Origin of the sequence: Arthrobacter sp. ISL-5, assembly GCF_018613835.1 — a bacterium.
In the GTDB taxonomy this organism is placed as follows: Bacteria; Actinomycetota; Actinomycetes; order Actinomycetales; family Micrococcaceae; genus Arthrobacter.
On record NZ_JAGGPM010000018.1, the window covers coordinates 1 to 55,554 of the forward strand.

A 55,554-nucleotide genomic window follows, 5' to 3' on the forward strand; every position below is an offset into this window, starting at 1 on the left:
TCGGACTCGATGCAACGGCACCCGATGCCAATCTAGCTGACCCGCTGAGCTTCGAAGTCCCCGTCCCGCGGCTCAATGCTTTCGTCGCGGACGGCGACTCGCTCAGCGAGATCACTTACCGGGTGCGCCGCAGGGTGGACCGGGCCGTCCAGACGCTGGTCCAGGCGGACGTGTCCGCGCTGCAGGCAGACCTTGAAGAAATCGCCGCCATGGAACTCGCGAAAGTGGGCGAATCCGGCGTCCCGGTGGGGGCCGACGACGCCGTGCAGCGCATGTCCGCCCGGGACTGGTCCCCGCTCGGGGCCATGGAGTCGGTGCAGGCCGTGCTGGACGCCCTATCCGTGGAGCGCACCGGCGAAGCCCAGCCGGTCATGCCGCTGGCCACGATCTCGGTGACCGAGGACATGGCCACCGCCATGCGCATGCACGCCATGGGCTGGCAAAGCGTCTACCACCACGAAGTGCTCGCCTACGGCCTGGCTCCGGAGGACATCGCCACCATGCTGACGCAACGGCTGCGCTGGGCGCAGGGCACCATGCAGGTGTTGCTCCGCGAGAACCCGCTGGTGCAGCGCGGCCTCAAATGGGGCCAGCGGCTCATGTACTTCGCCACCATGTGGACCTACCTGAGCGGATTTGCCGCGGTGGTCTACTTCGCCGCGCCCATCGTCTACCTTTTGCTCGGCATCCTGCCGGTGAGCAGCCTCAACGCCGACTTCTTCGTCCGGTTCATCCCGTTCATGATCGTCAATCAGCTGCTGTTCGCCGTCGCCGGCCGGGGGATCCCCACGTGGCGGGGGCAGCAGTACAGCCTCGCGCTGTTTCCCACCTGGATCAAGGCCTGCACGACGGCGGCCCGCAACGCCTGGTTCGGACGTCCCCTCGGGTTTGCGGTCACCCCGAAAGACCGCCAGACCGGCGGTCCGAGCTGGAGCCTGATCCGCCCGCAGATTGTGGTTGCGGTGCTGCTGGTGATCGCGGCCGCAGTGGGCATGGCGCGCCTTGCCGCCGGACTGTCCGAACCCGTCGGTACGCTGGTCAACGTGGCCTGGGTGGTGTTCGACATCGCGGTCATGAGGATCCTGGTCCGCGCGGTGCAGTACAAGGGATTCGAGCCGGAGACTTCACAGCAGGAGGGGGACGCCGTCCCCGCCGAGGGCTTGATCGAGGAAAGGAAGATCGATGGAACTTAGCTATGAGGTCAAGGACTCGTATGCGGAGATCAGGGCGGCCGGGCGGCTGAACATGGTGTCCGCGCCCAAACTCCGGGAATTCGTGGCGGACGTGGTCGCATCGGGGTCCAGCCGCATCGTGGTGAACCTTGAGGACACCGCCTTCATGGATTCCTCCGGCCTCGGCGCCCTCATCGGCTGCCTCAAGGCCGCGCGGCAGGCAGGTGGCGACCTCCGGATCGCGGCCGTCCAGCCGCAGGTGAAGATGGTGCTGGAACTGACAAGCATGGACCGTGTCCTGACCTCCTATGCCTCGGCCGCTGAGGCATTCGAAAATGACTGATGCCCTGGCCCGCCGGAGCTTCCGGGACCGGGCCACGCCTGAGGCCATCGAATCCGTCCACAACCAGCTGGACGCCCTGTGGGAGGACGCGTCGTTCGTTCCTGACATGGACCGCATGACGTTCACCACCGCCGTCATCGAGGCCGCGGCCAATGTTGTGCAGCATGCGGTGCCGGAGTCGGCGGCGCCGGTTGAACTTGGGGTGGACATCAGCATCCGGCAGTCCAGCTTGGAAGCCCGTGTCAGCGCTTTTGGCGCCGCGCGGCCGGAAGGCGGCGGGATGGAGCCCAGGATGCCCGGCAACGACGCCGAGTCAGGACGCGGCCTGGCCCTCATCCGTGCCCTGGTCACCACCGTGACATTCACTCGGCAGGACGGGACCAATGTCTGGATCCTGTCCCGGGACTCAACCCCGGCCTGACCGCCAGAGCTGCGGCGATCCGTCGCTGATCCTTGACACCGGAGCGCTCCGTCCGCTTCACTATTACGTATGCTGAAATAACAGTTCCATGATGCGGAACTAAGGTGCGGTTCGCACGTTGGTTTCGCCGGGAGAAGGCCCGGCTCTCCGCATAGCCGTCACCGTGGATGCCAGCACCTGCCTGAGGAATCACCAAGTGAAGCTTGCCGAATTCAATGACGCTGACCGAGCCGCTGCCAGGGCCGTACTCCGGCCGTGCATCGACGTCCAGCGCTGGGTGGACCAGATCGCCGACGCACGGCCGTTCGCCTCTGTCGGGGAACTCCTGGACGGAGCCCGCGAGGCCGCGGCACCGTTCACGGCCGAAGAGATCGAAGCTGCGCTGGCGCACCACCCGCGCATCGGCGAACGCCCCGCCGCCCAAACCGCCGAAGCGTCCATGTCCCGCTCGGAACAGTCCGGCGTCGACCCGGCGGACACCGCTGTAGCCGAAGCGCTGGCCCGCGGAAACCGCGCTTACGAGGAAAAGTTCGGCCGGGTCTTCCTGATCCGCGCCGCCGGCCGCACCGCCCCCGAAATCCTGGCCGCGCTGAACGAGCGCCTGGCCAACACCCCGGCGCAGGAAGACGCCATTGTTGCCCAGCAGCTGCGTGAAATCGCCCTGCTGCGCCTCGAAGGAGTGATCAGCGAATGACCGTTTCCCACGTCACCACCCACGTCCTGGACACCGGCGCCGGCCTCCCGGCGGCGGGGGTCGCCGTCGTGCTTTACGCGAACGACGGCGGCAACTGGACCCAGCTGGCGAGCGGCACCACCGATGCCGACGGCCGCGCGAAGGACCTCGGCCCCGAGCGGCTGGCGCCCGGCAAATACCGGCTGAACTTCGCCACCGGCACCTACTACGCACAGCAGGGCACGTCCACGTTTTTCCCGGAGGTGGACCTGGTCTTCGAAGTGACTGGCGCCGAGCACTACCATGTGCCGCTGCTGCTGAGCCCCTTCGCCTACTCCACCTACCGCGGAAGCTGAAAGGAGCAACCATGAGGCTAATGCGTATTGGCCCGGCAGGCGCCGAGATCCCCGTGGTCCTGGACGACGGGGGCCGGGCGTATGACCTCCGGCCGGTCACCCGGGACATCGACGGCGACTTCCTGCAGGCATGGGCCGGCCAACTCGGCGAACTGGACCTGTCAGGCCTTCCGCAGGTGACCATCGAGGGCAGGCGCATCGGCGCCCCGATAGCGCGGCCGGGTGCCGTGATCGGCGTCGGACTGAACTACGCTGCGCACGCCGCGGAATCCGGCCTCCCGGTGCCGGAGCGGCCCATCATTTTCTTCAAGCACCCCAACACCGTCGTGGGACCTGACGACGACGTCGTGATCCCGCCCGGTGCACAGCGGGTGGACTGGGAGGTGGAGCTCGGCGTGGTGATCGGCCGGCGGGCCAGCTATCTGGGGTCCGATGCCGATGCCGCCGCGTGCATCGCGGGTTTTGTGCTTTCCAACGACGTCTCCGAGCGCGAGTACCAGCTGGAACACTCCGGGCCGCAGTGGTCGCTCGGGAAGTCCTGCCCCACGTTCAACCCGGTGGGCCCGTGGCTCGTGCCCGCCACGGACGTTGATGCGGGCAATATCCGGCTGGCGTCGTGGGTCAACGACGAAACCCGGCAGGACAGTTCGACGGCGGACATGGTGTTCGGTCCCGCCGAACTGGTCCGGCGCCTCTCGCAGTACATGGTGCTCGAACCCGGCGACCTCATCACCACAGGCACCCCGGAAGGCGTGGCGCTGTCCGGACGGTTCCCGTACCTCAAGGCAGGCGACGTCATGCGGATGTCCGGCGGCAAGCTCCTCGGCGAGCAGCGGCAGCGGCTCGTGGACGCCGGGCGGGCCTGAACAAGGCCGCCCGGGGCAGCGGCGGCGGCCGCACCGCCGGATGACAGTAGGCTAGATGGCATGGCTTCTGACGACCACCCCATGCCTGAACGGCGCGAAATCACCGTGCGGCGCGCACCCAAGTATGTTCCGTTCCTGATCCTGGGCGGGATTGTGGGCATTGCCGCGGCGGCGGTCATTGCCTACGCGCTTCCCGGCGACCCCAGCTACGACCGCGGCGCGGTCTTCGGCTTCTTCATGGTGCTGTGCGGCGCCGGCGGTGTGATCCTCGGCGCAATTGCGGCGCTGGTCCTGGACCGGCTGAGCGTCAAGCGGGCGCGGCACGCCGTCGTCGAGGCCGCTCCCGAGGCGGACCAGGCCCTGCCTGACGCGGAACGGGACACTTCCAGGGACCGCACGCGGGACGACAACGGCGAACCCGGCCTCCGGTCATAAACGGGCCGCCGGAAGTTCCTTACCCGATGACGTGAGATAATCGACCAGTGGCACGCGGCGATGGAAAACTTTCTCATGATCTTCTCCCTGGCGAAAAAGGCCCTCAGGACGCTTGCGGCGTCTTCGGGGTCTGGGCACCAGGTGAAGAAGTAGCAAAACTCACCTATTACGGGCTGTATGCACTGCAGCACCGCGGTCAGGAGTCGGCTGGTATTGCCACCAGCGACGGCAAGCGGATCAACGTCTACAAGGACATGGGCCTCGTGTCGCAGGTCTTCGACGAGACCACGCTGAACACCCTGACCGGGCACCTGGCTGTGGGCCACTGCCGCTATTCCACCACCGGAGCCAGCCATTGGGCCAACGCCCAGCCCACGCTCGGCGCCACCGCCACAGGCACCGTGGCCCTGGCGCACAACGGCAACCTGACCAACACAGCCGAACTCAACGCCATGATCAACGAGCGCAACGGCGGCCAGCTCAGCGGCGAGATGAAGCAGGGCAACACCTCCGACACCGCCCTCGTGACGGCGCTGCTCGAAGGCGAAGAGGGGAAGACCCTCGAACAGACCGCCATCGAGCTGCTGCCCAAGATCCGCGGCGGCTTCTGTTTCGTCTTCATGGACGAAGGCACCCTGTACGCGGCCCGCGACACCTTCGGCATCCGCCCGCTGGTCCTCGGCCGGCTGGAGCGCGGCTGGGTGGTCGCCTCCGAGCAGTCCGCCTTGGCCACCGTGGGCGCCAGCTTCATCCGGGAGATCGAGCCCGGCGAATTCATCGCCATCGACGAGCAGGGCGTGCGGTCCCAGCGCTTCGCGGAGTCGACGCCGGCCGGTTGCGTTTTCGAGTACGTGTACCTCGCGCGCCCCGACGCCGCGATCGCCGGGCGGTCCGTGTACGAATCCCGCGTGGAGATGGGCCGCCAGCTGGCCCGCGAAAACACCCAGGAAGCGGACATCGTCATCCCCGTCCCTGAGTCCGGCACTCCAGCCGCGGTGGGCTACGCCGAGGAATCCGGCATCCCGTTCGCCCACGGCTTCGTCAAGAACTCCTACGTGGGCCGCACCTTCATCCAGCCCTCGCAGACGCTGCGCCAGCTCGGCATCCGGCTCAAGCTCAACGCCCTGGAATCCGTAATCCGGGGCAAGCGTGTTGTGGTGGTGGACGACTCGATCGTCCGCGGCAACACCCAGCGCGCCATCGTGCGGATGCTCCGCGAAGCGGGCGCCGCGAGCGTCCACATCAAGATTTCCTCCCCGCCGGTCAAGTGGCCCTGCTTCTACGGCATCGACTTCGCGTCCCGGGCCGAACTCATCGCCAACGGCGCCACCATCGAAGAAATCACCCAGGCCATCGGCGCCGATTCGCTGGCCTATATCTCCGAAGACGGAATGATCGACGCCACCAGGCAGCCCCGCGAACGCCTCTGCACCGCCTGCTTCACGGGCAAGTACCCCATTGAGCTCCCCGGCTCGGACAAGCTCGGCAAGAACCTGCTGGAACGTACGGACCTCGGCGGCCTGCCGGTCTCCCCTGCCGCTGATACCGTCCGTGCCGCTGCCCCCGCTGCAGCCCGCGCCGCCGCAGCCCCCGCGGAACCTGCACTCGTGTCACCCGGAAACCCGGAGAGCATCCCCGTCACCGAGGATCCGGCGGAGAAGCCGGGCGCCACGGGCTGCGATCCCGGGCCGGATTCCGAGTTCGAGAACCTGCTCACCGACGCCGACCGCGTTTCCGACGTCCACCACGACGCTGCCATCGTCGGCGCTGATAAGAAAGAGTCCGTATGACTTCCGCCTCCTCCACTGCTGACATGAATGCCGCCCAGAACAACGCCGGCATCACCTACGCGTCCGCGGGTGTCGACGTCGAAGCGGGAGACCGCGCCGTCGAGCTCATGAAGGGCGCCGTCAAGGCGACCCACAACGCTTCGGTGATTGGCGGCGTCGGCGGGTTCGCCGGCCTGTACGACGTCTCGAGGCTGCTGACCTACAAGCGGCCCCTGCTGGCCACCTCCACGGACGGCGTGGGCACCAAGGTGGCCATCGCCCAGGCCATGGACATCCATGACACCATCGGCTTCGACCTCGTGGGCATGGTGGTGGACGACATCGTGGTGGTGGGCGCCGAGCCGCTGTACATGACCGACTACATCGCCTGCGGCAAGGTGGTTCCCGAGCGCATCGCGGACATCGTCCGTGGCATCGCGGCCGCGTGCTCCGTGGCCGGCACCGCCCTGGTGGGCGGCGAAACCGCCGAGCACCCGGGCCTGCTGGGCGAGCACGAATACGACGTCGCCGGCGCAGCCACCGGCGTTGTTGAAGCCGACGCCCTGCTGGGACCGGACCGCGTCCGCGCCGGCGATGTGGTGATCGGCATGGCTTCCTCCGGCCTGCACTCCAACGGCTACTCACTGGTCCGCCGCGTCATCAACCACGCCGGCTGGGCCTTGGACCGCCAGGTCTCCGAACTGGGCCGCACACTGGGCGAGGAACTGCTGGAACCCACCCGCGTCTACGCCGCCGACTGCCTCGACCTCGCCCGCGCCTTCCCCGTGACCGCAGGCCGGGCCGTCCACGGCTTCAGCCACGTCACCGGCGGCGGACTCGCCGCAAACCTGGCCCGCGTCCTGCCCCAGGGCCTCGTGGCCACGGTTGACCGCTCCACCTGGGAACTGCCGGCCATCTTCAAGCTGGTCTCGGAACTCGGCCGCGTCCCGCTGGCCGACCTCGAGCGCACGCTCAACCTCGGCGTGGGCATGGTGGCCATCGTTTCCGCGGACGCGGCGGACGCCGCTGTGGCGCGCTTGAACGAACGCGGCCTGCCGTCCTGGATCATGGGCGCCGTCAGCGCCGCCTCCGACTCGGTGCTCAAGACCGGGCCGGACTACGTCCAGGGCGCCAAGGGCGTGGACGGCGGGGCCGTGCAGATGGTCAATACCTACGCTTAAATACGTCATCGAGTGCTCCCCACCGGCCCTTTAGAAGGTTCATAAGGGCAGGTACGGAGCACTCGATGCGTTTTTAGACCTCGAGGACGCTGAACACGCCGCCCTGGGGGTCCTTCAGCGTGGCAATGGAACCGCCATCCTCGGCGAACTCGGGCTCAACCAGCACCTCAGCCCCGGCTGCCACGGCAGCGAGCACGGCCTCGGACACGCTGGACACGCCAAAATAGACCTGCCAGCCCAGCTCGTCGCCAGACTGCGTCTCCTCCTCCGGCCCGGCGTCCTCCTCCGGCTCCATGTCCTCATCCAGCGACGGCGCCGGGGCGACCCCGGCCACTTCTGCGCCGTCCACCATCAGCGTGGTGTACGTGCCGCCGTCGTCCTGCGGGTATTCGGTCACGTCATGGCCGAACAGCCGCTGGAAAAATCCGACGGCGGCCGCCGGCTGGGGCGTCACGAGCTCGGCCCATGAAAACGCACCGGGCTCGCCGTACCGTCCGCTGCCCGGGTGGGTTCCGGCCAGCCAGACGCCGGTCGCGCCGCCGCCGGGAGGCTCCACGAAAACCATGGTTCCGGTGTCGCCGACCTCCTCTGGCCCGAACTGCACCGTGCCGCCCGCGAGCGGGGTCTCTTCGGCGATGGCGCGGGCGTCGTCAGCGGCGAGGTAGACGTTCCACTGCGCAGGCGCGGAGGCGGCCTCCTGGTCCGGAGGCTGCGGCGCGATGACCGCCACCACGTCGTCGTCCAGGAAGGCCTTCGAGTAGCTGCGCCCGTCCGGCGTAGGGAGGTCCTCGTAGCGCCAGCCGAACACCGCGGCATAGAAGGACTTCGCGGCCGCCACATCGGGGGTCTGGACGTCGGTCCAGCACACCTCCCCGTGGTTGTACCCGTTGCGCTGAACCATGCCGCTCATTCCTTCCGTTGGACAGACATCCCTAACAGGCTAGACGTGCACAGGCCGTCCGGTGAAGGCCACCAGCCGCTCCAGGCTGGTTGCCGACTCCGCCACCTGCTGGGCGGGGGCGAAACTGCCGCCGGCGCGGACCTGGTCGCTGATGGTCTGCTGGGCGAGCACCTCGACGTAGTCGGTCAGGGCATCTGAAACGCTCAGGTCTGCCCCGAGCGCCTTGCTGAAGTCCCAGGCGTGAACCAGGAATTCCAGGTTGAGGATGGCGGCAACCATCGTGGCGGGCAGCTCGGCAAAGCCCATGTCGACGGTTCCTTCCAGTCCTCGCCGGTAGAAGGCTTCCAGAACCGGCTGCGCGAGGTCGGCGATGCGGGCTTCCGGGGCCTTCGCGGCGTCATCAGTGACGGGCGCACCCAGCGCCTGCCCGATCCCGCTGATCGAACCGGCCAGGTGGTCCAGCAGCTGGCCCACGTTGTAGTCGGCGCAGGGGGTCTGGGCGTCGAGGTCCGCCGGAGTGAGCGAGCGCAGCACACGCTCCAGCACCGCCAGGGTGGCATCGGCAGCGACGAGCTCGTTGAGGGGGTCCGGAGCAGCCGCCCACTCGTCCGCGCCTGCGTCTCCGCTGGTTGCCTCGGCCACCAGGCGGCCCAGGTAGTGGTTCCAGCCTTCGGCATGGGCCACTTCCTGCTGCTCGCTGAGGCCTTCGTGGACCAGGCGTACCGAGGTGCCGCCGCTGGCCGGCTCCAGCGTGATGGACACGACGGAGTCCGACGGCGCCATCGCGTCGCTTTGTTCCCAGCCCCAGGTGAACACCACTCGCTTGCCCGGTTCAATCTCGCTGAACGTGCCGGTGGCGTGGTTCCCCGGCGTGACGGTCCAGCGGTACTCACCGCCGACCTTCAGGTCGACGCGGGCCGCAACGGTCTGCCAGCGGCGGAGGCGTTCCGGCTCGGTGATCAGGGCAAACGCCTGGTCGATATCCAGCGGGAGAAGGACAGTCTTGTCGAAAGTCATGATTTTTCCTTGGGGTTGTGGAGGGGAAGAGCGGCATGCCTGCCGGCGTCGGCCACGAGCTGGTCCAGCTCGCTGGTCCAGAACTGATCAAAGAGCCGGCGGAGTTCGTTCATGCCCGCGGCGTCCAGTCGGTAGAACCTGTTCCGGCCTTCCTTGCGGGCCACCACGAGTCCGGCCTGCTCCAGCAGCAGCAGGTGCTGTGAGACGGCGGATCTGCTGACGGTGAACTCGAGTGCAAGCTCCGTTACGGTCTTCTCGCCGCCCGCCAGCAGCTGCAGCAGGCGGCGGCGGTTGGGTTCCGCGGCGACTTCGAGGGGATCAAGCACGGTCATTACGTTAGCGTCCACTAACGCATTCCGTCAACAGCTCTTTTGGGCACTAAAAAACCCGCCGGGCATGCCACTGAGTGGCATGCCCGGCGGGCGTAATAGCTGTGCTGGACCCTGGGCTCGGAAGGCAAGCCCTCCGGAAATCAGGGAACAAGAAAAACGGGTGCCTGAAGAGAACGACGCACATACGTACGACCGCGGCATACAGCTGAGTGCCTTACGGCACATTCAGGCTGGAACGACTAACCGATCCGACGGGTGTCAACCTCGTCGTCGTCTTCGTCCAAATCGTCCGCGTACTTATCCACGTAGGCTGAATAGTCCGGTTCGACCGGTTCATTCGCGAAATGGCTCGTTGCACGACTTCCCGGACCCGTGAGCTCACGCTGAAGGGCCGAATAGTCAGTGTTCGGGGAGTAGTACTTGATGTCCCGAGCCTGCTTGGTAGCTTTTGCCTTTTGACGGCCGCGCCCCATGGCGTGACCCCCTTTTGTACTTGGACCGGAGGTGGTCACCTTGGCTATCGGTGAGGCCCCGGAATGTTTGGTCAATTTGTCGTATCCCTAGATTACATGCTTTCGGCGGCAACTGCTCGCCAGTGGGGCGCCCGCCGGGCCGGTGTCGCGGCCACAACCGCGGCATTCAAGGGGTCGCATGGATTTTTTGTTCGGTAGAGTCTCCTGAACGATTGAAAATAGGCGGGCCGGTGACCCGACGGAAATCCCCGCGGGGAATGGCCGCCGGGACTCGCCGCCCGATACCAACCGCCCATATTTCCTGCTCAACTTTTCTGCTCAACGCAGAATTGACCGCTATGCCGAGAACGCCCGGAAGGGGTGCCGCCCCCAGTGACTGAAGACCATCCGACCCACGGTGAGGACCCGCAGACGGCTGCGCAGTCCCGGACCGTGCCTCCTCTCCCGGCCGCCCCTCCCCATCCGGCCGCGCCGCCGCACCCGGCCATTCCTCCCCACCCCACAGTTCCTCCCCACCCCGCCGCGCCGCCGCGCATCACGTCCCGGACCGCATGGCGCCGCCCGACTGCGGATGCCAGGCAGGTCATGGTCAAGGCCGGGTTCGTGACCGCGCTGCTGGCCGTGGGAGGCCTGCTCATCTGGCTGCTGACCTCACTGTTGGCTACGGCCACGCAGCAGTCCGCGAACCACCCCGGGGCGCCCGAGGAAACTGCTTCCCCCGCCGCACCCTCCGCGTCCGCCCGGCCCAGCCTGCCGCTGACGGGAGTGAGCCCGCTGGATTTCCGCGTGGGTGACTGTTTCAAGGACTTCGATCCGGAGGCGATCGAATCCACGGTGGTGGCGTGCACCACTAATCATTCCTCCCAATTGGTGGCCGTCCACTACTACGCGGCCGCGGACAGCTACCCCGGCGCCGACGCCATGAAAGCCAGGGCGCGGGAGGCCTGCCAGTCGGCAGCGCTGACGGGCAAATCCAACGCCTACGACCTGAACTACCGGCTTGCCTACCCCAGCAACACAAGCTGGGGCCAGGGCGACCGCCGCGTGGACTGCTACGTCACCGCGGCGGCCGGCAACATCATCAAGGCCAGCCTGCTCCCCTAGCCGTGCCGGTGCGGCTGTGCCGGTGCAGCTGATCCGACACAGCCGGTCCAGGCCGGTCCTTTCGCTAGCCCTTCCGGCGGACCGAGAGCCCGCTGCCGGCGGGGGCGCCGCCGTCGGGCCCCACGAGGGCCTCGAGCCCCTCGACGGTGAGTTCGTCGACGTCGGCCGCGGTGTCCACGAGCACGGTGTCGCCGTCCGCGATTTCGCCGGTCAGGATGGCCTTGGCCAGCCGGTCCCCGATTTCGCGCTGCACAAGGCGGCGCAGCGGCCGGGCGCCGTAGGCGGAATCAAAGCCGGACATGGCCAGCCAGGCACGGGCGCCGTCGGTCACCTCGAGAGAGAGCCGCCGCTCGTGCAGCCTGCGGGACAGCTCGGCCACCTGGAGCTCAACGATCTTGGCGAGCTCGTCCACGGTCAGGGGATCGAACAGCACCACCTCGTCCAGCCGGTTCAGGAACTCCGGCTTGAAGGACGCGTGCACGGTGGCCATCACCGCGTTCCGCTTGGCCTGCGGGTCCAGGGTGGGGTCCACCAGGAACTGGCTGCCCAGGTTGGACGTGAGCACCAGGATCGCATTGCGGAAGTCCACCGTGCGGCCCTGGCCGTCGGTGAGGCGGCCGTCGTCGAGCACCTGCAGGAGGATGTCGAAGACTTCAGGGTGGGCCTTCTCCACCTCGTCCAGCAGCACCACCGAGTACGGCCTGCGGCGGACGGCCTCGGTCAGCTGGCCGCCTTCCTCGTAGCCCACATAGCCCGGAGGCGCCCCCACCAGGCGCGCCACGGAGTGCTTCTCGCCGTACTCGGACATGTCGAGCCTGACCATGGCGCGTTCGTCGTCGAAAAGGAAGTCAGCCAGGGCCTTGGCGAGCTCCGTCTTGCCAACACCCGTGGGTCCCAGGAACAGGAACGATCCGGTGGGCCGGTTGGGGTCGCTGATGCCGGCACGGGCACGGCGCACGGCGTCGGACACGGCGGCCACGGCCTTGGACTGGCCGATCAGCCGCTTGCCGAGTTCCTCCTCCATGTGCAGCAGCTTCTGGCTTTCACCCTGCAGCATCCGCCCGGCGGGAATGCCCGTCCAGGCCGAGATGACCTCGGCTATGTCATCCGCCGTGACTTCCTCGGCCACCATGAGCTCGGGCTTTGCGGCTCCGCTGGCCACGCGGGCCGATTCCTCCTCCGCTGCGGCATTGAGCTCGCGCTCCAGCGCCGGCAGCTCGCCGTACAGGATCCGCGATGCCGCTTCGAGGTCGCCTTCGCGCTGGTACTTGTCCGCCGCGGAGCGCAGCTCGTCCAGCCGTGCCTTCAGGTCGCCCACATGGTTGAGGCCGGCCTTCTCGGCCTCCCAGCGGGCATTGAGCCCGGCGAGGGCCTCCTTCTTGTCGGCCATGTCCGCACGCAGCGCAGCCAGGCGTTCCACCGAGGCGGCGTCCGTCTCGCCGTCCAGGGCCAGTTCCTCCATGGTGAGGCGGTCCACGGCCCGGCGCAGCTGGTCGATTTCCTCCGGCGCCGAGTCGATCTCCATGCGCAGCCGGGAGGCGGCCTCGTCCACGAGGTCGATCGCCTTGTCCGGCAGCTGGCGTCCGGAGATGTAGCGGTTGGAGAGCGACGCGGCCGCAACCAGGGCGGAATCGGCGATGGCCACCTTGTGGTGGGCCTCGTAGCGCTCCTTGAGCCCGCGAAGGATGCCGATGGTGTCGTCCACGCTGGGCTCGCCGACGTAGACCTGCTGGAAGCGGCGCTCCAGGGCGGGGTCCTTCTCGATGTTCTCGCGGTACTCATCCAGCGTGGTGGCGCCGATCAGGCGCAGCTCGCCGCGGGCCAGCATGGGCTTGAGCATGTTGCCCGCATCCATGGAGCTCTCCCCCGTGGCGCCCGCCCCCACTACGGTATGGATCTCGTCGATGAACGTGACGATCTGGCCGTCCGAGTTCTTGATTTCCTCCAGCACAGCCTTGAGCCGTTCCTCGAATTCGCCGCGGTATTTTGCGCCCGCCACCATGGAGGCCAGGTCCAGCGCGATGAGGGTCTTACCGCGCAGGCTTGAGGGCACGTCCCCGGCCACGATGCGCTGTGCAAGGCCCTCGACGACGGCCGTCTTGCCCACGCCGGGCTCGCCGATGATCACCGGGTTGTTCTTGGTGCGGCGGCTCAGCACCTGGATGATCCGCCGGATCTCTGTATCCCGGCCGATCACGGGGTCGAGCTTGCCGGCACGGGCCATGGACGTCAGGTCGGTGCCGAACTTCTCCAGCGCCTGGAAGGTGTTTTCCGGATCCGCGCTGGTCACCTTGCGGTCGCCGCGGACACCGGGCAGCGCGGCGAGCAGCGCTTCATGGGAGGCGCCGGCGTCGCGCAGCAACTTCCCCGCACCGCCGCTGCCCGCTGAGAGGCCAAGCAGCAGGTGCTCCGTGGAGACAAAGGAATCGCCGAGCTTGTCCGCCTCGTTCTGGGCGTTCTGGATGGCCTGGAGGGCGGTGCGGGACAGCTGGGCCTGCTGAACAGAGCTCCCCGAGGTGGCCGGGAGTGCCTTGATGGCGGTGCTGGCCTGCACGCTGACGGCATCCGGATCCGCGCCGGTGGCACGGAGAAGCGCGACGGCGACTCCCTCCCGCTGATCCATCAGCGCCTTGAGCAGGTGGGCCGGCTCCACTTGGGGATTTCCGGCCGTGGAGGCGTTCATGGCTGCGGCCGAAAGAGCCTCCTGGCTCTTGGTGGTGAATTTGACGTCCAAAGCGAGCTCCTTCCGGGAAGTGCATTATCTAAGTTGAGTCTATAACGCTCAACTTTGGCCGGAGGCGCTCACCGCCCGAGTTTGCCGACAGCGAAAACAGCCTTCAAGAGCAAGTGAATTTCCGGCGAACCACTGCCTCTGAACTGTATCCCCAGCACCCGAATCCCCCTAGGATCGGAGCTGTGACCGGGACCGATGGTTCCAACGGCACGATCGCGAGGAGGACCCGCAATGACGAAGTTCGTAGTTCTTTACGCCGCACCGCAGTCCGCACAGTCGCAGATGGCAGAGAGCTCCCCCGAAGCCGCCCAGGAGGGCATGAAGGCCTGGATGGAGTGGGCAGCCAGGGCCGGCGACGGCATCGTGGACATGGGAAATCCGCTCGGCCCAGGCAAGGAAGTCACCACCGCCGGAACCTCTGACACCAACACCCATGTCGGCGGGTACGGCATCCTCCAGGCAGAAGACATGGACGGCGCCCTGGCACTGCTCGAGGGCCACCCCCACCTGATGATGCCCGGCGCCAGCATCCAGGTCTACGAGGCACTCGACATCCCAGGCATGTAAGGCCGCCGGAAATGTAAAACCGACGGGCGACTCCCCCAAGGCGCCGCCCGCCGGTTGCCTGTTTCCTGGCGCCGACCGGTTGCCTCCGCGAGCCGGCCGTTCCGGGAGCGCTAGGAGCCCGCGACCCCGGACACGCTGGTGATCCAGCCGAGGTTCCGCGCAACGGACGCGTGATCGTTGCTGTAGCCGGTGTAGTCAGAGGGGTTCTGCAAAGGCAGGATGCTGGACGTGGACAGCACGCCCGCGAGCTTGCCGTCGACGATCAGCGGGCCGCCCGAATCACCGTTGAGGGTGTGGCCGGTCTCAGATCGCGTGCTGACGGTCGGGCCGCCGGACGTGTCAGAGCCCTGCCCTGCGACGGTGACGTCGGCGGTCTTCAGGAAGTAGGACATGGCGCCGGAGCCTTCAGACTGGTAGCCCCAGCCGTAGACCCTGGCGGCCGCTCCGGTCGCGGGGAAGGAACTGGACAGGCCCACATAGGTCCCGTAGTACGGCGCGGACAGCTTCAGCAGCATGACGTCCCCCATGGGCGAGGCGTAGCGAGCGGCCACCTGCCTGACCGCTCCTCCGCTTTGCAGGTAGGTGGTGCCGAGGCGGACGGACCTCAGGGTCGCCGAGTTGCAGTGTTTGGCAGTGATGACCCAACTGGCCGAGATCTGGCTGCCGGTGCAGCCCACCCTGGTGCCGGTGGCATCGAAAGAAACCTGCGCTGCAAAGGGTGCCGCGGAGACGGGAGTGGCGCTGCCGCCGGAGATGTTCTTGTGGACCGAACCGTCTTCTGCGGGGGCCGCGGTGGCGGCGCCCGCGGGGGCCAGCAGCACCGCCGCCGCGGCAGCAGCCAGTAGTTTGGCGATTTTCAATGCGGTGACTCCTTCGCATTTGGGAGGCGGAGGCGGGGATCACGCTCTCACTCCCGACATGCCCTTCCGAATAAGCGGTTCAACTGAGACACTACGGGCAGTTACGACAGATGTCATATTAAGTGACTAAAGCTGTCACAAAACCGTCACGCCTGGTAGACGGACACCGCCCCCGCCTTGATGACGAAAAACACCGTCATGCCGGGCGCCAGGCCCAGATCGGCGGACGCTGCCGGCGTGATGTCGGCCGAAAGATCCCCTGCGCGGACCCGGATCTGGTCGCCGTGCGGCTCCAGGTCCGTGACGGCCACGGGGAAGGAGTTCCGCGGGCTGCCTTGTGCTTCACTCAGGAAGACGGACACGGCCGACGGCGGGAACACGGCCACGCCTGCCTGGCCGGCGATGAAGGGTCCCGCTTCCATGGCGGAGTCGTGCTGGCCAGCGAATTCCTGCCCGGCGGCCGTCCGGACGCCGTGCTCCGTGAGTGTGCCGGCCACCAGGTTGAGTCCGGCCAGCCCCGCCACGAAGCGGCTGCGGGGCCGCTGCAGGACATCGCGGGTCGGGCCGGCCTCGGTGACCTTGCCGTCTTCGAGGACTATCACCCGGTCTGCCAGCATGAGCGCGTCCAGGACGTCATGGGTGATGATGATCGCGCGCCGTTCCGCAAGGACCTGCTTGAGGAGGCGGCGCAGCAGCGGAGCCGCGTGGATATCCAAGGCGGCCATCGGTTCATCGAGCAAAAGCAGTTGGGGGTCGGCGGCGAGCGCCCTGGCCACCGCAACCCGCTGCGCCTGGCCACCGGAAAGTTCCGCCGGCCGGCGAGTGGCCAGCTCGCCCGCGTCGACGGCGCCGAGCCAGCGGCGGGCCGTTTCACGCGCCTCCTGCCGCGGCGCCCCCTTGCTCCGAGGACCGAAGGCAACGTTTTCGAGCACGGTCAGGTGGGGGAAAAGGAGCGGCTCCTGGGCCAGTAATGCCGTGCCGCGCTGATGCGGCGCCGTCCATGCGGACCGGCCGCCAGCAAGGTCGAAGAGGACCCGGCCGTCCACCTCCGCCCTGCCCGAGTCGGGGTGCAGCAGCCCGGCGATGACGGCCAGCAGCGTGGACTTTCCGGCCCCGTTGGGTCCCATGATGGCCACCGTCTCCGCCGGGCCGACGGTCAGCGACACATCGAAACCGCGGGACCCCACCGCGGCGTCCAGCCGAAACGTCACTGGACGCTCCCGCCGGAGGCGTGTGCCGCCGTCGTACGCGCTGCGGTTCCTGTTCTGCGCGGGCCGCGGTAGGACAGCGCCACCACCGTGACAGCAACGGCCACCAGGACCAGGGAAAGGGCGACGGCGGCATCGGCGTCAGTTTCGCGCTGGAGGTAGATCTCGAGCGGGAGGGTCCGCGTGACTCCCTGCAGGCTGCCCGCGAAGGTCAGTGTGGCGCCGAATTCCCCGAGTCCCCGCGCGAAGGAGAGCACGGCGCCGGAGGCCAGGCCGGGCAGTACGAGGGGCACGGTCACCCGTCGAAGCACGGTGCCGGGCCGGGCGCCGAGCGTGGCTGCCACGGCCTCGTACCTTCCGCCGGCCGTCCGCAGGGCCCCCTCCAGGCTCACCACCAGGAAGGGCAGCGCCACGAACGTCTGGGCGAGGACCACCGCCGCGGTGGAGAATGCCACCTGGATGCCGAGGAGTTCCAGGTTCCTGCCCAGCAGTCCCTGCCGCCCGAAGGTGTAGAGGAGCGCGATGCCGCCCACCACCGGAGGCAGGACGAGGGGCAGCAGCACGAAGGACCGGAGCAGCCGCTGGCCTGGGAAGGTTGCGCGGGCCAAGACGAGGGCAAGCGGCACACCGAGGATGATGCACAGCGCTGTGCTGGCGGCCGATGTCCTGAGGCTCAGCCCCAGTGCCGTGAGTGACGGTTCCGAGGTAATGAGCGGGAGGAACTGCGGCCAGTTGACCCTGGCGGCCATGGCTGCGACCGGCAGGAGGACCAGGAGCCCTCCGACGGCGGCCGCGGCATAGATCCATGCGGGGATCCCGGTGTAGTCGGTGCGTCGTCGACGCATTCCGCCGGTCCGCCGCCGGTCGTTCCTGCTGCTGTGCACGTGTCTGATCCCGGTCCGGGCCGCGGCCCTACGGGGCTCCGAAACCGGCGTCGGCCAGGGTTTTCTGCCCGTCGCTGCCCGTGACAAGGGAGATGAACGCGGCCGCCAGCTCCCTGTTCCTGGTGGTGCCCACGGCGGCGACGGGGTACGTGTTCACGGCCTGGCTCGCTTCCGGAAACGGGATGCCCTCGACCTTGTCCCCGGCGTTCTTCACGTCAGTGACATAGACCAGTCCGGCGTCGGCCTCGCCCGAGGCCACCTTGCCCAAGACGTCAGTGACCGACGATTCCTCGCTCACGGGCTTCAGTGCGGTGCCCGTTGCCTTTTCGATCCTGTCCGCGGCGGCGCCGCACGGCACCTGGCTCGCGCAGACCACCGCCTTGACGCCCGGCCTGGCAAGGTCGGCGAAGGTGCTGATCGAGGCCGGATTGCCTGGCGGCACGGCGATCTCAAGGGTGTTGGTGGCGAAGTTGATCGGATCGCCCACGAGCGATGCCTCCTGCAGCTTGGCCATGTTCTTGCTGTCCGCGGACGCAAAGACGTCAGCGGGGGCGCCCTGGCTGATCTGGGTGACCAGATCCGAGGAGCCGGCGAAGCTGAGCACCACCTCCGTACCGGGGTTCCTGCGCTCGAACTCGTCGGCGAGCCTGGTGAAGGCTGACTTCAGGGATGCGGCAGCGAAGACGGTGAGCTTTCCGGAGAGCCTGGAGCCTCCGCTGGTGCCGGACGCGGCGGCGTTCCCTGTTCCGGGCGCGCCCCCGGTACCGCCGGGTGCGCCCGGGGCGCAGGCCGACAGGGCGGCGGCAAGCAATCCGGCGGTCAGCAGCATCACTGCGGACAATCCGGCGGAATTTTTGCGGACCGGTCTCATATGATGCCCTTCCCCTGGGGAGTCTCGATGATGACCGTGGTGGCTTTGACCACGGCGGTGGCCACGGAGCCGAGTTCCAGCCCCAGCTCCCGTACGGCCTCGCTGCTCATGAGGGACACCACCCGGAACGGCCCGCACTGCAGCTCCACCTGGGCCATGACCTTGTCCGCCGTGATGCCCGTGACCAGGCCCACGAAGCGGTTGCGCGCCGAACTGCCCGCCCTCGCGGGATCCTCCGGAAGGCTCGCCTGCTTCTTGGCCAGCCGGGCGAGCTCCAGACCGTCCACGGCCAAGCGCCCTGCAGAGTCCCTGAGCGGGGTCAGGCTGCCGCCCTCGGTCCACCGGCGGACGGTGTCGTCGCTGACGCCAAGGAACCGGGCTGCCTCGGAAACGCGAATCATTGTCATTCGACTACTTTATTCCACATTTGCGGAGGGGAAGAAGTATTTTATCCGCAAATGCACTTTTGGCTTGGCTGGGCCGGGCCGCCCCGGCCCGACCCCACCCTGCCCGGCCGGGCGGCGGATTCCGGGGTTTCCGGCTATGGTCAGGTCCTCGGAACTGGCATTAGTCTGAGGGCCTGGCAGTTGCTCCGCCCTGGCGCGATGTCTGATGCCTGGTGCCGGATCCACGGCAGCAGGTTCCGTTCTGTGATGCGAGGGATCATGACTGGACCGTCAAGAAAGCGGATGTGGTCCGGCGTGGTTCCGGCAGCGCTTCTGGCCCTGACCCTGCTGCTCACCGGCTGCCAACCCGGACTGCCGCAGCCGCCGCCGTCGAGCCCGCCCGGATCGTCCGGCTCGCCGGGCACTTCCAGTCCCTCAGCAACGTCCGCTTCCTCCGAACCGGCCGTGCCCACCGCCCATTTCACCGCCCAGGGCGACGTGGGAGTCAGCACCGGGGCAAGGAAAGTCCTGGACACGATCGCCGGCCTCCGGCCGCAGCTGAACCTGGCGCTCGGGGACTACTCCTACCAAGCCGGGATCGAGCAGGAATTTTGCGACATGGTCACAGGCAAGCTGGGCACCGACTTCCCCTATCAGGTGGTTACCGGGAACCACGAAAGCGACGGCCACGACGGCGACATCGCCAACATCGTCAAGTGCCTGCCCAATAAACTTCCCGGCCTCCAGGGCGAGTACGGAACGCAGTGGTACGTGGATTACCCGGAGCAGGAGCCCCTGGTCCGGTTCATCATGGTGTCTCCGGGCATCAAGTTCCACGACGGCAACACCCTGGACTACTCGCGAAACAGCGAGCGCTGGAAATGGACCGCGGACGCACTCGACGGTGCGAAGTCGCGGAACATTCCCTGGACGGTCGTGGGAATGCACACGCCCTGCCTCAGCGTGGGCAAGTACGGCTGCCAGGCCGGACAGGGCTTCACCAACATGCTGATGGAGAAGAAGGCGGACCTGGTGCTGACAGGTCATGACCACGTGTACCAGCGGAGCCACCAGATCGGCGGCGGCCTTGGGTGTCCCGCCCTGGTGCCTGATGCCTTCTCCAGTGGCTGCATCACCGATTCCGACGCAAGCATGGCCCAGGGCGAGGGGACCGTTTTTGCGACCGTGGGAACAGGCGGAGTGGGGCTCTATGACGTGCGGGATGACGATTCCGAAGCCAGATACTTCGCCAGCTGGTCCGGCAGGAACCGTGACCCCGCCCTCGGCACGCTGGACGTGAAGGCCACCGCCGCCCGGCTTTCGGCCAGGTTTGTCCCGGCAGAGGGATACACGTTCACCGACAGCTTCACCATCGAACGGAAGTAGTGCTTCGGCGGGTGGTTCAAAGCGGGTAGTTCAACTCAGCCGGTAGTGCAATACCCGGCCGGGCAGTTCAGCGCTTCGTCCAGACGGCGATCCAGTCGAGGTAGACGTGCCCGGCCGTGGCCGGCGCCGGGCAGCGCGGCAGGCAGGACTCGGTCTGCAGGATGTAGTGCATGGGCGTGTTCGGCACCCTGGTAGTTCCCGCTCCGAGGGAGACGCCGTCCAGGAAGAATTCGACCTTCCCCGGGCTCCACTCCATCGTGGCGACGTGCCACGTGGTGAACATGGCGTGCGACCTGATCAGGTCAGAGTCAGACGGACTGTTACTGCGGCGGTGCACTGCTCCATAGAAGGATGTGGCGAGATCACCTTCGGGGAAGTCGATCTCCCCGTCCCTCGGCCACACGCCGCTGTCCGGCCACAGAAGCCAGGCCGTCTTGAAACCCGGAAGGGAATCGGCCTTGAACCTGACCGAGACCCTGCCATAGAGCAGGCTGTTTGCGCGGTATGGATTCGAGCTGTCGTTCGGAATCTTGGGCGTGGGCGCGGCACCCATGGAGATGCCCTTCTCCGTGTGGAGGAACCAGTCCAGCATGCCGTTCTTGACGCTGAGCACTTTGGACGGGTAGTAGCGGGAGTTCTTCCCCTGTTGACCGGCCGTGTCCGGCACCCCGTCCTTGTACCCCGCGCTCCAGTCAGCCTCGTAGGCCGGGCCGGGAAAAGCGCCGATGGGAACGTCTCCGCTGGTGAAATCCTCCCGAAAGACCTGTTTCCATCCTGGCAGGTCGCCCACAGGCAGCTTAGCCGTCAGCGGGTTGATCGGAGGCACCGCGCGGGCCTTCGGGGCGGCAGGAGGCGCCGTGCTGGCTTGCGGTTTCGCCGGGGCCGCGGTCGCGCGGAGCGGGTTGACGGGAGGCGCCGTGGTGGCCGGCGGGCTAGCGGAGGGGACCGTTGTGGCCGGCAGGTCCAACGGCGGCAGCTCTCCGAGCGGCAGCCTCTGCGCTTCCTGGGCCACGGGCCCGCAGGCCGTCAGCATCACCAGCGCGGCGAGCACAGCCGTGAGCCGGAGGCCCGGGCGGCGGATGCCCGGGCGGCGGAGACGACTCACGGGCCGGATCCCGTGATCAGAGATAGCCATGGGGAAAGTGTGACATTAGGGACTATCCGTCTCCAAGGTTCTGCCGACCCCCAAAACTGGGGTTGCTTCAATGAACCCCAAGCTTTTTACAAGTTGCCGAAACGAACATGTACCAGGGGGAGTGCAAGCAAGTTGCCCTTGCCGCAGCAGCGAGCGCTTTGGTCTACTTCCCGGTGAATAGCCGGGAGGGCTGCTGTGGGGGCAAAAGCAAACAACTCCATGAGTGGTGAGGCTAGTGACCATCCCTATACTTGTTTCCAATCTGCGCGCACCGGAGTCGGTGCCCCTCCCCGTGGCCTCCGTTAGCGTGGTGATCCCCACCCTGAACGAGGCCATGAACCTCCCTTGGGTCCTTCGTCGAATGCCCTCGTACGTGGACGAAGTAGTGATCGTTGACGGACGTTCCCTGGACAGCACGGTCGACGTCGCCCGTGCCCTCCGCCTCGACGTCGTGGTCGTTTCGGAGCCGCAAGCAGGCAAGGGTGTGGCTATCCGGGCCGGGTTCGCCGCTGCTTCCGGCGACATCATCGTCATGCTGGACGCTGACGGGAGCATGGATCCCCAGGAGATCGGCTGGTTTGTTTCGCCGCTCCAGCACGAGTTCGACTTCGTCAAAGGTTCGCGCTACGTCACGGGCGGAGGCTCGGACGACATTACCCTGCTGCGCAGCACCGGCAACAGGGCTTTGACCGGGCTGGCCAACATTGTGCTCCACAGCAACTACTCCGACCTGTGCTACGGCTACATTGCCATGCGCCGCGAATGCCTCGAGATCCTGGAGCTAGAATCGGAAGGCTTCGAAATCGAGACCGAGCTGATTGTCCGGGCTTCCCGGGCGGGGCTTCGGATTGCCGAGGTTCCGAGCAACGAACTCACCCGGATCTCCGGCAACTCGAACCTCCACACCTTCCGCGACGGGTGGCGGGTACTGCGGACCCTCGCCCGCGAATGCATCGGGTGGGACGCACCCACAGCCGGCGCCCGGGCAGAGGCCCTGAGGCGCGTGAAGTACAAGTACCCCAGCACCTCCCTCCCCCATGTTCCAACGGACCCCCAAACGGTCCTGGGCCTCATGGCGGGTGAATGAGATGTATCACTCCGAAGGACTGCCGGCCGTTTCCGTGGTGATCTGCTCCTACACGGAAGACCGCTGGGACATGCTGATGGCCGCCGTCGAATCCGTCCGCACCCAAACAGTGCCGCCCCAGCAAACGATCGTGGTGGTCGACTACAACATGGACCTCTATAAGAGGCTCATCTTCACGGTTTCGGACGTTGTGATCCTGGAAAATACCGGCCCCAAGGGCCTGTCCGGTGCCCGCAACACCGGAGCGGCCGCCGCCACCGCCGGCATCGTCGCCTTCCTCGACGACGACGCCGAGGCGGAACCGGACTGGCTGAAACGGCTGACCGCACTGTACGACGACCACGATGTGCTGGCCGTCGGCGGACGCGTTGTTCCGATGTGGGAAACCCAGCGTCCCGCGCACTTCGCGGAAGAGCTCGACTGGATTGTGGGCTGCTCGTACCGCGGCCTGCCCAAGGTCGCGGCAGAGGTTCGCAACGTCATCGGCGCCAACATGTCGTTCCGCTCCGAGGTCCTGGACGTCGTGGGCGGTTTCAACACCTCACTGGGCCGGCAGAATTCCCTGCCGCTCGGGTGCGAGGAGACGGAGATCTGCATCAGGGCGGTCATCGGTTCCCCCGGCGGCCGCGTGGTGTACGAACCTGCTGCCCTGGTGCGGCACTTCGTCCCTGTCCAGCGGGGCACGTTGAACTACATGTTGCGCCGCGCGTGGTCGGAAGGCATTTCAAAGGCCCAGGTCAGCAAGATTGTGGGGCATAAGAGGGCGCTCGGACCCGAACGCCGGTATGTCCGCCGGGTGCTGCCCCACGCGGTGGCCCGGGGAATCCGGGACCAGCTCCGCGGGAAGGACCCCGCAGGCTTCCGCCGGGCGGCCACCGTCATCGCAGTGCTCGCCGTGACAACCTGCGGGTACATCCGGGGACGCAGCCTTCCGACGGCGCCGGCAGGCCCGGCAGCCGGACCACACGCACCGCACACCAGCTGGAGGGAAATCAATTGATGCACACGTTCCTGATACACATCCGCGCCCATACCACCGGAACAGCCGGGTTACGTCGATCATGAGCCAGTCTGAAAAAGGCGTCATGAGGGACTCAGCCCCTGCAACCGGTACCACCTTCGACGTCCACGGTCTCGTGGGCATCGACGTAGCCCCGGGCACGCCCGGCGAATCGCAGTTGCGGGACATGCTCGCCCCGTTCCTGGGCGGATCGCGCGCACCGCTGCGGCTGCATGTCAGCGGAGAAACGACGCCGGTGGCGGACCAGTCGCACGCCGAGGACGCCTACCGCTTCACCGCCGATTCGCTCTACCTTCCCGCCGACCGTGTGCAGGTCATCGAAACCCGGGACGGCTACGCCATCCAGGGCAGCGGTGAACTGCTGACGGCCGTCATACCGCTGCTTGACCGGCTCTGCATCAGGGAAAACGCCGCCATGGTCCACGCCGCGGTGGTGGACTACCGCGGTTCCGGGGTCCTTCTCCCCGCCTGGGGCGGAGTGGGCAAGACCAGCACCGTCGCCAAGCTCGTCGCGATTCCCGGCGTTCGATTCATGGCGGATGACTGGGCCTTTCTGGATGCAGACGGCAGGCTCATGGGCTATGCGAAACCGATGTTCCTCAAGCCCCACCACCGCACCATCTACCCGGACGTCTTCAGCGGCGCACGGAAGCCCTTGGCGCCCGGCTGGCTCACGAATTCAGTGGCAAAGCTGGCAACGGCCGTCCACCCCGTGATCGTCAGGTATCCCAAGACCGCGGCGTTCACGCGCCGCTGGTCCCCGGAACATCGGATGGTCCATCCGGAAGAGGTTTTCGGTGCGGACCGCATTTCATCAGGAGCTCTCACACGGCTGGCAATGTTTCTGGAACGGTACGACGGCTCCGACGCCCGGCACGAGGTGCGCAGCCCCGACTGGATGACCTCCCGTATCGTGGGGAACTTTCATTCGGAACTGCCCATGGTCTCGCGGAGGCTCATCGAGGCCTTGGGCGCCACCGGGCTGGTCCCCCTCGAGGAATTCTTCAGCCAGAAGGCCGCCGTCGTGCGAAGGGCCCTGGAAGAGGTCCCGTGTTCCCTTTTGCGGATCCCCGCCTCGTGGTCCGCGGACCGGACGTCCGACTACGTTGCGAACCTGATCAGTTCCAAGCTGGAGGAATGACATGCGGGGCCACGTGAGCGATCTTGAGGTGTCCGTGGTGGTTCCCGCCCGCAACGCTGCGGGCTGGCTGGGCGAATGCCTCAAGTCCATCCGCCGCGAGAGGCCCCGGGAAATCATCGTCGTGGACGGCTGCTCTACGGACGCCACGGCCGAGATTGCACGCTCACTCGGGGCCCGCGTCATCTCCGATGAAGGCCGCGGACTGCCCGCTGCCCGGATGCTCGGCGTCAAGAGCGCCAGCTGCGATCTCGTGGCGCTCATCGATGCCGACGTCGTCATTCCGCCCGGCGCTTTGGGCGGCCTCCTGGACGAATTCAAGGTCTGCGGCTACGACGGACTGCAGTTCGGGCTTGTCAGTGAGAGTGATGGTCCCGGTTACTGGGGCGAGGCCCTGGCCTGGCACCACAACCACAGCCGCGTCCGCTCGTGGTTCGGGGTCTGCGCCACCCTCATGCGCAGAAAGGTGCTGCTGTCCGTCGCCTTCGACGACACCTTCCGCTCGGGTGAGGACATCGAACTGAGGATACGGCTCGAGGAGGCCGGCTACCGGCTGGGCGTCTCCAGCACCACCGCAGTGCGGCACAGGTTCGCCGACACGTTCGATGCAGCCCGCGACCAGTGGCTCCAGGACGGCGCCGGCATGGCCCGGACCATGCGCAAGCACCCTGCGCGCGCCGGCTGGACGCTCGCTTTGCCCCTGCTGGCCACGTTCCGGGGCGTGGGCTTGTCCCTGCTGCAGGCGCCGCGCTTCCTCCCGTACTGGGCCGGTTTCCTCCTCTACAACTACGGGGCTATGTTCGGCGAGATCCTGCGCCCACGGGGCTCCGCGCTGTCGGTGGGCGGCAACACAGCCTGGCTGACGGCCGCCAGGGTAGCCCCCATGGTGACCGGCTTCCTTTTCTGGGCACTCGCGGCGCTCATGCTGCCGCCGGAGCAAATCGGCATGGGCTCCGCTGTGGTGGCCGCTGCCCTGTTGACCGTGCAGTTCGGAATGCTCGGTGTTGGACAGGCGACGCTCACCCTCCTCCCCATACAGTCCGACGGCGGACGCCGCCTGATTGCCAGCAGCCTGCTGACCGTGGGCGTTTCCACCGTCGTCGTGGCCGGCGCTGTTGCGGGCGTGACGTACGCGTCGGGGTCGGGCGTCGGCCATGCCTGGAACGATCCCCTTGTGACGGCCATCTTCACAGCGACAGCCCTTTTTGCTGCCGCCGCCTACCAGCTGGACCATGTGGGAGTCGCACAGGAGCGCGCCGACCGCGCCCTGGCCCGGAGCCTCGTGCAAAGCGTGGTACAGCTCGCCGTCCTGGGCGGGGCGCTGACTGCCGGGCTCCGCGAGCTGACCGTGGTGGTGGGTGCCGTGGGCGCCGGCGCCCTGGCCAGCGTACTCCTGGGACTGCGCCAGCTCCACCGTGCCGGCGTCTCGCCAGACTGGAGGCGCGGGCTCAGGACCGGTCCCGCCGTCGCCCTGCTGAAACCGGGACTTCCAAACCACGCCCTGATGCTCGCGGACCGCGCCCCCGGCTATCTGCTTCCCCTGATCGTTGCCTCCACGCTCGGCCCGGCTTCAACTGCCTCCTGGTACATCGTGTGGATGATGGCATCCGCCGTCTTCTTTGTCCCGCAGTCCGCCGGATTTTCGCTGCAGACCGCGCTGGCCGGTGACCGGCCAAAACCGGGCCTGGTGTCCTCGGCACTCAGGGCCAGCCTGGCGCTCACGCTCGCGGCCGGGGCCATCCTGCTCCTGGCCGGACCTTTCCTTCTGCGCCTCGTTGGCCCGCAATACGGGGCGGCCTGGATTTTGCTGCCCGTCCTCGTGCCGGCGCTGCTGCTGAGTTGCGTGACCCAGGTCTACTTCGGCCTGTGCCGCGCGCTCGGGCGCCTTGTCGAAGCCACGGGCGTGGCTATTCTCGCTGCAGTCCTGGTGGTGGCGCCCGCGGCGTTCACCGCCCAGGAGTACGGCCTTGCCGGAGTCTCTGCGCTGTGGTCCGCTGCCCAGGCGGCGGCCGCGCTGATCGCCATCTTCCGCCTCAGAAAGCTGAGCTTAGCCCTGCCAGCCGCTGACCCCGTCGAGGTCCCGCCAGCGGCACTCAACCAGTCGACTGGAATCGAGAAACCATGACACCCGAACCCACGCCGTCGGCACCGACGGCACCTCTGTCACCCGCACCCCACCGCCACACCGACACGAAGCACGGCGGCGCCAAGCACGGCGATGGGCGTCATGACGGCAAGCACGGCGAGACCAAGCATGCCGAGGTCAAGCAAGGGGGCGCCAAACACGGCGGCACTGTACCTCCCGCCGTCGTCCGTCATGAATCGTCGCGTCCCTGGCAACTTGCCGCCCTGGCCGGACTCGCCGCCGTGGCCCTGGCGCTGGGAATCTGGAGCCTGCTGAGCGTGGATCCCGATCGGATCGGCGGGACGGGGCTCGTCGAGGCACTTCCGGCCGTCTACTTCGTTGCCCTCGCACTCAGCCTGGCCGGCTTCGTGGCCACACTGAATCTGCGCCGGCACACACCCGCGCTGCTGGCCGGCCAGGTCCTGGTCCTGGTGGTCATCCTGCATGCCGCGGATCCCATCGTTCACGGCCTGCCCCGCCTCGAGGCGAGCTACCGGCACCTCGGCATTGCTGACTACATCGCCAGGTCCGGCCAGCTGGATACGAATCTTGACGCGTACTTCAACTGGCCCGGCTTCTTCGATCTCCTGGGGCTGCTGTCCGGCGCCACCGGAGTAAGGGACCTGATGGGCATCGCGACGTGGGCGCCCCTGGGAATTAACCTGCTCCTGCTGGCCCCGCTGCTGGCGCTGGCAACAAGGCTGACCTCCCAGCCACGGCAGGCGTGGGCCGGCGTCTGGATTTTCTACCTCACCAGCTGGGTCGGACAGGACTACCTGTCCCCCCAGGCGTACGCCTTCATGCTCCTCGTCACCCTGCTCGCCTGCCTCCTGAGCGTGTTCAGCGGATGGGCCTGGCCCACCGGCAGCAAGCCGTTCACAAGGTCGCTGGCGCACACCGTGGCCAAACTTGACCCCACTGTGCAGCACCAGGGCATCACGAGCCCTCCTCCGGCTGACGCGGCCGTCCTGCTGGTGGTCTGCGCGGGGATCCTCGTGGCCATGACGGCTTCCCACCAGCTCACACCCTTCGCGGTGGTCCCCATCCTGGCCCTCTTCGTCCTGACCGGCCGGCTGCGCCTGCGCTACCTGCCCATCCTCGCCGCGGTCCTGCCGATCGGCTGGCTGGTGTTCGTGGCCTCTGCCTACTTCGAGGGTCACTTGGGCCAGCTGTTCGGGTCGTTCGGCGATATCCAGGCAAACACTCTCGGCGCCGTAACACAGCGCGTTAGCGGGAGCGAAGACCACGTGCAGGTGGTCTACACGCGGCTGGCCGAAGTGGCGTTCGTCTGGGTCCTGGCCGCAGTGGGGGCCGTCATGGCCCACCGGCGGCGGACGGCCTGGCTTACCGCGGCGGTGGGAGCGCTGGCACCGCTGGCCCTGGTTCCCGGCCAGCCCTACGGCGGCGAGTTGCTCCTTCGCCTGTACCTTTTCAGCCTGCCGTTCGCCGCCTGCCTGGCCGTGCTGATCCTGATACCGGACAGGCAGGGCGCCCCTGGCTGGAAACGAAGCATTGCCCTGCTGGTGATGGGATCGGTTCTGGCCACTGCCACCGTGGTGACCCGCTACGGCAATGACAGCATGGAGAAATTCACGCGGGAAGACGTCTCCCTGGTCAACCGGCTCTACGCGACCGCCCCGGCAGGATCAATCCTCATCGAAGCGGTAGGCAACACCCCGTGGCAGTTCCAGAAATACGCCGAGTACGACTACCGGGAGCTGCTGGCGGCCCAACCACGGCCCGACGCCGCCCCGCTGACGTGCGATGCACCGAACAGAATAGCGCAGCGGACAGGCGCCTACCTGATCATCACAACAAGCCAAAAAGTGGCCGCGGAACTTCTCGAGACGACGCCCCCCGGGGATCTTGACCGCTTCATTGCGACGTGCGGCGCCAGCCCCGGCTGGACGAAAGTGTTCGATGAGCCCGGCGGCGTAGTCTTCCACATCAAAGGAGCAGGCAATGGCATTTGATCGAAAGTACGTGACGTACGCGGTGGGCGGCATCGCCATCGCCGCGATGCCCCTCTCATTCTTCGGGCCCGAGGGACTGAGGCTGGTGGTGATCGGCCTGCTGATGCTGGCAGGACCCGGCACAGCCCTGGTCAGGCTTCTCCGGTTCGGTCCGCCGGACAGTCCCGAAGCACGCGGCACCCTGCCGCTGGCCGTGTCCATCGCCGTGGCTTCCAGCCTCGGGCTCTCCACAATCGTCGCCACGGCGATGGTCTTTTCGCGGATGTGGTCCCCGCCGGCGGCGGTGTTCCTGCTGTCGCTGGTCACCCTGGGACTTCTGGCGCTCGGCGCCCGGCGGTCCCGCGGATCCCTGGCAGGTGCGCGATGATCATTTTCCTGACAGGGTTTGCCACCGTCGTGGCATTGGTTACATGTGATGCCTTGCGCATAGTTCGGCCGGGCGCCCCGCTGCCGAAAGCCGCGGTTTACACCGCTGCGGCCCTCCTTTCCCTAATCTGCGTCTCGCTCTTGGCCAAGCTAATCCAGCTGCTGTGATGGCGTTTCGCTCCTGGCACGGCCTAACCGGCCGCTGGGCCAATCCGGCCCGGCGGCCGGTACCAATGACACGAACAAGATAGTGAGGACTAACAAATGAGCAAGTTGAAAAAATTGGGCACAGTAGGCGCCGTCGGCGTGATGTTGTCCGGTGGCCTGATTTTCGCCTCGTCACAGGCCGCCAACGCCGTCACGTGCCGCCCCAACACAGCCCCACCAACCAGCTCGCTGCCCGGGACATACGTCGTGGCCGCCACGAGCTTCGAAGGTTCGATCGCTCCGTTCGTCAAAAGCACCTCGGGAACTGGAACGGCCAACATCTCCAGCTCCAAGTACCACACCGGGCTGTGCTCAGTCAAACTCCATGTGACCGCGGATTCCGGATCTGTTGCCAAGATGTCAGCGCCACTGAACTCGGGCACCAAGACAGCAAGCGCCGACGGCTGGTTCAACATCACCACTGCAGGGGTGGCCGGAAACGATGTCCCGTACCTTCGGTTCTTCTCGGGCAGCACCCGGATCGCGGATATCTACCGCTACAACAGCAACGGGCAGCTCTGGCTGCGCGTCACCGCCCCTAACGGGACTTTCACGTACACCAAGCTGAAGTCCTCCAGCATCCCGTTGAACACCTGGCACCGGGCCCAAATGACCGTGACCGCCAATGGCAGCCAATCCACGATCAAGGTATGGTTCGACGGCGCAGCCGAGTACTCCAGCAGCGCCGTAAACCTTGGCGTCACGAGCTTGAGCAAAGTGCAGCTGGGGGCGGAGCACACCCGCCAGATGGGAGACGAATACATCGACGACATCGTGGTCAGGGCGTCGTAGAGCCCGTCCCGCGCGAATTCCAGAACGGCAGGCGGCGGGCAAGCCGCCTGCCGGGACCCAGTGCCCCGGGGACTAGACTTCCTCCATGGCCGTTTACCTGGATCCGCCCCTGTGGCCTGCGCACGGAACCCACTTTTCACACCTGATATCGGACGCCTCCCTGGCGGAACTGCACGCCTTCGCCGCCGCGGCCGAGATCCCTGAACGGGCGTTCGACGGCGACCACTACGATGTGCCCGAGCGCCGCTACGACTCACTCGTGGCGGCGGGCGCCATTCCCGTGGAGGGCCGGGTCCTGGTCCGGAAGCTCATCGCCAGCGGACTCAGGATCCCCGCCCGAGCGCGCAACAAATCGCTGAAAACTCCCCTGCTGAACCGCTGGAACACGGTGATGCCCGGCCACGATGCCCTGTTCCTGGACCTCCTTGACCGCTGGAGCGAAGCCCACCGGCGGTACCACGGCTGCACGCACCTGCTGGCGGTGCTTGAGGCGCTGGACCTGCTCACCGAACCCGCAGGACCCCGGCGCACCGTGGTCCTCGCGGCCTGGTTCCACGACGCCGTCTACCGCGGCGCTGCCGGACTGGACGAGGAGGAATCGGCCCGCCTCGCCGAGTTCAGGCTCACCGATGCCGGCCTGCCCGCAGGCGACGTCGCGGAGGTGGCACGGCTGGTCCGGCTGACGTCCGACCACCGGCCTCCGGCGGGGGACGACGACGGCGCCCTCCTCTGCGACGCGGACCTGTCCGTTCTCGGCGGCGAACCGGAGCACTACGCCAGGTACGTGGCCGCCGTCCGCGAAGACTACGCGCACATTGGCGACGCGGACTTCGCGGCCGGCCGGGCCGCCGTCGTCCGCGGGCTGCTGGAACTGGACCCGCTGTTCCACAGCCGCCGCGCCCGCGAGCTATGGCTGGATGCCGCGCGGCGGAACCTTCGGGGTGAACTCGAGTCAGCAGGCCGGTGATCGCGGCCCCTGACGGGACGGCCGGAGGGCTCGCCGGCTGCTATCCGGCGGACCGCACGTGCCCTTCCAGCCGGTCAAAGGCCTCGCCCCAGCCGCCGCCGTGGCCGTCCCGGCTTTCCACGGATTCGAAGGGGCCCTGGGTGAAGGTCATCCGGGTGCCGCCGGCCTCCTCCTCCAGTTCAATGGCCACCTCGGTCTCATAGCCTCGCGTGCCGTCCTCGTTGTCCCAGGCGTAGGTGAATTCGAAATTGGTCGGCGGCTCGATGCGCGTGTGGATGCCGCTCCACCAAAGCCGCTGGCCGGTCTCCTCCTGGACCATGCAGGCCCGGTAGCGTCCGCCCACTTCGAAGTCGGTCTCGATGGTCTCCCGCGGGACGCGGAACCCGTGCGGCCCCCACCATGCAGGTGCCTGGTCCGGATCCGTCAGGGCGGACCACACCGTCCGGATGGGCGCCTCGAAGTGGCGGGTGATGACCAGCATCAGCTCGTCCGGCGGCGTGGTTTGCGTCGGGATAACTTGCTCAGACATTTTGCTCTTCCTCGCTTTCCGTGGTCTGGATTCTCTTCAGGTGGGCATCGAGCTTGTCGAAGCTGGTGTCCCAGAAGCGGCGGTACGTCTCCATCCACTGCGTGGCAGCGCCGAGCGGCGCGGCTTCGAGGCGGCTGGAGCGCCATTGCGCGGAGCGGCTGCGCGAGATCAGCCCGGCGGCCTCCAGTACCTTCAGGTGTCGGGAGACGGCCGGGAGGCTGATCTCAAACGGCTCCGCGAGTTCGTTGACCGTGGCTTCCCCGTCGGCCAGGCGCGCCAGGATGGCCCGCCGCGTGGGGTCCGCCAAGGCAGCGAAGATCATGCTGAGCTGGTCGTTTGCCATTCATTGCCGGCTTGTCAGCGGTAGCTGGTGACGAACGGTGTGCTGGTGGGGACGATCTGTTTGCCCAGTGGCATCAGCGAGACCGGAATGAGCTTCAGGTTGGCGATGGCCAGCGGGATCCCGATGATGGTGACGGCCATCGCGAACGCCGTCACCACGTGGCCGATCGCAATCCAGATGCCGGCCACGAGGAGCCAGACCACGTTTCCCAACAGCGCGAAGATGCTGTTGCCTCCCGGCTTGTCCACCACCATGCGCCCGAACGGCCACAGCGTGTAGGAGGCGATCCTGAACGACGCGATGCCCCACGGAATGGTGACAATGAGGAGGCAGCAGATGACGCCGGCGACGAAGTAGCCGATCGCCAGCCAGAGTCCGCCGAACACCAGCCAGATAATGTTGAGTAGGGTCTTCATGAATTCATTGTCCCGCTTCACTCTTCTGCGGTGCCTTCTCCAATTCCGCGTCCAGTTCCGCGTCCAGGAGGGTGAAGGAACTCGCCCAGCCTTCGCGCGTCATCTCGACGTACTCCTGGCTGTTGAAGCCCGTCTGGGTCAGTCGTAGCAGCGTGCGCCCGCCGATGTCCTCAAACTCCAGCCGCATGGCCATGACGTGCGTCTGCCCCTCGGCAAGGTCCGAGTCCAGCTGCGACGCCACCAGGAGCCGCGGCGGATCGTACTCCCGGATGACCGAATCGATGGGCGATTCCTTCGCGACGCCGTCTTCCTCATAGACCATCACCATGCGCCACACTCCGCCGACCCGCGGCTCCACCTCGATGCGGTCCAGCGGCGTGTCCACGCCTTCCGGCCCGAACCAGGCGGACAGCATTTGCGGGTCCATGAAGGCCTTGAAGACCAGCTCGCGGGGAGCATCGAACTCGCGCTCCATGGACAGGGTGAAGGACTGGGGTTCCTGCTGCGTGCTCATGTCAGGCTCCTGAATCAGAGTATTTAACTGATACATTAATTAACGAACAAGTTAAATATCCCACCTCCGGGGACGGCGGTCAAGAGTCAGTTTCCTACGACTTCGCCGCGGTAACGAACGCGCGGATCTTCGCCAAATCCTTGACTCCCTTGGAAATTTCGACGCCGGAGGAGACGTCCACGCCCCAGGCCCCGGCGGCCCGGGCTGCTTCTGCGACATTTGCCGGATCCAGGCCGCCGGCAAGGAGCCACTGCCGCCCCTCGAGGCCCTTGGCGCGCACGGAGCCGTAGTCCCAGGCCTCGCCCGAGCCGGGAACGGCGGCGTCGATCAGCAACATCTCCTCGTCCCAGCTGGCGAAAGCCTCCGGCGCGTCATTCATGGTGACGGCCCGGATTACCTTCATGCCGGCGTCGTGCGCTGTCTTGACGTCCTCGGGAGTGCGGTCGCCGTGCAGCTGGATCCAGCCCAGGCCCGCGGCGCGGGCAATGGCCACGGCATCCGCCGTGGGCTCGTGGCGGAAAACACCGACGGCGCCAACGCCGTCCGGAACCTCTTTGAGCAGCTTGGTGACCTGCGCCGGAGAAACCGCCCGGGGACTGGCCGTCAGGACGAAACCCACAGCGTCCGCTCCAGCATCCACAGCCTCGCGGATAGATTCAGGGGTACTCAGCCCGCACACTTTGACGAACATTAACCGGCTCCTTGTAGTTGATCTGTCCCCAAATGACGGTAGCAATACTGCGCCGACTTTACGCGGAGCGGAAGGGGCGGGCAACGGCAACGGACCCGGCGGGCGGAACAGGCGGGCGGAACAGGCCGCTGCCGCAAACCGGGCCCGGGCCGGGCTAGGCTGGGCGGATGGAGATCATCCGTTTCGCAGACCTCAGACCCCAACCGTGGCGGAACGGGGGCGGGGTCACCCGGGAGCTGGCCAGCCATCCCCGGGCCGCCTCGGCCCAGGACGGCGTGTGGGACTGGCGCGTCAGCATCGCCGACGTCACCAAAGCCGGAGACTTCTCGGCCTTCCCGGGCATGGAGCGCGTGCTGACGGTAATAGACGGCGAGCTCCTGCTGCTGACAGTCGACGGCGGCGAGCACCCGCTCGAGAAGTACCGGCCCTTCCGGTTCTCGGGCGAAGCTGCGACCTCAAGTGCCCTGCCCACCGGCGACATCCGCGACCTGAACGTCATCACCCGCACCGGAGCGTTCAAGGGTTACACGTCGATCGTGGAGCTCTCGAAGAAGCGGGCGCATCCCGTATTCGATGGGCAGCTCGGCATTCTGCTCCAGGGCCAGGCCACCGTCACCGCAGCCGAACCCGCCCCGGCGCCAAGCGAACCGGAAGCACTCAACCGCTATGACGCCGTGGTCGGTTCAGACACGCAGACGCCCGAAATCCTGGGCCGCGGGTTCCTGGCCGTCGTGTCCATCGATGCGGCGGCAGGGTAGCCTGCGCTTCCTTATCTGAGCCTTTCCACACTGGTCGCCCCGGCGTCCCCGAACCTAGACTCGGTGCCATGACCGAATCAAAGTTCAACGATCTCCTGTCCCTCCAGATCGGCAACGAATTCGCGGCCTCGCAGCAGTACGTGGCCGTGGCCGTCTGGTTCGCCAACCAGGACCTCCCCCAGCTGGCCAAGTACTTTTACCGGCAGTCGGTGGAGGAACGTAACCACGCCATGATGATGGTCCAGTACATGCTTGACCGCGACGTTCCCGTAGAGGTTCCCGGGGTCCCCGCAGTCCGCAACGACTTCGCGTCCGTCACGGAGCCGCTCGCGCTCGCGCTGCAGCAGGAAAAGGAAGTCACGCGCAGCATCGAAGGCCTGTTCCGAGCCGCCCGCGCCGAGGACGATGCCCTGGGTGAACAGTTCATGCTGTGGTTCCTGAAGGAGCAGGTGGAGGAAGTAGCCGCGATGACCACGCTGCTGAACATCGCCGAACGCGCGGACAACCTCTTCGACATCGAGAACTTCATAGCCCGGGAAACCGTCGGCGACGGCGGCCGAGATTCGTCCGGCCCGGAGGCCGCCGGCGGGATCCTCTGACAGCGGCGGCCGGCACCGCGCGCCGGTGACCTTTGCCACCAACTGTGGCCGCCGCCGTCGGGCGTTGCTAGGCTAACCACCAAGGTCCCGATCGGCGGACCTCCGGACGACGGTTCAGTACCCGGCACGCGACAAGACTGGCCAAAGGATCTGTCATGTCCTGGTTAATCCTCATTCTCTCGGGCGCACTCGAGGCCGTATGGGCCGCAGCACTGCGCCGCGCGTCGCGGTCTTCGGGGCGGCGCCGGATCGCACCCATGGCCCTCTTCCTCGCGTCGGTCGTGGCCAGTACCGCCGGCCTTGCCGTCGCGATGCAGTCCATTCCCACCGGAACCGCGTACGCGGTGTGGGTTGGCGTGGGCGTGGTGCTGACGTCCGTCTATGCGATAGCCGCCAAGGTTGAACGGCCGACGGCGGCGCGCATCGCGCTGCTCGCCGGGATCGCCGCGTGCGTGGTTGGCCTGAAGGCGGTGGCGTAATGCTTGCGAAGCCTGCCACGGCCTGGGTCATCCTGCTGGCCTCGGCCGTCCTGGAGGCTGTCTGGGCCACCGCACTGGGCCAGTCCGACGGCCTGACCCGGCCGCTGCCCACCCTTGTTTTCGCCGTGACCGCCGCGCTCAGCCTGCAGGGCCTGGGCATGGCGGTGAAGACCATCCCCCTCGGCACCGCCTACGCCGTCTGGGTGGGGATCGGCGCGGCCCTGACCGTCGGCTGGGCCATGGCCACCGGCGTCGAGCCCTTCAGCCTGCTCAAGGTGCTTTTCATCGCCGGGATTGTGGGCTGCGCCGCGGGACTCAAAATGCTGCCGGCCGGCCGCTCAAGCACCGGCGCTGAGTCTCCCCACCTTTGAACGGCTGTGTCGGCGGGTCGCAGAGAAACGCCGGGGCATCCGAGCCGCCGGACGTGAAAACCGGGGAGATTCGGCGGCCGGTCCCGGAAGGAGTTGTCGGAATACCTGCCCGCCCTCCTTGGTTCTTGGCTGGGACGGCAGTTCCTTGGAGATGGAGATTGAGATGACGAACAACCCGGCAGCATCGGTTCACCTGGGTGACGGCCTCCGCGTGAGTCCGCTCGGGTTCGGCGGCATGGCGCTCACCCCCGTGTATGGCGAGGTTGACCCGGCGGAGGCGCTCCGGACGCTGCGGCATGCGGTGGACGCGGGCATCACCTTCATCGACACGGCCGACATCTACGGCGGCGGCAGCAACGAGGAGCTGATCGCGAAGCTGCTCAAGGACCGCCGCGGCGACGTCCAGCTGGCCACGAAATTTTCCCTCGTGGGCACGCCGTCCACGGGCTACACCGACATCCGCGGGGACGCAGCGTACGTCAAGGAGGCCGCCGACCGCAGCCTCCGACGCCTCGGCACGGACGTCATCGACCTCTACTACATGCACCGCCGCGACGTCCGGGTTCCCATCTCGGAGACGGTCGGGGCCATGGCCGAACTGGTTCAGGCGGGCAAGGTCCGGCATCTGGGGCTGTCCGAGGTGACGGCCGATGAACTGCGCGACGCCGCGGCCGTCCACCCCATTGCCGCGGTCCAGAGCGAATGGTCCATCTGGAGCCGTGACGTGGAACGGAACGTGGTTCCGGCCGCCGCGGAACTGGGCGTGGGCTTCGTGCCGTACTCGCCGCTCGGCCGGGGCTTCCTGACCGGAACGGTCGACGCGTCCCGGCTGGGCGACAACGATTTCCGGCGCAACATCCCGCGCTTCGCCGAGGGAGCGCTGGACGCCAACGAAGGCGTGGTGAACGCCGTGCGTTCCGTGGCGGCCGGGCTGGAGGCGACTCCGGCCCAGGTTGCCCTGGCCTGGCTGCTGGCCCACGGCAGACGGCTCGGCCTGCCGGTGGTCCCGATTCCCGGCACCCGCAAAGCGCACCGCATCGATGAAAACCTGGGCGCCCTGTCGCTCGAGTTGAGTGCCGCCCAACTGGACGTGCTCGACGGCGCCGCGGACGCCGTCGTCGGCTCCCGGTCCGCAGATCTGCGGTGGGTGTCGCAGGGACGCGAGTAGGCGCGTTTTCCCGGGGACTAGCGCGCCGCGCTGGCTGCTGAGCGCACAAAACCGCCTCGCCTCCGCATTCCGATACTGGAATCCGCGGTAGGCGCGGCGGCATTGTGCTCAGTGCGCTGTCTTGGCTCGACGTGCTGTGCTGGCTCAGCTTCGTAGACTGAACCGCATGGACACGCTCATTCACTCACTCCGGGACATCACCATCCGCCGCATTTCAGTCAGCGAGATGGACAACAACGTGTATCTGCTCACCGCCAAGGAGTCCGGCGCGCAGCTGCTGATAGACGCCGCGGACGAACTTCCCGCGATTCAGTCGCTGCTCGCGGACGCCTCGGCAGACACCTCAGCGGCGCCGAAGCTGGCCTTGGTGGCCACCACGCACCAGCATTGGGACCACGTCAGGGCACTGCCCGGCCTGGTGGAGGCAACCGGGGCCCGGACCGCCGCGGGAACCGATGACGCGCCGGAGCTTCCGGTGCCCGTGGACGTGCTGCTGGACCACGGGGACGTCGGCAACTTCGACGGCTTCGACGTGACGGCAGTGCACCTCCGCGGACACACGCCGGGATCCATTGCGCTGGTGTACCAGGATCCGGAAGGTCCTGCCCACATCTTCTCCGGCGACTCGCTGTTCCCGGGTGGGGTGGGCAATACGCAGAAGGATCCTGCGCGGTTCGCCCAGCTGATCACCGACGTGACCGAGCGGCTGTTCGACGTGTATCCGGACGACAGCGTGGTGCATCCGGGCCACGGCAAGCCCACCACCCTGGGCGCGGAGCGTCCGCACCTGGACGAGTGGCGGGCCCGCGGCTGGTGAGCCTGGTTAACCACCGATCGAGTGCTCCGCAACTGCCGTTATGAACCTTCTAAACGGCGGTTACGGAGCACTCGATGTCGGTTAGGAGACCCTAGCGGCCGCGGCGTTCGTTCGACGCCGGAGCCGAGGCGCGGCGGGGGCCGCTGCGTGCCGGACGGCCTTCGCCGGAGCGTCCGTTGCCGCCGCCGGCGTAGGAGCCGCCCGAGGTGCCGCCGGTGTTGGAGGACCAGACAGCCTTGTTGCCGCCCGTGGTGCCGCCGGCAGCGCGCTGGCCGCCGGTGTTGGCTCCGGTGCGGGCACCGGAGCCGGCAGCGGCTGCGCGCTGGCCCGTTGCCGGACGTCCGCTGCGCTGGCCGCCCGTCGTCGGACGGCCGGTGCCGCCGCGGGGAGCATCGCTGCGGGTGATGCGGGATTCGGAACGTCCGTCCGAACCGCGGCCGGCCGAGGTACGGCCACCGGCGGCCGGAACGTCGTTGCGGTGCGTGGACGCCGTGCCGCGGCCACGTGCGTTGCGGCGTGCAGCTGCTGCTGCCTGGGCCCGGTCTTCGTTTTGCTCGATGACGCGGTCTGCGGCGTTGCGCGCTGCGGCCTGGCCTTCGTACGCCGCTGCACGGCGCTCTGCACGGGGCAGGTCGGTGCGGGGAGCCTCAGCCGAAACCCGCCCGCGTCCGCCCCGGCCACCCCGGCCACCCGTTGTGGGTGCAGCCTGGCGGCGTGCGCGCTTGCGCTCTGCGTTGGCACCGGTGGAGGTGCCGCCGCCGTGCTGCGCAGCCTTGGCGGCGAGCAGTGCGGCGCGGGTGCGCGGATCGATCTTGTCGGCCATTTCGCCGACGAGTTCCGCGACCAGCGGCGAGTTGGCGGTGACGCGCTCGAAGTTGACCTCGACGCCGGCAGCCTTCATCAGCTTCTTGACGTCCGACTGCTGCTCGGGCAGGGTCAGCGTGACCACGGTTCCGTCCGAACCGGCACGTGCCGTACGGCCGGAGCGGTGCAGGTACGCCTTGTGCTCCGTGGGCGGGTCGACGTGGATGACCAGTTCGACGTCGTCCACGTGGACGCCGCGGGCGGCGACGTCGGTGGCCACCAGGACGCGGACCTCGCCGGAGGAGAACTCGGCCAGGTTGCGGTCACGGGCGTTCTGCGACAGGTTGCCGTGGAGGTCGACGGCGGGAATCCCGGCGTCGGTGAGGGTCTTGGCCAGCTTGCGGGCGTGGTGCTTGGTGCGCATGAAGAGCACGCGGCGACCGGCACCCGAGGCGAGCTCGACGATCAGCTGCTTCTTGACGGTCTGGTCGTTGACCACGAGGACGTGGTGTTCCATCGTGGTGACGGCGGCCTGCGGATCGTCAACGGAGTGCGTGAGCGGGTTGGACAGGTAGCGCTGGACGATCTTGTCCACGCCGTTGTCCAGCGTGGCGGAGAACAGCAGGCGCTGGCCTTGGCTCGGGGTCATGTCCATGAGCTTCTTGACCACGGGCAGGAAGCCGAGGTCGGCCATGTGGTCTGCCTCGTCCAGGACGGTGACCTCAACGGCTTCGAGGGACAGGATGCGCTGGCGGATGAGGTCCTCCAGGCGGCCGGGGCAGGCGATGACGATGTCGACGCCGGCGCGCAGGGCCTTTTCCTGGCGCGCCTGGGAGATGCCGCCGTAGATCACGGTGGTGTTCAGGCCCATGGCCTTGGCCATCGGTTCGATGGTGGCGTTGATCTGCGTGGCCAGTTCACGGGTGGGTGCAAGGACCAGGCCCATGGGACGGCCGGGCTTGCGGAAGTGCTTGGCTTCGCGCTCGGCGAGGCGGGCCACCAGCGGGATGGCGAAGGCGATGGTCTTGCCGGAGCCGGTGCGGCCGCGGCCCAGGACGTCGCGTCCGGCCAGGGTGTCCGGGAGGGTCTTGACCTGGATGGGGAACGGTTCAATGATTCCCTGCGCGGTCAGGGTGTCGGCGAGTGCCTTGGGCGTGCCGAGGGCAGCGAAAGTAGTCATGTGTTTTATCAGGGTCTTTCGGGCGGTATCCATGCGGATATCGGCCCCCGATGCCGGTTGGCTCAGGGGGTCGCCGAGGAAAAGTCAGGTGATCAACCGGCCGGCGTAATGCGGCTGGGACCAAATAGCGTTCATCGACGCAGGATGTGCCTCTCACATGAAAAAAGCCCACCCCCTGCAAGGACGGATCCGTTGCGGGGTTCCGGTTGATGGACCGGAACAAAGTGGGCATCACTGCACATCAAGTTTCACCAGTCTAGCATTAGCCGGCCCCCGCCACTGTCGGCCCGGGCTTCCGGCCGTCCGCCCGGCCGTCCGCCGGGCGGGACTGCGCCTGGCGCTGTGACGAATATTACATCGAACATCGGGCGACATTTGAGGCTGCCACGCTGAACATATGTCGAGCGCTCGAGCAGGGCTGCACAGCCCGGCAGATGGCCACCGCCCCGCCTGGGCCCAAGGCCTCACACCCCGGCTACGCAGGGAGAATGCCTCTTCCCCCGGCGGGGTCCTAGGACCTTGGCGGGCGACCGGGCGGCCGGAGCAGCCGGCCGGCACCCCCGGACCGCCCACCTTGGGGCTGCCCGCCTGGTCCTAGTCTTAACCCACCCCCAAATTGTTAGTTCCGTCACATCGTCGGCGGATCAACGCGGCCGGCAGTGCACCTAATTGCAATCGCCGGCACCTGTGACAAGGAAGAAGACTCGATGTCTGAACGCACCACCACCGTTCCCCTTCAATCGCCCACAGAAACTGCTGCACCCGGACAGGGCAAGGAAGAGCACCTCGCCCGCGCCTTGGGCAACCGCCACATCCAGCTCCTGGCCATCGGCGGCGCCATCGGCACCGGACTGTTCATGGGCTCCGGCAAGACCATCTCCCTCGCCGGGCCCTCCGTGATCTTCGTCTACATGATCATCGGCTTCATGCTGTTCTTCGTCATGCGCGCCATGGGCGAGATCCTGCTATCCAACCTCAACTACAAGTCCTTCAGCGATTTCGCGGGCGACCTCCTCGGTCCCTGGGCCGGGTTCTTTACGGGCTGGTCCTACTGGTTCTTCTGGGTAGTGACGGGCGTGGCCGACATTGTGGCGATCGCCGGGTACGTGGACAAGCTCGCCCCCGGCACACCCCTGTGGATTCCCGCGCTGATTACACCGGTGGTCCTGATCCTGCTGAACCTCCCCACGGTCAAGGCCTTCGGCGAAGCGGAGTTCTGGTTCGCGATCATCAAGGTGGTGGCCATTCTCGCCCTGATCGCCACCGGCGTGGTCATGATCGCCACCCATTTCACCTCGCCCAGCGGCGCGGTGGCCAGCCTCGCCAACATCTGGAACGACGGCGGGATGTTCCCGCACGGCATGTTCGGCTTCATCCTCGGCTTCCAGATCGCCATATTCGCCTTCGCCGGCATCGAGCTGGTTGGCACTGCCGCAGCGGAAACCAAGGACCCGGAAAAGAACCTCCCCCGGGCCATCAACTCCATCCCCATCCGCGTCCTGCTGTTCTACGTCGGCGCACTCGTGGTCATCATGGCCGTCAACCCGTGGCGCAGCATCGACCCCGCCAGCAGCCCGTTCATCGGCATGTTCACCCTGGCCGGCCTGGGCATCGCCGCCGTGGTCATCAACCTGGTGGTCCTGACGTCCGCCGCGTCCAGCGCCAACTCGGGCATCTACTCGACCTCGCGCATGGTCTACGGCCTCGCCCAGGACGGCAACGCCCCGAAATCCTTCGGCAAGCTGAGCGTCCGCAAGGTCCCGCAGAACGCCCTCCTGTTCTCCTGCATCTTCCTGCTGGCCGGGCTGGTCCTGCTGTACGCGGGAGACTCCGTGATCGGCGCCTTCACCGTGGTCACCTCAGTGGCGTCCGTCCTCACGATGTTCGTCTGGTCCATGATCCTGGTCAGCTACATCGTGTTCCGCCGGCGCAGGCCCGAACTCCACGCGTCGTCATCCTTCAAGATGCCGGGCGGCTCCTTCATGCCGTACGTGGTCCTGGCGTTCTTCGTGTTCATGCTGGTGGCCCTGGCCCAGGCTGAGGACACCCGGCTCGCCCTGGTGGTTGCCCCGCTGTGGTTCCTGCTGCTGGGCGCCGCCTGGTACTTCAACCGCCAGACACCCCTGCAGCAGGCCCGGATCGCGGAATGGACCGCGGACTCCACCGCCGGCGCCGCGTCGCCCGCGGCCAAGGCCTAGCTGTACCCAGAACCACAAACCAGAAACACAAACCGCGCGGCGGAACACACCGGTGTTCCGCCGCGCGGTTTTCTTCTGCCCGCTCCTACGGTCCGCTCCCACGTCCGCGCCTGTTTTGTTTCAGCGGTGAGGAAGGTGTTAAACGGAAATTACATGGCCCGCCGGGCTCTGTAACAAGCGCGGCGAAGGATGGACACATGCCGGGCTGACAACCGGTGCAGCGTCCCTCCGCCGAAAGGATCTGACCGTGACCTTGAAGAACCTCTTCCTCCAGGGCATCTTCCCGTTCGACGGAGCCGGCCTGGAAAAGCCGGTGCCCATCCACAGCCAGCTCTCGCACTACGTTCCCGACGGCGTGATCAACCAGACGCTGTATTTCCGGGGCGGCAACTCCTCCCCCGAGCTGATCACCGTAGTGCTGATGCGGGACGGCGTGCCCATGCGGTACTTCCCCATCGGGGCCAAGGGCGACGTCCACGTACCGCTCCGGGTGGTGGAGGACATCGAGGGAGGATCGCTGATCGAGCTCCGGCTGCTTGCGGACACGGGTGTCACCGGCGCTGTGGTGGTCGATCTGGGGATGGTGGAGCACTGATGACCACGCTGGCCAGCCGGTCCGCCCGGACCAAAACCGTTGATTCCCGCCGTCGGCTGGTGGTGATCGGCAACGGCATGGCGGGGGCGCGCGCCGTCGAGGAGATCCTGGCCCGCGGCGGGGCGGTACAGTACCGGATCACCATGTTCGGTGACGAGCCGTACGGGAACTACAACCGGATCATGCTCAGCCATGTCCTCTCCGGCGAGGAGGACACCGGCAACATCTTCCTGAACTCACTGGCCTGGTACCGGGACAACGACATCACGCTGCACGCCGGCGTCCGGGTGGACAAGATCGACCGCTTCGCCAAGCTGGTGTTTTCCGGCGACGGCCGGGCCACCCCCTACGACGTCCTGATCATCGCCACCGGCAGCCGCTCGCACCTGCCGCCGATGGACGGCATGTACACGCCGGGCGGACGGCTGCTGCCCGGGATTTTCGCCTTCCGCACCATCGACGACACCACCGGCATGGTGTCCTACGCCCAGCAGGACCACCATCACCGCGCCGTGGTGATCGGCGGCGGGCTGCTGGGGCTGGAAGCCGCGCGGGGGCTGCAAAGCCACGGCATCGACGTCGAGGTGGTCCACTCCGGCGGGCACCTCATGAACGCGCAGATGGGGCCCGACGGCGGAGCCGTCCTCCGCCGCAGTGTGGAAGCCCTCGGCATCGGGGTCCACACGGGCAGCCGGACCACGGCCGTCCTGGGCGCGGACAGAGTGCGGGGCGTCAGGCTGCGGGACAAGCCGGACATCGAGTGCGACATGGTGGTGGTGGCCGCCGGAATCCGGCCCAACGTGGACGTCGCAGTCACGAGCGGCCTGCCCGTGGAGCGGGCCATCGTGGTGGACGACCAGATGCGGGTGCCCGACGAGGATGAGATCTACGCGGTGGGCGAGTGCATCCAGCACCGCGGCGAGGTGTACGGCCTGGTGGCTCCGCTGTGGGAGCAGGCCGCCGTGCTGGCCGACCACGTGACCGGCGCCAACCCGAAAGCGGCCTACCTGGGTTCCCGGACCGCCACCAAACTCAAGGTGGCCGGCGTCGACGTCGCATCCATGGGGCTGCAAGCCCCGGAACGGGACACCGATGAACACGTGGTGTTTTCGGAGCCGAGCCGCGGCGTCTTCAAGTCCATCGTGATCCGGGACAGCAAGATCGTGGGCGCAACGCTCCTCGGGGACAGCCGCAAGGTGGCCTACCTGACGCAGGCGTTCGACCGGGGCCTGCCGCTTCCCGACGAGCGCGTCTCGCTGCTGTTCGACATTGGCGGACCGGGCGAGGAAGCGGGAGTGGCCGAACTGGCCGGCGACGCCCAGGTCTGCAACTGCAACGGCGTCAGCAAGCAGACGCTGGTGGATACGGTGGCCGGCGGCTGCACCACACTGGCCGGAGTCATGGATGCCACGCGGGCGGGCAAGGGCTGCGGCTCGTGCAAGCTGCTGGTCCGGCAAGTGGTGGAGTGGGCCGCCGACGGCGCCGTGGAGGAGGACCCCGCGGCGGCGTACTACGTTCCGGGCGTGCCGCTGGAAAAGGCCGCGCTGATGAAGGCCATCCGCGAGCAGGGGCTGCGGTCCGTGTCCGCGGTGTTCGCTGCCCTGGCCCCGGGCGGCGCCGAGGACGCGAAGTCGAAGATGGGCCTGGCCTCGCTGCTGAAGATGATGTGGGCCGGCGAGTACATCGACGAACGCGACGCGCGGTTCGTCAACGACCGCGTCCACGCCAACATCCAGCGCGACGGCACGTTCTCCGTGGTGCCGCAGATGAAGGGCGGCGTGACGTCGCCGGAGCAGCTCCGCCGGATCGCCGACGTCGCGGACAAGTACAAGATTCCCATGGTGAAGCTGACCGGCGGGCAGCGGATCGACCTGCTGGGTGTCCCTAAGGAGGACCTGCCGAAGGTCTGGGCCGACCTCGACATGCCATCCGGCTACGCCTACGGCAAGAGCTTCCGCACGGTGAAGACGTGCGTGGGGCAGGAGTACTGCCGCTTCGGCACGGGCGATTCCACCCGGCTGGGGATCGAGATCGAGTCGCGCTTCCAGGGCATCGAATCGCCGGCGAAGCTGAAGCTGGCCGTGTCCGGCTGCCCGCGGAACTGCGCCGAGTCGCTCGTCAAGGACGTTGGCGTGGTGGCGGTGGACGGCGGCCGCTGGGAGATCTATGTGGGCGGGGCGGCCGGGGCCCACATCCGGAAGGGCGACCTGCTGGCCACGGTGGACAGCCCCGAGACCGTGAAGCTGCTGGCCGGCCGCTTCATGCAGTACTACCGCGAGCGCGCCAACTGGCTGGAACGGACGTACGCGTTCGTGCCGCGGGTGGGGATCGAGCACCTCCGGGCGGTGATTGTGGACGACGCCGAAGGCCTTGGCGCGCAACTGGACGCCGCCATGCAGGAGTCGGTGGACGCCTACGTTGATCCGTGGACCGAACGCGACGACCCCTTCACCCCCGGCCAGTTCCGCACCTCGCTCCCCCTCGAGGTCCTCCCCCAGGTGCCGGTCCGATGAGCGCCAGCCCCGACGCCGGGCAGGGCACCGGCCTTTCGAACACCGGGCAGGGCGCCATCCTGCACGTCCTCGGCCCGCTGGACCAGGTTCCCGTGGGCGAGGGCCGGGCATTTGGCGTGGCGGGCGAGCAGATCGCGGTGTTCCGGCTCCGGGACGGTTCGCTCCGCGCCGTCTCCGCCGTCTGTCCGCACAAGGGCGGTCCGATCGCCGACGGCACCATCGACCAGGCGGTGGTGATGTGTCCGCTGCACCAGCACGCCTTCGAGCTGGACACTGGCTGCTCCACCACCGGGGCCGGCCCGCTGCGCAGGTATCCGGTGTTCGCGGACGGTAACCGGAACATCGTCCTGCGGCTCCCCTGATCCCTTGGGCTGGGGATACCTAGTTGGGCAGGGGATTCTGTGGCAGGGTATCCCCATGGACTACACCGCAGATCCGCGCGTGGATGCCTACATCGATGCCCTGCCCGAGTGGCAGCAGGCGGTGTGCCGGGAGGTCCGCGAGCTGGTCCACGCCGCCGATCCCGGGGTAGTGGAAACCATCAAGCGCACGCGCCAGCCCTACTTCGTCCTGGAGGGCAACGTCTGCGCGCTCCTCGCCGCCAAGGACCACGTGAACGTCTTCCTGTACGACGGCGGGCTGACGCCGGATCCGGAGCACCTCATCACCGGCGGGCATGAGAACAAGACGGGGCGCACCGTGGCCTTCTACGAAGGCGAGTCGATTAACGCCCCGGCCCTGACCGACATGTTCAGGTCCATCATTACCAACAACCGCGCCGGCGGCTGGCGCAGGATCAAGAAGGACCAGTAGCCATGGCCGACCACCAGCACTCGCGCGCCAACAACGGCGAAACCAGTCACGCCGAAGCAGGGCACGACGGCGCCGGTCACCATGGTGGGAACGGCGGCGACGGCGCCGCGCGGCTTTGGGACGACATGTACCGCAGCCGCCCGCGCGTCTGGAGCGGCCGGCCCAACCCGCAGCTCGTGGCGGAAGCCGGCGGCCTCGCCCCCGGAACTGCACTCGATCTCGGCTGCGGCGAAGGCGCGGACGCCCTGTGGCTCGCCGAGCATGGCTGGACGGTAACCGCCGTGGATGTGTCCGCCGTCGCGCTTGAACGGGCTGCCGCCCATACGGCGGAAACCGGGTTCGGCCACCGCGTCACCTGGCTGCAGCGGGACCTGGAAACGTGGGCGCCCGAGGAGCGGTTTGACCTCGTCTCCGCGCAGTTCCTGCACTCCACGGAGATGCCCTGGCAGCGGTCACACCGGATTGCGGCCGACGCCGTCCGGCCGGGCGGGACGCTGCTCGTGGTGGGGCACCACCCGGACGGGCTGCCGCCGTGGGCGAGCCATGCCGCCGGCAGCCACGACGCCGGCAGCCACGCGGGGTCCGCGAGGTACTTCACAGCCGAGCAGCTCGTGGCCGAACTCGGCATCGCCCCGCCGGAGTGGAGCGTGGAGGTGGCGGAAAGCCGGGAACGGGAAGCCACCGGCCCCGACGGGCAGATGGCCATCCTGGCCGACGCCGTCCTCCGCGCCACCCGGCTGAAGGCAGCGGACATCCCCTAAATGCCAACGCGAGGAGCGTGGACCCATGGCCAGATTGGTTGCTGAAATGACGATGTCCCTGGACGGCTTCATTGCCCTCCCGGACGACTCCGTGAACGGCCTCTTCGACTGGTACAGCAACGGGCCGGTGGACATTCCCACCGCGCGGTCGGACATGACCTGGCACGTCACGGAGGCGAGCGCCGAGCACCTGCGCCGCACCATGTCCACGGCGGGCGCTCTGCTGGTGGGCCGGCGGATCTTCGACATCACCCACGGCTGGGACGGGCAGCACCCCATCGACTGCCCCATCGTGGTGCTCAGCCACTCCGTTCCGGACGGCTGGCCCCGCGACGGGGTCCCCTACACGTTCGTCACCACTGGGTTCGCGGATGCGGTCAAGGCCGCAACGGCACTTGCCGGCGACAAGGATGTGGGCCTGGCCGGACCCGACGTCATCCGGCAGGCTATCGACGCGGGCCTCGTGGAGGAGATCCGGGTCAATCTGGCCCCGTGGCTGCTCGGCGAGGGCATCCGTTTTTTCGACCATCTCGCCGCCGCGCCGGTGAAACTCGAGCAGACCCGGGTGATCCAGGGCGATGCCGTCACCCACCTCTACTACAAGGTTCTGCCGCGCCTCTAAGAAGAACTCCGTACTAGTCGGCAACCCGCGGCGCGATGGCGACCGCGGCTGCGGCGATCACCGCCGTCAGTGCGAAGACCCCGGCGAAGGAAGCCGCCGTCGTCGTCAGCGCGGTGAACACGATGCCGGTGGCCGCGAGCGCGAGGGCCCCGCCGAGGGAATCGGAAATGGACATCGCCGAGCTGTTGAAGCCTTCCGTGTCCGGTGTGGAGAGCGCGAGTGTCATGACGCTCAGCCGCGGGTACATCAGTCCCATGCCGCCGCCGGCAAGAATCCAGCCGAAAATCGCGACGGCGGCGGGCCAGCCGAAGGCGGTGGTCACCAGGGCGAGGACGATCGCGGCCAGCACCAGCAGCGAGCCGATCCGCACCGCGACGGGGCTGCCCAGCCGCCCGCCCAGGCGCCCCTGGATCCCGGAGGCCGCGGCCCAGGCGAGCGCGCCGCCGGTCAGGGTGAGGCCGGCGAACGTGGGCGAGAAGGCGTAGCGCTCCACGAGCAGGTAGGGAAGGTGGACCTCAGCGCCGAAGAACGCGGCGGACGCGAGTCCGCGGGTGAGGATCACGCTGGGCAGCCCGCGGCGGGCGGTCAGGGTGCCTCGCGGCACCAGCGGCCTGACCGCCAGCAATGCAACCACGACGGCGGCCCCCGCCACGAGCGGGCCGGCCACCGGCACCCCGGAGGACAGGTTCAGGCCCAGCACGGCCAGCGCGGCGAGCGCAGCCCAGGCCAGCCGCCCGAGGGCCCACGGCGCCGGCTGGTCCTCGGGGCCGGACCGGACCCTCCGCAGCGCCGGGACCAGCATGGCCAGCGCCGGCACCACGAGCACCACGACGCCGAGGAACACCCAGTGCCAGCTGGCCAGCTGCGCCACGAGCCCGGCGGCGAAGGGACCCACGAGGGACGGGATGACCCAGGCGGCGGAGAACGCGGCGAAGATTTTGGCGTGCAGGACGGCCGGGTAGGCGCGGGCCACCACCACGTACAGGGCCACGGTCATCGCGCCGCCGCCCAGGCCCTGGACCAGGCGGCCCGCCACCAGGGCGGGCATGCTTCCGGCCGTGCCCGCAATCAGCAGGCCCAGCGCAAAGACGGCAACGGAGACGTACAGCGGCGCCACGGGGCCGCGGCGGTCGGACCAGTTCCCGGCGCCCACCATGCCGATCACGCCGGTGGCCAGCGGACCCGCGAAGGCGAGCGCATAGAGTCCGGCGCCGTCGAGCTCGCGGCTCACGATCGGCATGATGGTGGTCACGGCGAGGGATTCGAAGGCTGCCAGGAACACCAGGGCGCACGCGCCAACGGTCACCAGGAGATAGGGGCGCTGGAGGATCCCGGCGGCTGGCGGGGCGGGGAGCGGCGGGGCGGATTCGTGCACGGCGGCCTGATCGGTAGTCATGGACGCAACCGTAAAACCTCAACTAAGGTTGAGGTCAAGCTGCGCCTCCAAGAGGGGCGGGCGGTCATGGGGGTCTAGGCGGGCGGTCATGGGCGGGCGACGGTGCCGGCCGGCGCCGTTCTGGAGCTAGGGGGACAGCATGCCACACCAAACTGCCGGGACGCACGCGCTGAGCATTGGCGAGCTGTCGCAGCGGAGCGGCGTGGCGCCGTCGGCCCTTCATTTCTACGAACGCAACGGGCTCATCACGTCGGAACGGACCTTGGGCAACCAGCGCCGCTACGGCCGGGACATGCTGCGCCGGGTGGCGTTCATCCGCGTCTCGCAGCGCGTGGGAATTCCGCTCAAGGACATCCGCACGGCGCTGGATTCGCTGCCGGAGGGCCGCACGCCCACGAAGCGCGACTGGTCCAGGCTCTCCCGGCTGTGGCGCTCGGAACTGGACGCCCGCATCGAGGCCCTGCACCACCTGCGCGAGGACCTGGACGGATGCATCGGCTGCGGCTGCCTAAGCCTGAAGGCCTGCCGGCTGCAGAATCCGTCCGATGAACTCGGGGCCGGCGGTTCCGGCCCCGTCCGCTGGGAACCCGCCCCCGGCGCGTAGGCCCGCGTCCCGCCCCCAACTGGGTAGCAGCTGACGCGATTCCCAGCGCTGAGAAGCGCGTCAGCTGTTACCTAGTTGGGCGGACCCGGCGGGAACGACGACGGCGCCACTCGCCGTCGAGTCCGGGTTCAGCATCCAGCCCACGCGCTTGACGGTGGTCAGCATGACGACGCTTTCGACCAGTTCAATGCCGGGGACCTTCTGCTGCAGGGCAAGTTCGGCATCCATGACGTCGGCCAGGGACTGGAGCCACATGATGATCACGAAATTCGTGGGCCCCGTGGTCGAGGCGCTGAGCCGCACGTTCCGGATGGTCCGGAGGGCGGCCGCCGCGGCTTCGTGCTGACCGGCCGGGACGTTGACGAACCACTGGCAGGTCACGGGAAAGGACGAGTATCTTTGCGCAATCTCGCACCGCAGGGACAGGATCCCGCTGGCCAGCACCCGGTTCAGCTGCCGCTGGACCGTTGCCGGGTTGCGGCCGAGCGCGCGTGCGATGTCGGCCGCCGTCGCACGCCCGTCCTTGGCAAGGAAGGGCAGGAGGGCCAGATGGGTCGCGGGCAGCGGCGCCTGCGCGGCGTCGGGACGTTCGGGGTCCGCCGCCCCGAGTCTCGCCAATGCCCTGAAGGATGCCTGCTGCGCACGGCTGAGCACGTTCAGCCGCCAGGAATCACCGCCGGCGTGCAGCCGTGTGCACAGTGAAGTCTGGTACTTGAGGAGCCCGTCAATGTCCTTCAGCCGCGAGACCACGTTGGTGCTGAACTCCTCCAGCGATCCGGTAATGACGGTCAGCATGAGGTCCCGGTGGCTCGCGGCCTCTTCAACCGTGACGATCTCCGGCATCGCGGCGAGCCGGGCCGTGACGTCGTCCCTGCGGTTCATCTCGCAGTCCACGGCCACGAACGCGAGGCACATCTGCTTCGGGTCGCCGATCAGGTGCGCCGTGATCCAGGACGCTCCGCCCGCCCGCAGCCGCTCCCACCGGGCCGCGAGCGTGGTGGCATGGACGCCAAGGATCTCGGCGGCGTCGGCCCAGCTCACCCGCGGTGCGATTTGCAGGGCATGGATGAGCGCCAGATCTTCCTCACTGAGTTCCAAGATCATCTCCGTTGCGTGAATCCTGCGGATTTGCCTACTGCAGTGCATTTTTCCAGCACTTTACCGGACTGTGAAGTAGGCCACTTCAGAATAGACCCACAACGCCGAACCACAGACGAGGAGTACACGTGCCGATTGCCGCAGACGCCCGGGAGATGCAGGGAGACCTTGCCCGGCTCCGCCACGACCTGCACCGGTGGCCCGAGATCGGCCTCGACCTGCCGCGAACCCAGGAAAAGGTACTGCAGGCCCTGGACGGGCTGCCGTACGAAATCACGTTGGGCAAGGACACGACGTCGGTCACTGCCGTCCTGCGCGGCGGCGCGAAGGGCAGGGCGAAGGGCGGATCCGAGGGCGGCGCGAACTCCGCCGCGAGCGCCAGCGCCCCGGCGGTGCTCCTCCGCGCCGACATGGACGGGCTGCCCGTCCAGGAGAAGACGGGCGTGGGCTACAGCTCCACGATCGACGGCGCCATGCACGCCTGCGGCCACGACCTCCACACGTCCATGCTCGCCGGCGCGGCCACGCTCCTCGCGGAACGCCGGCACCGGCTGGCCGGCGATGTGGTGCTGATGTTCCAGCCGGGCGAGGAGGGCTTCGACGGCGCAAGCTACATGATCCGCGAAGGCGTGCTCGATGCCCCCGGCCGGCGCGTGGACGCCGCCTACGGCATGCACGTGTTTTCCTCCCTCGAGCCGCACGGCACGTTCTGCACCAAGCCGGGCGTCATGCTCAGCGCCTCGGACGGCCTTGTTGTCACGGTGCTGGGCGCCGGTGGCCACGGCTCCACCCCGCACTCGGCCAAGGACCCGGTCACCGCGGCCGCGGAAATGGTGACCGCCCTGCAGGTCATGGTCACCCGCCAGTTCAACATTTTCGATCCTGTGGTCCTGTCCGTGGGCGTGCTCCGCGCCGGCACCAAGCGCAACGTCATCCCGGAGACTGCCCGCATCGAGGCCACCATCCGGACCTTCTCCGACGAGTCCCGGCAGCGGATGATGGACTCCGTGCCCCGGCTGCTCAAGGGCATCGCGGCGGCGCACGGCCTCGACGTCGACGTGGACTACCAGCAGGAATATCCTCTCACCATCACGGACGAGGACGAGACGCACACCGCGGAAAACGTCATCGCCGGACTGTTCGGCGAATCGAGGCTGTCGCGGTGGGCCACCCCGCTGGGCGGCTCCGAGGATTTCTCCCGCGTTCTCGCCGAGGTGCCCGGCACCTTCATCGGGCTGAGCGCCGTGCCTCCCGGCACGGACCACGCCACCTCGCCGTTCAACCACTCACCGTACGCAACGTTCGACGACGGCGTGCTGGCTGACGGGGCCGCCCTCTATGCGGAACTCGCCATCTCCCGCCTCGCGGCACTGGCCGCCCAGTCCCCTTCCCCCGCACCGGCCTCCACGGTCGCTTCCTAGCCCACCCCACCACAGGGAGAAATCCATGACCGCCATCATCAACCCGCAGCGCGCGGACCGGGTGTCCACCCGGAAGACCATCGTCGGCACCGGCATCGGCAACGCCGTCGAATGGTACGACTGGGCCATTTACGCGACCTTCACACCGTTCATCGCCAGCCAGCTCTTCAGCAAGTCAGATCCGGCTTCGGCCGTGCTGTCCACCCTGGCGATTTTCGCCGTCGGCTTCGTGGCCCGCCCGTTCGGCGGGTTCCTGTTCGGCTGGATCGGCGACAGGGTGGGCCGCAAGACCTCCATGACGCTCGCCGTCGGGCTCGCCTCGCTGGGCAGCCTGATGATCGGCGTCGCGCCGACGTTCGCCGCCGTCGGCGCGTGGGCATCGCTCACGCTCCTGGTGGCCCGGCTGGTCCAGGGCCTGGCCCACGGCGGTGAGCTGCCGTCGTCGCAGACCTATCTTTCCGAGATGGCGCCACGGGAGCGCCGCGGATTCTGGGCCACGCTGATCTACACTTCCGGCACCGTGGGCATCCTGTTCGGAACGCTGTTGGGGGCCGTCCTGAACATGGCGCTGAGCACCGAGGTCATGAATGCCTGGGGCTGGCGGATCCCGTTCCTGATCGGCGCCGCGATGGGCCTGTACGCGCTGATCATGCGGTCCCGGCTGCACGAGACGGACGCCTTCGAGGGCGAGTCCACCACGGAGAAGCGCGCGCCCATCTGGCCCCAGATTGTCCGCTACCGCAAGCAGGCCCTGCAGGTGATCGGCCTGACCGTGGGCCTCACGGTGATCTACTACATCTGGGGTGTGGTGGCCCCCAGCTATGCCACCACCGCGCTGAAGATCGACCGCGGAGAAGCACTCTGGGCCGGCGTCATCGGCAACATCGTGTTCATTGCCGCCCTGCCGTTCTGGGGCAAGCTGTCGGACCGGATCGGCCGCAAGAAGGTGCTGTGGGCAGGAGCGATCGGGGCCGCCATCATGCACTTCCCCATGACCTGGCTGCTGAAGGACTCCGCCTGGCAGCTGGCGGTAAGCATGTCCGTGATGCTCATCTTCATCGCCGCGAGCGCCGCCATTGTGCCCGCCGTCTACGCGGAGCTGTTCCCCACGAGCATCCGGACCGTGGGCGTGGGCGTGCCGTACTCCATCTGCGTGGCGCTCTTCGGCGGGACCGCTCCCTACCTGCAGCAGTGGCTCGGCACGACGCTCCAGCTGCCCAACCTGTTCAACGTGTACGCGGTGGCGCTGCTGGCCGTGAGTGCGGCGTTCGTCTTCACCATCCCCGAGACCAAAGGCAAGGACCTGACGCACTAGCCCTTCCCCATTCCCAACTGGCTAGCAGTTGTTGTCGTTTTGAGCCCTCATAACGACAACAACTGCGAGTCAGTTGGGACTTAGCCGCCGATGTACCGGTTCCGCCCCGCCCGGTACCCGAACACCGCCGCGAGCGCGCCCACCACGAGGAACAGCACGCCGGCGGCCGCAAACGATCCCGTGGCCTGGTGGAGCTGGCCCACCATGAGCGTTCCGGTGGAGCCGAGGCCGTAGCCCACGCCCTGCATCATGCCGGAGAGGTGGGCAGCGGTGTGGCCGTCGCGGGTGCGGAGCATGATCATGGTCAGGGCCACGGCCGTGAGGCTGCCCTGCCCCAGACCCAGCAGCCCGGTCCACAGCCAGATCAGCTCCAGCGGGCCGAAGATGCTCAGCGCAAAACCGCCCCCGGTCATGAGCGCCACCACCGTGTTGATCACCCGCTGGTCCCGGCACCTCGCGGCGAGCGCCGGGGCGAAGAGGGAGCCGAGCATCTGCAGCACGATCGACGCCGACACGATCAGCCCCGCCGTGCCGCCGTCCACGCCGCGTTCGCGCAGAATCGGCGCCAGCCAGGCAAAAACGCTGAAGGACATCATGGCCTGCAGCACCATGAAAATCGTGACCTGCCAGGCAACCGCCGAGCGCCACACGTTCACGCCGTCCCGCACCGCCTTGTGCTGCCCGTGCCGCTGCCGCACGGCAACCGGAAGGAAAAGCAACAGCACGACGGCGGCCGGCACCGCCCAGAACCACAGCGCCGAGGCCCATTGCCCGGTCGCGTTGAAGACCGGATAGGTGAATCCGGCGCCCAGGGCTGCGGATGCGCAGATGGCCGTCGTGTACAGGCCGCCCATCAGGCCGAGCCGGTGCGGAAAGTCGCGTTTCACGAGCCCGGGCAGCAGCACGTTGCAGAGCGCGATGGCCGCGCCGCAGGCCGCCGTTCCGGCGAGCAGCGCCGGCAGGTGTCCGGCGCCGGGGAGGTCCGTGGGACGGAGGAGCAGACCCGCGGTCAGGACCGCCATCGCACCGAACAGCACGCGCTCGGCGCCGAACCGGCGCGCCAGTACCGGACCCAGCGGCGCGAACACCCCGAGCAGCGTCACCGGCACGGTGGTGAGCACCACCACCGCCCAGCCCGGCAGGCCGACGTCGGCCGTCACCTCCGGAAGCACGGCCGAAAAACTGGAGAACACCGTCCGCAGGTTCAGCCCGATCAGCACCAGGCACAGGCCCAGGTACACCAGCGCCCGCCGGCTGCCGACGCGGGTGGGCTCGGCCGCGGGAACGTCGTCAATCTCGGCATCCACGAGGGCGGAGACGGACGGGGCGGCGGCGGGGGGCGTGCTGCTCGACCGCGGCTTTTCAGTATGCGTCACGGTGCCTATTCTGGCAGGACGCCGTGCCGCCCCCGGGCAGCCGGACGTCGGCCATCCCCTGCGCGACGCGTCACCGTGCCCAGAGCGGCCAGAGCCGTTCCGCCTTGCGCCTGACCTCCGAGTAGGGGACGTCCGCGCTCTTGGCTTGGGCGAAGATGCTCAGACCCAGCATCGATGTCGCCAAGGCACGCACCGTGTGGAAGCGGTTTTCAAACAGGCTCCGTTCACTGATCCACGACACCGCATCCGCTTCGGGTTTCCACACGGCGGTGTATCTTGCCGCCGCGACGGGCAACTGGTCCGGCATGTTCCCGGCGGCGCTGATGCACTGTTCGAGCGTCATGGCCGACTCCATGGCGCCGTTGACTCCCTGCCCGATCGGCGGGTAGGGGGCCGCCGCGTCACCGATCAGCACGGCTTTGCCGCCGTGGAACTGGGAGCAGTTCAGGCTCCGTCCAATGTGATAGCAGGTTCGCTTCGCGAAGGCCTCGACCTGTCCGTCGCCGGCGAATTCCAGAACGCGCGGGCAGCGCTCCTGCAGGAAGCGCCGGGCCTCGTCAGCGGAGGGGAATTCGATGTGTTCCTTCGTCCCTATGGCGCAGAACCACCTCGCGGACAAGGATCCTTCGTCGCCCTTGATGGCTCCGGCAACGCAGAAGGGGCGCGTCGAGAGCCCGTGCAGGTAATTCTCGTCCAGCCGATTTCCGACCTTGTCGAGTTCGAGCATGGTGCAGTAGTTGGGGAAGGATTTGGCCGTGACGGTGAATCCGGGGATCTGGTCCTGGAGGGCCGCGCGGATTGTGGAGCCGGCCCCGTCCGCGCCGACGATGAGATCAAACTTTCTGGTCATCAGGGGCCCGGATTTCGGTGCGACAGTAAGTGATCCGGAGCGCGTGTCCGCAGTTTCCACGCGGGTTTCGAACTCCGTGGCCACCAGGTCGCGGTACTTTTCGAGGACGGACATGAGGGCGCGGAGGATGTCGCCCCGCGATCCGGTCCATCCGGGGAGGGTCCATTCTTCCGTTCCCCTACCCGGGATCTTGAGGCCCTTGAACCTGATCATTCTGTCGTCGAACTCGGGGCAGGCATCGATGTGCTGGAGTGCCTTCAGCCCGTGCCCGGAGATGTCGATCGTGTAGGAACGGTCCGGGTTGAAGCGCGGGGCCGCGTCAGGATGGACGTCACGTTCGAAAACTGTTGAACTGAGTCCGCGGCGGGCGAGCGCAATCGCGAGCACCAGCCCGGACGGACCGGCCCCAAGGATCGCGATGGCCCCGGCATTGGTCTTTGTCCCTGGCTCGGGAGTCGATGATTCCATGGCGTTTCCTGAAGGCGTGATGATATGGAACGGGTAGGCCGCCCGGCTGGCTGGTCTCCGGGACGAACAGCCATGAGCGTGCAGCCGGTGAGCGGCCAGCCTCTG

57 protein-coding genes and 1 riboswitch are annotated in these 55,554 nt (G+C 67.6%); of the genes, 36 read left to right on the plus strand and 21 right to left on the minus strand.

The window, feature by feature from the left end:
- The 9 genes from J7I89_RS10040 to purM all read left to right on the plus strand — a co-directional run.
- On the plus strand, positions 1–1,193 hold a 1,193-nt coding region (locus tag J7I89_RS10040; RefSeq protein ID WP_285290197.1), incomplete at its 5' end, for a glycosyltransferase family 2 protein.
- On the plus strand, positions 1,183–1,515 hold the full coding sequence (locus J7I89_RS10045; protein WP_214969623.1) for an STAS domain-containing protein: 333 nt from the start codon (positions 1,183–1,185) through the stop codon (positions 1,513–1,515). The genes J7I89_RS10040 and J7I89_RS10045, both read left to right, overlap by 11 nt.
- The gene (locus tag J7I89_RS10050) at positions 1,508–1,936 is read left to right on the plus strand and encodes an ATP-binding protein (RefSeq protein WP_214969625.1); all 429 of its coding nucleotides are present in this window, start codon (positions 1,508–1,510) and stop codon (positions 1,934–1,936) included. The genes J7I89_RS10045 and J7I89_RS10050 overlap by 8 nt, the downstream gene beginning before the upstream one ends.
- Before the next feature lie 196 nt (positions 1,937–2,132).
- On the plus strand, positions 2,133–2,630 hold the full coding sequence (uraD, locus tag J7I89_RS10055; RefSeq protein ID WP_214969628.1) for a 2-oxo-4-hydroxy-4-carboxy-5-ureidoimidazoline decarboxylase: 498 nt from the start codon (positions 2,133–2,135) through the stop codon (positions 2,628–2,630).
- A complete protein-coding gene (uraH, locus tag J7I89_RS10060; protein WP_214969630.1) occupies positions 2,627–2,965 on the plus strand; it encodes a hydroxyisourate hydrolase in 339 nt (112 codons plus the stop codon). The genes uraD and uraH overlap by 4 nt, the downstream gene beginning before the upstream one ends.
- Positions 2,966–2,976: 11 nt before the next feature.
- Positions 2,977–3,831 (plus strand): fumarylacetoacetate hydrolase family protein, encoded by an 855-nt coding sequence (locus tag J7I89_RS10065; protein WP_214969632.1) that lies wholly within the window; start codon positions 2,977–2,979, stop codon positions 3,829–3,831.
- 60 nt (positions 3,832–3,891) lie between these two features.
- On the plus strand, positions 3,892–4,266 hold the full coding sequence (locus tag J7I89_RS10070) for a hypothetical protein (protein ID WP_214969634.1): 375 nt from the start codon (positions 3,892–3,894) through the stop codon (positions 4,264–4,266).
- Between the two features lie 47 nt (positions 4,267–4,313).
- A complete protein-coding gene (gene purF, locus J7I89_RS10075) occupies positions 4,314–6,056 on the plus strand; it encodes an amidophosphoribosyltransferase (RefSeq protein ID WP_214969636.1) in 1,743 nt (580 codons plus the stop codon).
- Complete coding sequence (gene purM, locus J7I89_RS10080) at positions 6,053–7,216, plus strand: phosphoribosylformylglycinamidine cyclo-ligase (RefSeq protein ID WP_214969637.1); 1,164 nt, start codon at positions 6,053–6,055, stop codon at positions 7,214–7,216. The genes purF and purM overlap by 4 nt, the downstream gene beginning before the upstream one ends.
- Before the next feature lie 73 nt (positions 7,217–7,289).
- Here the strand turns inward: purM and J7I89_RS10085 are convergent, their stop codons facing one another.
- The 4 genes from J7I89_RS10085 to J7I89_RS10100 all read right to left on the minus strand — a co-directional run bounded on the left by J7I89_RS10085 (position 7,290) and on the right by J7I89_RS10100 (position 9,939).
- Positions 7,290–8,117: a VOC family protein gene (locus J7I89_RS10085; protein WP_214969639.1), complete on the minus strand. Its 828-nt coding sequence runs from the start codon at positions 8,115–8,117 to the stop codon at positions 7,290–7,292.
- Positions 8,118–8,156: 39 nt separating this feature from the next.
- The gene (locus J7I89_RS10090; protein ID WP_214969640.1) at positions 8,157–9,134 is read right to left on the minus strand and encodes a TIGR03086 family metal-binding protein; all 978 of its coding nucleotides are present in this window, start codon (positions 9,132–9,134) and stop codon (positions 8,157–8,159) included.
- A complete protein-coding gene (locus J7I89_RS10095) occupies positions 9,131–9,466 on the minus strand; it encodes a helix-turn-helix transcriptional regulator (RefSeq protein ID WP_214969642.1) in 336 nt (111 codons plus the stop codon). Before J7I89_RS10095 ends, J7I89_RS10090 begins: the two co-directional genes overlap by 4 nt.
- Positions 9,467–9,705: 239 nt before the next feature.
- A complete protein-coding gene (locus tag J7I89_RS10100; protein WP_056624544.1) occupies positions 9,706–9,939 on the minus strand; it encodes a DUF3073 domain-containing protein in 234 nt (77 codons plus the stop codon).
- Positions 9,940–10,311: 372 nt separating this feature from the next.
- On the opposite strand from J7I89_RS10100, the gene J7I89_RS10105 reads away from it, so the two are divergent.
- The gene (locus J7I89_RS10105; protein WP_214969644.1) at positions 10,312–11,043 is read left to right on the plus strand and encodes a septum formation family protein; all 732 of its coding nucleotides are present in this window, start codon (positions 10,312–10,314) and stop codon (positions 11,041–11,043) included.
- Between the two features lie 64 nt (positions 11,044–11,107).
- Here J7I89_RS10105 and clpB read toward each other — a convergent pair whose 3' ends face one another.
- Positions 11,108–13,777 (minus strand): ATP-dependent chaperone ClpB, encoded by a 2,670-nt coding sequence (gene clpB / locus J7I89_RS10110; RefSeq protein ID WP_214969645.1) that lies wholly within the window; start codon positions 13,775–13,777, stop codon positions 11,108–11,110.
- A 231-nt stretch (positions 13,778–14,008) separates the two neighbouring features.
- Here clpB and J7I89_RS10115 point away from each other — a divergent pair, with 231 nt between their 5' ends.
- Entirely contained in the window at positions 14,009–14,344 is a 336-nt protein-coding gene (locus J7I89_RS10115) for a YciI family protein (protein WP_214969647.1), read from the plus strand.
- A gap of 110 nt (positions 14,345–14,454) precedes the next feature.
- On the opposite strand, the gene J7I89_RS10120 is transcribed toward J7I89_RS10115, so the two are convergent.
- The 5 genes from J7I89_RS10120 to J7I89_RS10140 form a co-directional block, all read right to left on the minus strand.
- Positions 14,455–15,204, minus strand: coding sequence for a trypsin-like serine protease (locus J7I89_RS10120; protein ID WP_214969649.1), 750 nt, complete (start codon positions 15,202–15,204; stop codon positions 14,455–14,457).
- 146 nt (positions 15,205–15,350) lie between these two features.
- Positions 15,351–16,415 carry a sulfate/molybdate ABC transporter ATP-binding protein gene (locus J7I89_RS10125; protein ID WP_214969650.1) on the minus strand — a complete coding sequence of 355 codons (1,065 nt, stop codon included), beginning with the start codon at positions 16,413–16,415 and terminating at the stop codon, positions 15,351–15,353.
- The gene (locus tag J7I89_RS10130) at positions 16,412–17,257 is read right to left on the minus strand and encodes an ABC transporter permease (RefSeq protein ID WP_214969755.1); all 846 of its coding nucleotides are present in this window, start codon (positions 17,255–17,257) and stop codon (positions 16,412–16,414) included. Before J7I89_RS10130 ends, J7I89_RS10125 begins: the two co-directional genes overlap by 4 nt.
- Before the next feature lie 67 nt (positions 17,258–17,324).
- On the minus strand, positions 17,325–18,167 hold the full coding sequence (modA, locus tag J7I89_RS10135) for a molybdate ABC transporter substrate-binding protein (RefSeq protein ID WP_214969651.1): 843 nt from the start codon (positions 18,165–18,167) through the stop codon (positions 17,325–17,327).
- Positions 18,164–18,574 (minus strand): molybdopterin-binding protein, encoded by a 411-nt coding sequence (locus J7I89_RS10140; RefSeq protein ID WP_214969652.1) that lies wholly within the window; start codon positions 18,572–18,574, stop codon positions 18,164–18,166. The genes modA and J7I89_RS10140 overlap by 4 nt, the downstream gene beginning before the upstream one ends.
- A 258-nt stretch (positions 18,575–18,832) precedes the next feature.
- Here J7I89_RS10140 and J7I89_RS10145 point away from each other — a divergent pair, with 258 nt between their 5' ends.
- A complete protein-coding gene (locus J7I89_RS10145) occupies positions 18,833–19,939 on the plus strand; it encodes a metallophosphoesterase (protein ID WP_251045138.1) in 1,107 nt (368 codons plus the stop codon).
- Positions 19,940–20,006: 67 nt separating this feature from the next.
- On the opposite strand, the gene J7I89_RS10150 is transcribed toward J7I89_RS10145, so the two are convergent.
- Positions 20,007–21,074, minus strand: a complete 1,068-nt coding sequence (locus J7I89_RS10150; RefSeq protein ID WP_251045139.1) for a glycoside hydrolase family 16 protein — start codon at positions 21,072–21,074, stop codon at positions 20,007–20,009.
- Positions 21,075–21,309: 235 nt separating this feature from the next.
- On the opposite strand from J7I89_RS10150, the gene J7I89_RS10155 reads away from it, so the two are divergent.
- From J7I89_RS10155 to J7I89_RS10190, 8 genes are all read left to right on the plus strand, one after another.
- Entirely contained in the window at positions 21,310–22,161 is an 852-nt protein-coding gene (locus J7I89_RS10155) for a glycosyltransferase family 2 protein (RefSeq protein WP_214969653.1), read from the plus strand.
- A gap of 1 nt (position 22,162) precedes the next feature.
- Positions 22,163–23,161, plus strand: a complete 999-nt coding sequence (locus J7I89_RS10160) for a glycosyltransferase family 2 protein (protein WP_214969654.1) — start codon at positions 22,163–22,165, stop codon at positions 23,159–23,161.
- An 85-nt stretch (positions 23,162–23,246) separates the two neighbouring features.
- Positions 23,247–24,323, plus strand: coding sequence for a hypothetical protein (locus J7I89_RS10165; RefSeq protein ID WP_251045140.1), 1,077 nt, complete (start codon positions 23,247–23,249; stop codon positions 24,321–24,323).
- Position 24,324: 1 nt separating this feature from the next.
- Complete coding sequence (locus J7I89_RS10170) at positions 24,325–26,445, plus strand: glycosyltransferase (RefSeq protein ID WP_214969657.1); 2,121 nt, start codon at positions 24,325–24,327, stop codon at positions 26,443–26,445.
- Positions 26,442–28,418 carry a hypothetical protein gene (locus J7I89_RS10175; RefSeq protein WP_251045141.1) on the plus strand — a complete coding sequence of 659 codons (1,977 nt, stop codon included), beginning with the start codon at positions 26,442–26,444 and terminating at the stop codon, positions 28,416–28,418. The genes J7I89_RS10170 and J7I89_RS10175 overlap by 4 nt, the downstream gene beginning before the upstream one ends.
- Positions 28,408–28,785, plus strand: a complete 378-nt coding sequence (locus J7I89_RS10180) for a hypothetical protein (protein ID WP_214969659.1) — start codon at positions 28,408–28,410, stop codon at positions 28,783–28,785. Before J7I89_RS10175 ends, J7I89_RS10180 begins: the two co-directional genes overlap by 11 nt.
- A gap of 263 nt (positions 28,786–29,048) precedes the next feature.
- Positions 29,049–29,783 carry a hypothetical protein gene (locus tag J7I89_RS10185; RefSeq protein ID WP_214969661.1) on the plus strand — a complete coding sequence of 245 codons (735 nt, stop codon included), beginning with the start codon at positions 29,049–29,051 and terminating at the stop codon, positions 29,781–29,783.
- Positions 29,784–29,868: 85 nt separating this feature from the next.
- A complete protein-coding gene (locus J7I89_RS10190) occupies positions 29,869–30,750 on the plus strand; it encodes a DUF4031 domain-containing protein (protein WP_214969663.1) in 882 nt (293 codons plus the stop codon).
- A gap of 40 nt (positions 30,751–30,790) precedes the next feature.
- Here the strand turns inward: J7I89_RS10190 and J7I89_RS10195 are convergent, their stop codons facing one another.
- From J7I89_RS10195 to J7I89_RS10215, 5 genes are all read right to left on the minus strand, one after another.
- Positions 30,791–31,279 (minus strand): SRPBCC domain-containing protein, encoded by a 489-nt coding sequence (locus tag J7I89_RS10195; protein WP_214969665.1) that lies wholly within the window; start codon positions 31,277–31,279, stop codon positions 30,791–30,793.
- Positions 31,272–31,622: a helix-turn-helix transcriptional regulator gene (locus J7I89_RS10200; protein WP_214969667.1), complete on the minus strand. Its 351-nt coding sequence runs from the start codon at positions 31,620–31,622 to the stop codon at positions 31,272–31,274. The genes J7I89_RS10195 and J7I89_RS10200 overlap by 8 nt, the downstream gene beginning before the upstream one ends.
- Before the next feature lie 14 nt (positions 31,623–31,636).
- Positions 31,637–32,038, minus strand: a complete 402-nt coding sequence (locus J7I89_RS10205) for a YccF domain-containing protein (RefSeq protein ID WP_214969668.1) — start codon at positions 32,036–32,038, stop codon at positions 31,637–31,639.
- 4 nt (positions 32,039–32,042) lie between these two features.
- Positions 32,043–32,552, minus strand: coding sequence for an SRPBCC domain-containing protein (locus tag J7I89_RS10210; protein ID WP_214969670.1), 510 nt, complete (start codon positions 32,550–32,552; stop codon positions 32,043–32,045).
- A gap of 94 nt (positions 32,553–32,646) precedes the next feature.
- Positions 32,647–33,243 (minus strand): phosphoribosylanthranilate isomerase, encoded by a 597-nt coding sequence (locus J7I89_RS10215; protein WP_214969672.1) that lies wholly within the window; start codon positions 33,241–33,243, stop codon positions 32,647–32,649.
- A 167-nt stretch (positions 33,244–33,410) separates the two neighbouring features.
- Here J7I89_RS10215 and J7I89_RS10220 point away from each other — a divergent pair, with 167 nt between their 5' ends.
- The 6 genes from J7I89_RS10220 (at position 33,411) to J7I89_RS10245 (ending at position 37,435) form a co-directional block, all read left to right on the plus strand.
- On the plus strand, positions 33,411–34,001 hold the full coding sequence (locus J7I89_RS10220) for a HutD family protein (RefSeq protein WP_214969674.1): 591 nt from the start codon (positions 33,411–33,413) through the stop codon (positions 33,999–34,001).
- Positions 34,002–34,069: 68 nt separating this feature from the next.
- Entirely contained in the window at positions 34,070–34,600 is a 531-nt protein-coding gene (locus tag J7I89_RS10225) for a ferritin (protein WP_214969676.1), read from the plus strand.
- 79 nt (positions 34,601–34,679) lie between these two features.
- A riboswitch (guanidine-III (ykkC-III) riboswitch) is annotated at positions 34,680–34,746 on the plus strand.
- A gap of 9 nt (positions 34,747–34,755) precedes the next feature.
- The gene (locus tag J7I89_RS10230; protein WP_214969677.1) at positions 34,756–35,079 is read left to right on the plus strand and encodes a multidrug efflux SMR transporter; all 324 of its coding nucleotides are present in this window, start codon (positions 34,756–34,758) and stop codon (positions 35,077–35,079) included.
- Positions 35,079–35,450 (plus strand): multidrug efflux SMR transporter, encoded by a 372-nt coding sequence (locus J7I89_RS10235; protein ID WP_214969679.1) that lies wholly within the window; start codon positions 35,079–35,081, stop codon positions 35,448–35,450. Before J7I89_RS10230 ends, J7I89_RS10235 begins: the two co-directional genes overlap by 1 nt.
- A gap of 163 nt (positions 35,451–35,613) precedes the next feature.
- Positions 35,614–36,618, plus strand: a complete 1,005-nt coding sequence (locus tag J7I89_RS10240) for an aldo/keto reductase (protein WP_251045142.1) — start codon at positions 35,614–35,616, stop codon at positions 36,616–36,618.
- 166 nt (positions 36,619–36,784) lie between these two features.
- A complete protein-coding gene (locus J7I89_RS10245; RefSeq protein WP_214969684.1) occupies positions 36,785–37,435 on the plus strand; it encodes an MBL fold metallo-hydrolase in 651 nt (216 codons plus the stop codon).
- A 91-nt stretch (positions 37,436–37,526) separates the two neighbouring features.
- Here the strand turns inward: J7I89_RS10245 and J7I89_RS10250 are convergent, their stop codons facing one another.
- A complete protein-coding gene (locus tag J7I89_RS10250) occupies positions 37,527–39,419 on the minus strand; it encodes a DEAD/DEAH box helicase (protein WP_214969685.1) in 1,893 nt (630 codons plus the stop codon).
- A 707-nt stretch (positions 39,420–40,126) separates the two neighbouring features.
- Between J7I89_RS10250 and cycA the strand changes: the two genes are divergently transcribed.
- The 7 genes from cycA to J7I89_RS10285 all read left to right on the plus strand — a co-directional run bounded on the left by cycA (position 40,127) and on the right by J7I89_RS10285 (position 46,921).
- Positions 40,127–41,617: a D-serine/D-alanine/glycine transporter gene (gene cycA / locus J7I89_RS10255; protein ID WP_214969687.1), complete on the plus strand. Its 1,491-nt coding sequence runs from the start codon at positions 40,127–40,129 to the stop codon at positions 41,615–41,617.
- Between the two features lie 247 nt (positions 41,618–41,864).
- Entirely contained in the window at positions 41,865–42,212 is a 348-nt protein-coding gene (locus J7I89_RS10260) for a molybdopterin oxidoreductase (RefSeq protein ID WP_214969689.1), read from the plus strand.
- Positions 42,212–44,725, plus strand: a complete 2,514-nt coding sequence (gene nirB / locus J7I89_RS10265; protein WP_214969691.1) for a nitrite reductase large subunit NirB — start codon at positions 42,212–42,214, stop codon at positions 44,723–44,725. Before J7I89_RS10260 ends, nirB begins: the two co-directional genes overlap by 1 nt.
- Positions 44,722–45,087 (plus strand): Rieske 2Fe-2S domain-containing protein, encoded by a 366-nt coding sequence (locus J7I89_RS10270; protein WP_214969692.1) that lies wholly within the window; start codon positions 44,722–44,724, stop codon positions 45,085–45,087. Before nirB ends, J7I89_RS10270 begins: the two co-directional genes overlap by 4 nt.
- A gap of 55 nt (positions 45,088–45,142) precedes the next feature.
- Positions 45,143–45,538 carry a DUF1801 domain-containing protein gene (locus J7I89_RS10275; RefSeq protein WP_214969694.1) on the plus strand — a complete coding sequence of 132 codons (396 nt, stop codon included), beginning with the start codon at positions 45,143–45,145 and terminating at the stop codon, positions 45,536–45,538.
- A 2-nt stretch (positions 45,539–45,540) separates the two neighbouring features.
- Positions 45,541–46,299 carry a class I SAM-dependent methyltransferase gene (locus J7I89_RS10280; protein ID WP_214969695.1) on the plus strand — a complete coding sequence of 253 codons (759 nt, stop codon included), beginning with the start codon at positions 45,541–45,543 and terminating at the stop codon, positions 46,297–46,299.
- A 25-nt stretch (positions 46,300–46,324) separates the two neighbouring features.
- Entirely contained in the window at positions 46,325–46,921 is a 597-nt protein-coding gene (locus J7I89_RS10285; RefSeq protein ID WP_214969696.1) for a dihydrofolate reductase family protein, read from the plus strand.
- A gap of 13 nt (positions 46,922–46,934) precedes the next feature.
- Here J7I89_RS10285 and J7I89_RS10290 read toward each other — a convergent pair whose 3' ends face one another.
- Positions 46,935–48,317: an MFS transporter gene (locus J7I89_RS10290; protein WP_214969697.1), complete on the minus strand. Its 1,383-nt coding sequence runs from the start codon at positions 48,315–48,317 to the stop codon at positions 46,935–46,937.
- Between the two features lie 139 nt (positions 48,318–48,456).
- Between J7I89_RS10290 and soxR the strand changes: the two genes are divergently transcribed.
- Entirely contained in the window at positions 48,457–48,921 is a 465-nt protein-coding gene (gene soxR, locus J7I89_RS10295) for a redox-sensitive transcriptional activator SoxR (protein WP_214969698.1), read from the plus strand.
- Between the two features lie 60 nt (positions 48,922–48,981).
- On the opposite strand, the gene J7I89_RS10300 is transcribed toward soxR, so the two are convergent.
- On the minus strand, positions 48,982–50,025 hold the full coding sequence (locus J7I89_RS10300; protein ID WP_214969699.1) for an Lrp/AsnC family transcriptional regulator: 1,044 nt from the start codon (positions 50,023–50,025) through the stop codon (positions 48,982–48,984).
- A 122-nt stretch (positions 50,026–50,147) separates the two neighbouring features.
- Here J7I89_RS10300 and J7I89_RS10305 point away from each other — a divergent pair, with 122 nt between their 5' ends.
- Positions 50,148–51,440 carry a M20 family metallopeptidase gene (locus J7I89_RS10305; RefSeq protein ID WP_214969700.1) on the plus strand — a complete coding sequence of 431 codons (1,293 nt, stop codon included), beginning with the start codon at positions 50,148–50,150 and terminating at the stop codon, positions 51,438–51,440.
- Between the two features lie 25 nt (positions 51,441–51,465).
- Entirely contained in the window at positions 51,466–52,755 is a 1,290-nt protein-coding gene (locus J7I89_RS10310) for an MFS transporter (protein WP_214969702.1), read from the plus strand.
- An 80-nt stretch (positions 52,756–52,835) separates the two neighbouring features.
- Here J7I89_RS10310 and J7I89_RS10315 read toward each other — a convergent pair whose 3' ends face one another.
- Positions 52,836–54,062, minus strand: coding sequence for an MFS transporter (locus J7I89_RS10315; protein ID WP_308159865.1), 1,227 nt, complete (start codon positions 54,060–54,062; stop codon positions 52,836–52,838).
- Between the two features lie 139 nt (positions 54,063–54,201).
- Positions 54,202–55,449: an NAD(P)/FAD-dependent oxidoreductase gene (locus J7I89_RS10320; RefSeq protein WP_214969705.1), complete on the minus strand. Its 1,248-nt coding sequence runs from the start codon at positions 55,447–55,449 to the stop codon at positions 54,202–54,204.
- Positions 55,450–55,554 lie beyond the last annotated feature (105 nt).

Bases quoted from the DNA above. Each gene is read 5' to 3' on its own strand.
- J7I89_RS10045 (WP_214969623.1), top strand. From the start codon at position 1,183: ATGGAACTTAGCTATGAGGTCAAGGACTCGTATGCGGAGATCAGGGCG.
- J7I89_RS10050 (WP_214969625.1), top strand. From the start codon at position 1,508: ATGACTGATGCCCTGGCCCGCCGGAGCTTCCGGGACCGGGCCACGCCT.
- uraH (WP_214969630.1), top strand. From the start codon at position 2,627: ATGACCGTTTCCCACGTCACCACCCACGTCCTGGACACCGGCGCCGGC.
- J7I89_RS10065 (WP_214969632.1), top strand. From the start codon at position 2,977: ATGAGGCTAATGCGTATTGGCCCGGCAGGCGCCGAGATCCCCGTGGTC.
- J7I89_RS10070 (WP_214969634.1), top strand. From the start codon at position 3,892: ATGGCTTCTGACGACCACCCCATGCCTGAACGGCGCGAAATCACCGTG.
- purM (WP_214969637.1), top strand. From the start codon at position 6,053: ATGACTTCCGCCTCCTCCACTGCTGACATGAATGCCGCCCAGAACAAC.
- J7I89_RS10085 (WP_214969639.1), bottom strand. From the start codon at position 8,117: ATGGTTCAGCGCAACGGGTACAACCACGGGGAGGTGTGCTGGACCGAC.
- J7I89_RS10090 (WP_214969640.1), bottom strand. From the start codon at position 9,134: ATGACTTTCGACAAGACTGTCCTTCTCCCGCTGGATATCGACCAGGCG.
- J7I89_RS10095 (WP_214969642.1), bottom strand. From the start codon at position 9,466: ATGACCGTGCTTGATCCCCTCGAAGTCGCCGCGGAACCCAACCGCCGC.
- J7I89_RS10100 (WP_056624544.1), bottom strand. From the start codon at position 9,939: ATGGGGCGCGGCCGTCAAAAGGCAAAAGCTACCAAGCAGGCTCGGGAC.
- J7I89_RS10115 (WP_214969647.1), top strand. From the start codon at position 14,009: ATGACGAAGTTCGTAGTTCTTTACGCCGCACCGCAGTCCGCACAGTCG.
- J7I89_RS10130 (WP_214969755.1), bottom strand. From the start codon at position 17,257: ATGCGTCGACGACGCACCGACTACACCGGGATCCCCGCATGGATCTAT.
- modA (WP_214969651.1), bottom strand. From the start codon at position 18,167: ATGAGACCGGTCCGCAAAAATTCCGCCGGATTGTCCGCAGTGATGCTG.
- J7I89_RS10140 (WP_214969652.1), bottom strand. From the start codon at position 18,574: ATGACAATGATTCGCGTTTCCGAGGCAGCCCGGTTCCTTGGCGTCAGC.
- J7I89_RS10145 (WP_251045138.1), top strand. From the start codon at position 18,833: ATGACTGGACCGTCAAGAAAGCGGATGTGGTCCGGCGTGGTTCCGGCA.
- J7I89_RS10150 (WP_251045139.1), bottom strand. From the start codon at position 21,074: ATGGCTATCTCTGATCACGGGATCCGGCCCGTGAGTCGTCTCCGCCGC.
- J7I89_RS10160 (WP_214969654.1), top strand. From the start codon at position 22,163: ATGTATCACTCCGAAGGACTGCCGGCCGTTTCCGTGGTGATCTGCTCC.
- J7I89_RS10165 (WP_251045140.1), top strand. From the start codon at position 23,247: ATGAGGGACTCAGCCCCTGCAACCGGTACCACCTTCGACGTCCACGGT.
- J7I89_RS10170 (WP_214969657.1), top strand. From the start codon at position 24,325: ATGCGGGGCCACGTGAGCGATCTTGAGGTGTCCGTGGTGGTTCCCGCC.
- J7I89_RS10175 (WP_251045141.1), top strand. From the start codon at position 26,442: ATGACACCCGAACCCACGCCGTCGGCACCGACGGCACCTCTGTCACCC.
- J7I89_RS10180 (WP_214969659.1), top strand. From the start codon at position 28,408: ATGGCATTTGATCGAAAGTACGTGACGTACGCGGTGGGCGGCATCGCC.
- J7I89_RS10185 (WP_214969661.1), top strand. From the start codon at position 29,049: ATGAGCAAGTTGAAAAAATTGGGCACAGTAGGCGCCGTCGGCGTGATG.
- J7I89_RS10190 (WP_214969663.1), top strand. From the start codon at position 29,869: ATGGCCGTTTACCTGGATCCGCCCCTGTGGCCTGCGCACGGAACCCAC.
- J7I89_RS10195 (WP_214969665.1), bottom strand. From the start codon at position 31,279: ATGTCTGAGCAAGTTATCCCGACGCAAACCACGCCGCCGGACGAGCTG.
- J7I89_RS10200 (WP_214969667.1), bottom strand. From the start codon at position 31,622: ATGGCAAACGACCAGCTCAGCATGATCTTCGCTGCCTTGGCGGACCCC.
- J7I89_RS10205 (WP_214969668.1), bottom strand. From the start codon at position 32,038: ATGAAGACCCTACTCAACATTATCTGGCTGGTGTTCGGCGGACTCTGG.
- J7I89_RS10210 (WP_214969670.1), bottom strand. From the start codon at position 32,552: ATGAGCACGCAGCAGGAACCCCAGTCCTTCACCCTGTCCATGGAGCGC.
- J7I89_RS10215 (WP_214969672.1), bottom strand. From the start codon at position 33,243: ATGTTCGTCAAAGTGTGCGGGCTGAGTACCCCTGAATCTATCCGCGAG.
- J7I89_RS10220 (WP_214969674.1), top strand. From the start codon at position 33,411: ATGGAGATCATCCGTTTCGCAGACCTCAGACCCCAACCGTGGCGGAAC.
- J7I89_RS10225 (WP_214969676.1), top strand. From the start codon at position 34,070: ATGACCGAATCAAAGTTCAACGATCTCCTGTCCCTCCAGATCGGCAAC.
- J7I89_RS10230 (WP_214969677.1), top strand. From the start codon at position 34,756: ATGTCCTGGTTAATCCTCATTCTCTCGGGCGCACTCGAGGCCGTATGG.
- J7I89_RS10235 (WP_214969679.1), top strand. From the start codon at position 35,079: ATGCTTGCGAAGCCTGCCACGGCCTGGGTCATCCTGCTGGCCTCGGCC.
- J7I89_RS10240 (WP_251045142.1), top strand. From the start codon at position 35,614: ATGACGAACAACCCGGCAGCATCGGTTCACCTGGGTGACGGCCTCCGC.
- J7I89_RS10245 (WP_214969684.1), top strand. From the start codon at position 36,785: ATGGACACGCTCATTCACTCACTCCGGGACATCACCATCCGCCGCATT.
- J7I89_RS10250 (WP_214969685.1), bottom strand. From the start codon at position 39,419: ATGACTACTTTCGCTGCCCTCGGCACGCCCAAGGCACTCGCCGACACC.
- cycA (WP_214969687.1), top strand. From the start codon at position 40,127: ATGTCTGAACGCACCACCACCGTTCCCCTTCAATCGCCCACAGAAACT.
- nirB (WP_214969691.1), top strand. From the start codon at position 42,212: ATGACCACGCTGGCCAGCCGGTCCGCCCGGACCAAAACCGTTGATTCC.
- J7I89_RS10270 (WP_214969692.1), top strand. From the start codon at position 44,722: ATGAGCGCCAGCCCCGACGCCGGGCAGGGCACCGGCCTTTCGAACACC.
- J7I89_RS10275 (WP_214969694.1), top strand. From the start codon at position 45,143: ATGGACTACACCGCAGATCCGCGCGTGGATGCCTACATCGATGCCCTG.
- J7I89_RS10280 (WP_214969695.1), top strand. From the start codon at position 45,541: ATGGCCGACCACCAGCACTCGCGCGCCAACAACGGCGAAACCAGTCAC.
- J7I89_RS10285 (WP_214969696.1), top strand. From the start codon at position 46,325: ATGGCCAGATTGGTTGCTGAAATGACGATGTCCCTGGACGGCTTCATT.
- J7I89_RS10290 (WP_214969697.1), bottom strand. From the start codon at position 48,317: ATGACTACCGATCAGGCCGCCGTGCACGAATCCGCCCCGCCGCTCCCC.
- soxR (WP_214969698.1), top strand. From the start codon at position 48,457: ATGCCACACCAAACTGCCGGGACGCACGCGCTGAGCATTGGCGAGCTG.
- J7I89_RS10300 (WP_214969699.1), bottom strand. From the start codon at position 50,025: ATGATCTTGGAACTCAGTGAGGAAGATCTGGCGCTCATCCATGCCCTG.
- J7I89_RS10310 (WP_214969702.1), top strand. From the start codon at position 51,466: ATGACCGCCATCATCAACCCGCAGCGCGCGGACCGGGTGTCCACCCGG.
- J7I89_RS10320 (WP_214969705.1), bottom strand. From the start codon at position 55,449: ATGGAATCATCGACTCCCGAGCCAGGGACAAAGACCAATGCCGGGGCC.